Source organism: Candidatus Woesearchaeota archaeon, from assembly GCA_016192995.1.
Taxonomy (GTDB): Archaea; Nanobdellota; Nanobdellia; order Woesearchaeales; family DSVV01; genus JACPTB01.
In genome coordinates, this window is the sequence record JACPTB010000006.1 from 1 (window position 1) to 57671 (window position 57671).

Sequence of the window (57671 nt, forward strand, 5' to 3'; positions counted from 1 at the left end):
TCTAATCTGCTATCTTCCTGAGCTCTTTTTCTATAATACGTCGAGCTTCCAAATTGCTTTTCTGGTTGTATATTATTGATATTATGAATAAATCTTTTTATCATTTTAAAATCTGTGGTAATAACTTTTTCTCTAATCTCCTCTAACAACTCTGTCCCATCTAAATAAGTATACTCCTTCAAATATATCTCTCCTGCATCAACTTTTTCAACAGCTTTAATTAAACAGGAAGGAATTTTATTCTCTCCTTTGAGCACAAGCCAATGAACAGGATTCCAGCCTTTTCCTAAAGGAAGATCGCTGCTATGGCTCAAAATAGTATATTTGTTTAATGTTAGTTTTTCCTTTGGTAAAATCTTTCCATAACTTAATAATATTAAAAGATCTCCAGTAGTAACATCTTTATGGTCAGATATAATAGTAATATCATTACCTGGAAGTTCATTAACAAGTATGGGAAGATACTTATTCGACCAATTGTCTTTTTCACATAATATAGTAATTTTCATTTTTCAATCCACAAGTTTTTTGTATTTTTTGTAATATCCTTCTTTTATTTGCATAGGATTGCCATAAATAAGAGAATATGGTGGAATAGCAACGCCATTTACCATGGTTCCGGCAGCAACAACTGAGTGATGCCCAATATGCGCCCCTGCTTTGACAAAAGAATGAGAACCAATGAACACATTATTCTCTATAACAATGGGCTTTCTTTCAATTTCTTCTGACAAACCAAGAACTCTTTTATGAGAATCAGCTACATTAATTGATACAAACGAAGCAATATCGCAATTGTTGCCTATTTTCACTGAACTATGCCGTGCATTGATTTCAGAAAATGCCCCCACATAAATATTATTTCCTAACTCTGGTTGTCCATGAATTAAAACAAGAGGATGAAACCTATCATCTTCATTATCAATTAGTTTTTTAAAGGTATCTTTTAAATCTTTTATATTTGTAAAAGACATTGTTCTCACCTCATAAGTTCTTTAGCACTTTTTTAAGTGCAGTCTGAATCAAAATAATTTCATCATCACCTAACGCAGGATATAACGGAAGCGACAATAATCTGTCGTAAATTTGTTCAGCATTTGGATACTCTTTTTGATCTTTTTTCAAATAACGATGAAGGAAGCAATACCTGTCTGAAAAATTCTTCACTTCCACGCCATGCTTGGCAAAAACTGGAATAATCTCCTCTACAGAGTCTTTTAATCGAATAATATATCTGTAATAATTGCTTTCAGAATCAGGAGTTTGAGGAGAGGGCATATCTTTCACGATAAGATTATTTTTGCAGGAACTTATAATTTGTTGATAACCTAATGCAATCTTTTTTCTTCGATCAATAAACGTTGAGATCTTTTTTAGCTGGGAAACCCCTAATGCTGCAGCAATATCAGTCATCTGATAATTATACCTTACTTTATAATCATCTCTGCAGTCATATGTTATTAAATCTCGTATATAATCAATATATTTCTTATGTTTTGACGCAACCATGCCTCCTTGTCCGGTAGTTATAGTTTTTGTTGCATAAAATGAGAATATGCTTATATCACCAAAACTCCCCAGTTTTTTTCCATGAGCTGTTGCCCCTAACACTTGTGCGCAATCTTCAATAATGGGAATTCCTAATTTCTTAAATGGTTCAATATTAAAAACAATCCCCACCATATAAGGGATTATGATCGCTTTTGTTCTTTTAGTTATGTTCTTCTTTGTTGCTTCAAAAGATAAACTATAAGTCTCAAGAGAAATATCTACAATAACAGGAATTGCGCCGGTATAGTAAATTGCATTGAGTAATGCAGTGCAGACATAGGTTGGTACAATAACTTCATCATCTTTCTTTACTCCGAGGGCAAGCAATGCAAGATGCAGTGCAGAAGCGCCTGAATTAACAGCTACTGTATACGGTACTTGTATATATTCCGCAAATGCTTGTTCAAAAGCTTTCACACAAGGGCCTTGTGCAATATACTTTGAGCGTAATACTTCAGCTATCGCTTTTTCATCCTCTTCATCCAAATATGGTTTATTATGGCGGGTAATCTGACTCTTTACCATGCAGTCCAACCTCCATCTACCATAATATTCGCCCCGGTAATATAGCTTGAGGCATCTGACGATAAAAAGATAGTGATCCCTTTGAGTTCATCGCTTCTCCCAATCCTTCCTAAAGGAATTTTCTTATTAAGATGGGTAATAAAATTTTTATTTTTCTGGACATCTTCATCAGGAAACGCCCCTGGGCTGATAGCATTAACTCTTATTTTTTTTGTTCCTAAATGACAGGCTGCATATTTCGTGAATTGGATTATCGCAGCTTTGCCAGCTCCATAATTCGGTGGATTATTAAAACCTGAATCACCATAAATATTTGGATCAGGAGAAACAACGCCATAGATTGAAGCAATGTTAATAATCGATCCACCTTTATTTCTGTTCATATGGGGAATAACTGCTTGTATGCATTTAAAGACACCATTGATAGTTCCATTAATTCCATCAGTCCAGTTTTCTTCTGAAATGTCTTCAATGGTTCCGCCTTTCCCAAAACAAGCGTTATTGATGAGAACATCAATCTTGCCATGTTTTTGTGTAATGTTTTTAAAACAAGCGTTGATAGAGTTCGAAGAATTAATATCTAGTTCTAACGCTTGAGTAGTTTTCAAATTAAATTTTAGGTTTATTTCTTCTGCAACCATTTGGCACTTTTCAAGATTATTTCCTGCTATAAATACTATTGCATTTGCCTCTGCCAAACCTTCAGAGATGCTTTTTCCAAGATGTCCAGCGCCTCCGGTAACTACAATGATTTTGTTGGATAGATCGAATAAATTATGTGCAGCCATGTTAAGTCTTGCTCTCCCATAAACTTGGGTTAATTAATTTTTCAGGGACATTGTTAAAGGTATTAAGAATTTCTTTATTAATTTTTTCAGGGAGAGGTTCTGTTTGAAGAAGAGAAACAGTTTCTTCAATCTGTTGAGCATTCTCAGCTCCAATGACTAAGCTGGTTATTTCAGGAATATCCCTGACAAAAGTGAAGGCAAGCTGAGGAACAGAAAGTCCAATCTTGTGGGCTATCTGATGTATACGCTTAAGGTGATCACGGGCAAACTCAAGGTGGGGTGGAAGTTTCTTATAATCTAAAAAAAATAACCCTTGAAGAAAAATGCTTCTCGCAAAAACAAGAATTCGTTTTTGGTGCAGCTTATGCAGTAAACCATTCTTAATTAAACGAGTATCCAATAAATTAATAGGCAATTGTATAACTTCAAAAATGTCAGTGTTTAAAAAAGTCGTTACTTCGTCAGGATGATAGATTGAAACACCTATTTTACCAACCAATCCTTCTTCTTTTAATCTTAATAAACTAGAGATGACTTTAGGATTGTTCATGTTTGAAGCATCATGCAATAAACATATGGAGATTTTACTGAGCTGCAATTTACGCGCAGATGAGAGGACTTGTGATTTCATAAATTCATAGGCTTGTTCCTGTTCAAGAGTATGTATTTGTTCTAAATCAGATATTTTGGTAACGATTGTTGGCAGCTCTTTTTGATGAAGCTTAGAAAAAAAAGATCCTAATCTCTTTTCAGCTTCACCATATATTGGTGCAGTATCAATAACTGTTATTCCTAATGCTGTGGCAGTTTGTAAAATACTATAAGCCTCTTTTAAACAAAGGTTCCCCCTAGTATTTGCAACGCCGTATCCTGGACTAAATTGTGCAGTGCCAAGGGTAATTTTTGAAATGTTTAAACTATTTTTTTGTTTATAAATCTTGATTATTTCATCAGCAACGCGTTCAGTGCCTTTTCCATCAATTAAACCATAACATTTTTTCTTCATGTCAACTAGCTGTTGTGGAAACAAAAGTAGGGAGGTAACAGCTGTTATAATCTTTTCTTCTGTTACTTTATCATGATAGCCCAAAGAACGGACAGCTCCAGTTTCAACAAGTTTCTCAATGATACGTTGTTGTTCAGGTTCTTGTTCAATAACAAAAAAAGGAGTTCCTAATGCAAGTAATTCATATCCGGTATAGCCAGCGGTGCAAAATGCAATGTCTGCTTGGTACATATAATCTTCAATATTAGAAGCATTAAACACAATCTCAAAATTAGATGATAATTTAGTTCTCAGTTGCTCTAATTCTTTCATAAACGGAAAGGCATTTCCTATAATCACGGTAATCTTAATAGGCAGCGATGCTTTGTTTAGGGCAGTAATAACTTTTAACGTTGAGCCTAATCTATCTCCTCCGCCAAACGTAACCAGAATATTTTTCAGATTAGATTGCTGTTTTTTTTTGAGGTTTTCTGATATTTCATTAAGATATTTTTGGAAAGATCTGCGTAAAAGCAAATAGTTTAATCCAAGAAGCTTTTTTAAAGCTGGAAACTGGTCATAGTTAGTCTCGTCTGCAGAAATCTGTGTATTGACAACTATATCTGCTGAAGAATATAAATCAGTGAAATTATACAGATCATCAATAATAACTAACGCCTTGCATTTGTTTTTTATTCTTCTTATTAACTGCTCCCCTAATATTAGTGAACGCAGTACATCAATAACAATAATATCGGTATTTGGTATGTTAGGTGAAGTAGAATAAACAAAGTTAGCTTTTGAAATCAGGTTGAGAGCTGGTTCAAATAGATTTACATAAAAACAAACATTTGCATTATATTTATCTTTTAATTTCTGCGCTAAAGTAAGTGATCTCATAACATGGCCTAATCCAATATCTGAGCTTGCTTCACAATAAAAAACAACATTCGGAGCTTGGAGATATTCACTAACAGCGTAATATGTTTTTTGATTCACGTTAGAATTAATAGCTGCAATATCAGGATGAGATTTAAGAAAATCAATGCATTCTTTAATAGTAACAATTCTTTCCCTCGCACTACGCGCCAAAGGATGATATAGTTTATCATAGATAATGTTCATTAAATCATAATCTGCCTGTTCATCAACAGTCAATCTGAAAGTATGGTGCTGCAGCCAAGGTGATGCAGGAAAAAACTCAGTTGAAAATTGCTGGGGAAATTCCTCAATGACTAAAAATGGTTCGCGTTGATATGGTTTCACTGCTAAGGCATCTGCTTTTAATAAAGCTTCTTTAGTAATTATCTCTGCTCCTAATCCTAACGGAACACCGGTGTTATTCAACGTAAGACCAGTATTGCTAATATTATGAATATAATCTAATTTAAGAAATTTATCAGAGTTATGTGTTTGATGCTCCATAAAATATGCGAGCATCCTGCTGATTTCTTCAACATCAACTAAAGGACAGTCTGCAGTAACTCTTATGATAATATCTGCAGCATATTTTTGAGCAGCTTCTTTATAACGCTGCATAATGTCATCTTCACTCCCTTGATACCATTGAACTCCGCATTCTTGAGCAATTTTAACATTAGTTGATGTCGCAACAACAATTGCATCTATATCACCATTATCAAGCAAGGTTTGGCAGCGTTCGATAATATGAGTTAACATAGGTTTTCCAGCTAGGTTGAGTAGGATTTTAGAAGGTAATCTTGTAGAACCTACTCTCGCTTGGATTATAACCGCAATTCTTTTACTAGGATAGTTGTGTGGCATATTATACTTAAAAATAGGGAAATACTTATAAAGTTTAGTAAAAATAATGTAAAAAGCGAGAATTTTATAAGGAAGTAATTATCCACAAATTTATGTTCGAAGATACGTCAAAACTAAACTCATTGTCTAAATATTCATATCTTTTAATTTTATTAATACTGATAATGATAAGTGTCTTTCTTAGAATATTACCAACGTTCTTTTTAGGTGAAGAAGAGAAAGCTGAACAATATATTCATCTTCAGTTAAAAGAGAAGATAACTCAACAAGTTAAGCTCCAATATCCACAACTCTCTCGTGAAAAGCAAAGTGCCTTCGTTGAACGAGAGGTACGTAATTATCTCAGGGATAATGCTGAAAAAATAAAGCAGTTGGTTAAAACTCAAGCTTTAGTAAACAAAGCAAAATTTCAAGATCCTTCTGGTCAAACATATCTGTTTGCAATAGATCCATGGCATTGGTATAGATTGGTTAAGAACTATCTTGATCATGGTTATGAAGGCGATGTAGAGAAAAAGGGGAGATATTATGATACCTATATCTATGCAAATCTTCCTGATTTTTTCCGACCATCAGGCACAAGTAAAGTTAATAGTTTTCATGTATTCATAACAAGTATATTGTATAAAATAATTCACCTTTTGAATAAGGATATAAGTTTACTAGCGGTTTTATTTTATCTGTCGGTGTTCTTTAGTGCGCTTGCAGTAGTGCCTGCATTTTTCATAGGAAGAAAGTTTGGAGGCGCAATAGGTGGTTTCTTCGCCGGTTTAATAGTAGCATTTCATAAAATAATATTACATAGAACCATGGTTGGTCTTTACGACACTGATGCTTATACAATATTATTTCCTTTGATAATAATCTGGTTTTTTATTGAAGCATACCAGGGCTCTTTGACGAAGAGATTATTATTGATCCTAGCATCTGGTTTCTTAATGGGCGTTTATAGTTTTGCATGGATTGGTTGGTGGTATACATTCTATCTAGTATTTTTTGGATTTATGTTAATTATGGTCTATAAATATATGAACAGTATAAAGCTAAAATTAACACAATTCAGGGAATTTTTAAACGTCAGTGATATCTTTGGTGATATCTTTACTGGTTTTAAAAAAATTAAATTTGAAATGCTGTTGTCGCTAGTTTTTATAAGCTCTTCAGCATTATTTGTTTTTCTTTTCAAAGGTTTTGAAGGATTAAAAGCAGGATTTCTTGGACCATTTGGTTTTTTGACTATCAAAGAGATATCTGCAGAAAACCTCTGGCCAAATATATTTTCAACAGTAGATGAATTTCAAACCGTAAATCTCATCGAGTTAATTAATGGCATTGATGGCCAGCTCTTTTTTTTCTTAGCTCTGGTTGGTTTTTTATTATTAAGTTATAATATTAAAAACATTAAAAGTATAACTTTGCTCGGAGGTTTAGGGTGGATAATGTTTTGGATGTTTGCGATTAAATATATTCTTAAAAAAGGTTTAGCTAATCTTTTTTTTATAATCCCCCTAGTGATTCTTTTATACGTTATGTATAAAAAAGAATATTTAAAAGAAGAGCATGATCCTCATTATAACCCCTATTTGAATGATTTTATACTGTTATGGCTCATGTTATATTTAGGGGTCGTCATCTTTTTAACCTATCTTTTTACAAATATTATTTTCTTTTTAGCATTATTAGGACTTCCGTTTATATATATCTATCTCGTGAAAATAATTAAGGAAAGCGGTAGTGACTATGAAACTACCTTTGAGCCCTGTTTTGCCATGTTTTTTTTGTTATGGTTATTTATTACTATGTATTCAAGTACGCTTGGAAATCGGTTTGTTTTATTAGTTATTCCTCCTTTTGCATATGGATTCAGTTTTTGTATCAGCTATCTTATAGAAATGATTACACCAGCACTTAGTTCAGCGCTCTATCTCACAAAAACAGTAGTCAAAATCATAATGGTCATATTTTTTATTGCTCTTTTGACGCCACCTCTGATAAGTGCTTACACCCTGGTAAAATCTGCCACACCTGCGGTTACAGATACATGGTATGATAGTCTTACCTATATCAAAGAGAACTCGGCAAAAAATGCAGTTATTATTTCATGGTGGGATTTTGGGCATTGGTTTAAAGCAATCGCTGATAGGCCAGTGGCTATAGATGGTGGTACACAAAGTGCTCAGCAAATTGTGTACATTGGAAAACTTTTGTTGACTTCAGATGAAAAAGAAAGCGCAGCCATTTTACGAGTATTAAGTTGCGCTTCATATGGAGCTTTTGAAACAATGAAAATCTTTTTCAAGTACGATGAAATCAAAACTCGTGATGTTCTGGAACAAATAATGATGCTGCCTAAGGATCAGGCGACAGAAGTTCTTAAAACAGAAGGATTCGCCCAAGACAAAGTAGAACAGATCTTGGACTATACTCATTGTAAGCCGCCGCAAACTTTTCTTATCCTTAGTTATGACATGATATTTAAGACGTTTGTTTGGGCTCAAGTAGGTTCATGGGATATAAAACGTGCGCAAATATTACAATATGCTAACAAAAACAAACAAACTGAAGCAATAGCTTTTATGGAAACAAGCATGAATATGACTGAAGAGCAGGCGCAAACATCCTATGCAGAACTAAAAAAAATAAAAAATGCTGAAGAAAAAAATAAATGGGTCTCGCCGCAACTAAGATATCATGGCGTTGATACTTACTGTGAGAAAAAGAATGAAGCTGTTGTTTGTAAAAATAAAATTATACTTAACCTAACAACAGGAGAAGTCTATATTCAAGACGGTGATAAAAAATTCTATGCTTCCTATGCATCATATCTCAATCAAAATAATTCTGAATTTACCATATTTAAATCCCAAGTAAATGATACAGATCTCAAACTTAACAAACTTAATGCAAGTGAATCTGGCATATCAATTTTCAAAGGAGCTGATAACAAGTATTCTCTCGCAGTTATGGACAATCAATTAGTAGGGAGCATGTTCAATAGGTTGTATTTCTACAATGGTACAGGATTAAAATGCTTTAAATTATTTCATGAAGCTCAAATACCTGCGAGTAACGAGAAACTCTCAATATGGGAAGTTAACTGGAGCTGTTTGGAATAAAACAAAAAAAGAACTTTGCAAAATTATGGTTACTGCCAATTTTGTGAGCATTTTCGAAATACTTATCGAGCAATTTTCGGAGTTCCAGAGAGAAAATTGCTTTGTTAAACAGAGATCTAAATGCGAACTGGCAGTAACCCGAGCTATGCGAGTATTTTGCAAAGTTCTCTGAAGAATTATTGCATTCCAAGATGTTCCAAAGCAATCAATGCATCCTTCTTGACTGCGGTTGTAAGCTTTTTTCCAAGTAATTCTTGTATCTTTCTTGGATCAGTAATGCCTTTAAAATCTGCTCTTTTCATATCAATATCTTGTTCTGTCAAAATATGCCCGGCAGATAAATCATTAGTATAAATCAAGCTTTTTTGCGCCACTTTTTTCACATCTAACTCACTTTGATGAAATGTTTTTCGATAGTTGCCAGGAGCAACTTCTGCTTGTCTTTTCTCTTCTGGAGTGATGAGGAGTTGGGCAAGTTTTTCAGGTGTTTGGTGCAAGATTTTTGCGCCTTGTAAAATTCTTCGTAATTCGTCTGGTTCAGCAGAAAATCTATGGTCGGGTCCTTTGTCAAATTTATTTAAGGTAAAATGTTTCTCTATAACTGAAGCTCCCAAAGTCACAGCTTTTAAAGGTACAGCTACACCAGGAGTATGATCTGAAAAACCAGTTGGTATATGATAGGTATCATGAAGATATTTCATCGCATTAAGATTTACCATTTCTGCGGTTGTAGGATAAGCACTGACACAGTGAAGGAGAATTAATTGTTTATTTCCCGCAGCATAAATTGATTCAACAGCTCCATGGATTTCTAGATCATTCGAATACCCAGTTGATAAGATAATTGGTTTTCCTTTCCTTGCGACATAGGACAAAAAAGGATAGTTGGTTAGATCATCAGATCCAATCTTATAAGCATCAACGCCAATTCTTTCAAGGATTTCAACGCTTTCCTTATCTCCTCCTGGCGTAGAAATAAAGATAAGCCCTTTTGCTTCAGCATATGCTTTGAGTTCAACAAAATCTTTTTCAGTTAATTCATACCTCTTAAACATATCATATTGTTTTTCAGTAATTTTTGTTCCATCGGCTAGTTCATAGCTATATTCAAGATTTTTATCAGAAATAAATGCTTCTGTTTTAAATGTTTGAAATTTAATGCACTCGGCTCCTAAAGCAGCTGCAGTATCAATCATTTTTTTTGCTTGCTGAACGCTTCCATTATGGTTTAAGGTTGTTTCAGGTATAATAAAACATGGTTCGCCTGGTCCAATTCTTCTTTTACCGATATAAATATGCTGTGGCATAATATCACCTTCTTTAGTCCTTGACATTTTTTCTAGTTCACTGATAACTTCTTTGATGCATGCTACTACTTGTCTAACATCTTTAACGTCCATAGTTGGAAATAAAGGCAGTGTTATAATTCGAGCAAAGATGTCTTCAGTATGAGGATAATTAAGGGGATTAACAAGTTCAGTGCTGTAAAATTTTTCTTTATAATACGTGAAGTGATAGATGGGCGTATAATGGACATTGACCCCTATATTTCTCTCGCGCATTTTTTTGAAAAAAAGATCTCGATCTAAAAAAGGATATTTTCTAGTATTAAGAAATATGGTAAATAGATGCCATGCATGTTTGATAGTATCGGAATAGTTGGGTGTATTTATTTGAGGCACATCTTTGAAAAGTTGTTGATATTCATGTGCTAACTCAGTCCTCTTTTTAATAAATAATTCTAATTTATTAAGTTGTGAAATTCCCAATGCTGCCTGAAAATCAGTAATGCGATAATTTCTTCCTAAAGCAACATGGTCGTACTGCCAGGAAGAATCTTTACTGCATCGTTCGCGTGTCTCTTTAGTAATACCATGATTTCTCAGAATTTTTAATTGTTTATGCCATTGTTCATTGTTAGTGGTTATAGCGCCGCCTTCACCAGTAGTAATATGTTTAACAGGGTGAAAGCTGAATATCGTCAAATCAGCAGCGGTTCCTACGTTTCTCTTTCCTAAGTTGTCGTAAGATGCGCCCAAAGCATGTGCAGCATCTTCAACTAAATAAAGATTATATTTTCGCGCAATTTCTTTGAGCTGATCAAAAGCAGCAGGATAACCTGCAAAATCAACATAGAGTATGGCTTTTGTGTTTGGAGTTATTTTCGCTTCAATTTTATTGACGTCAATAGTTAATGTTTCTGGAGAGATGTCTACAAATACAGGTTTGCATTTGTTATAAATAATGCTATTTGCTGTTGCAACAAAAGTAAAGGGCGTTGTTATAATCTCAGAATCTTCAGGCAAATCAAGAGCTTGGAGGGCTAATTCAAGCGCAGCTGTTCCAGAATTAACAGCTACTGCATAAGTACATCCAATAGTAGAACACAACGCTTTTTCGAATTCCTCAATTTTTGGTCCAGTTGTTATCCATGATGATCGTAAAACTTCAGTAACTGCTGTTATGTCATCTTCTTCAATACAATGACGACCATAGGGTAAGAGTGAGGTAAATCGAGTGTAAGAAGAGGAAGGGCTCTTTTGATTTCTATCGTTTATATTTAATTCCATACAACTTTGATCTTTAATCCATGCTTCAGTTTTTTTAATACCATCTGTTAATGATGTTTTTGGTTCCCAATTAAGAAGAGTATGTGCTTTGGTATAGTTGCAAACAAGTTTCATGATTTCAGCTTGGGGGTGATGATGAGGAATATGTTTTATTTTTGATGGAACTGGTTCAATGGAAGCTGCAAGTTCATTAATCCTTATATCCTTGCCAGTACCTGCGTTTAATATTTGTCCAACAGCTTTTTGTGAAAAAGCAGCTTTTACAATAAACTCAGCACAGTCTTCAACATAGAGTAAATCCCTTGTTTGTTCGCCGCTGCCAAAAATATTAAGGTCATGTCCTCGGACATGACTGCTAATAAAAATGCTTACAACTCCTCCTTCAAGATTTGTTTTTTGAAATGGACCATAGGTATTGAATGGTCGTAAAATAACAACGGGCAATCCTAATCCATAATAATAAGATAATGCTAGTTGTTCTCCTGCTAATTTAGTTCCTGCATATGGCGAGGCAGGTTTTACAGGATGTTCCTCAGTAATGCCTTTACCTATCTCTTCAGGAGCAACAGTGTCATACACCATGCAGGTGCTGATAAAAACAAACGTAGTTTTTTGTTTCATGCAACCTTCTAATAAATTATACGTTCCAAGGATATTGCTATTAAAACTCTTTTTGGTGTTATCCAAACTATTTTGCACTTCTATTTGCGCAGCTAAATGAATGCAAACATCAAAATTATTTTCGAATAATTTTGATGTTTGTTTATAATCAACAATATCTCCTTGAATTAAACCTTTGAAAAGGGAGTGATTATTAAATTCAGCGAGGTTTTCAGCAGAGCTATTGCTCAGATTATCAATAACCCAAACAGTATGATTTTCTTGAAGCAGCTTTTTAACTACAGCTCTTCCAATAAATCCAGCTCCGCCAGTTACAAGCACATTCATATACTGAAGGAACAAGAAACTATTCTTAAATCTTTCTTAATCATGTACGTAATAAGTCTGGGGTTTTAGCGCCTACTTTTGTGAAGCTCCTCGATATCTTTATTAGGGATTTTTCGGGGTTCCTTGCCGATAGGCAAGTCTTATAATCCCAGACGCAAGCCAACTTATGAATCCTTGATTTATATTATTGAGGGAGTCGGGATTATATTTATAGAGAGAAAAATCCAATTGATGTACGCTTCCAAAGCTGAACCGGCGCTAAAACCATAGAGGACTTATTACGTACTCAAGTAAGGTACTGTTCAAAATGAGATTCTGAAAGAAGCGTATCAATTTCAAGTTTAGTTAAAGGTATTTCATCAGCAGAATCGTATCCTTTAACATGGGCTTTTTTTAGGTTTAAAGAAGATGAAACTAGTTGTTGTTGAAACAAAACAATCTCAGGAGGTATAATAAACAGATCATCAAACTCATAAGCGCGCTCTGCTTCCTGCTCAGTCATGAGTTCTTCGCTCATAGTTTCTCCAGGTTTAAGCCCAATGATATTAATTTGAATCTTTTTCGGATCATAATGGTAATAATTTGCAAATTTTTCTACAAAAACCTCACCAAAATCTTTTATCTTAACAACAGGCATTTTAAACACAAAAATTTCACCGCCTTGCATAATACTTAAACATTTAAACAAAAGGGTAACTGCTTTTTCTGGCGACATAAAAAATCGCGTCATAGCTGGATCAGTAATAGTAAGAGGTCCGCCTTTTGCAAGCTGTTTTTTAAATAAAGGTCCTACTGATCCTCTGCTCCAGAGGATATTCCCAAACCTTACTGAGGAAAAAATAGTTTTTTTGCTGCCTTTGTAATGATTTGCAGCAATAATCAGGCGTTCAGCAAGAAGCTTTGTTGCACCCATAGTATTATTAGGATTAACTGCTTTATCACTGCTGGTGTAAATAACCCTGCTAACACCTGTTTCAAGTGCAGTATTAATAACATTTTGTGTGCCAATAATATTTGTTTTAACAGCTTCAAAAGGATTGTATTCACAGGCTAAAACATGTTTTAATGCAGCGAGATGGAAGACCACATCAATATTTTCCATAGCAGTTTTTAATCGCTCTCTATCGCGGATATCACCTAATAAATACCTCAATTTATCACTGTTAAAATCCTGCTGCATCTCAAACTGTTCAGTTTCATCAATATCCAGAATTCGAATTACTTTTGGATTAAATTGAAGGAGTTCTGTAATAAGAGGTCTTGCCAGTGATCCTGTGCCTCCGGTAATGAGTATGTTTTTATCTTGGACTAAATTATCAATAACAACCACCTTTTGTAATTAACTTTTCACAACTAAACAATGGGAACTATCTGTTTATTTATAAAGGTTCTCAACAAGTGGCGATATTGAAAAGCTTATGTTGCCATCAATATCGCGAAGCTTATCACCTAAAAATATTGAGTACTTTTCGGAGTGCCAGAGAGAAAAGTACTATCTATAAACTACGCCAAAGCTGAGCCGATGGCAACCTTTGCTTTGCAAAGAGAGCTTTTCAATATCGCCCAACAAGTTGAAGAACTCTATCAGCAACTTTTCCATCAATCTTATATACTTGTTTTTTAAGGAATTCTTGGGTATTTTTCTTAAGTTCTTGCTGGATATCTTTGCCATATAAAATGGCAAAGATATTCCGAGTAAGATTCTGTTTTTTTTCAGTAACCACTACAGCATTGCTGGCAATGTATCCTTGATCACGAATGTTTGAAGAAAAACAAATTAATACTACGGGTACACCAAACATAATTGCTTCTAAAACAATAGTAGAGCTTTCTGCAATAAGGGCGTCAGTGATCGCAAAGAGTTCGTAGATAGGGGTATCTTTAATAAAAATAACATCATCTAAATTTTGTTGATGAGCAAGCTTTCGATACCATGCTTCATGAGGATCTCGCGGATGTAATTTTACTACCAACCTAAGTTGCTTTTTATCTTGATTTTGTGTTTGCGCTACAGCAGCAACACTTTTAAAGAGTTCCGTTGCAAGATCATAAGTTTTCCATGGTTCTTTATCAATGCTTGTTGCATAAACAACAACTTTTTCTTCAGGATTGATGCCTAAACGCTGTTTAAGTTCCTGACTTTTATTTTTCTTTTGCATGCTGTTTTTTATAATAACAAGGTTATCACTTGCTAATTGTCCAACGATATGAATCTTCTCTTGAGGAAAAGAGCCTTGTTTTACAAGAAACTGTTTGGTATGTTCACCATAAACTGCAATAAGATCAGCAAGTGGATAATGATCAGCAATATCTTTTTGGGTATGAACATAATCCAGATCGTATCCTATCAGTCCTTCTTGAATTTCAAGGACAGGAATACCTAACCTTTTTGCAGCAACAATCACAGACTTTCCTGGTGTTGTATTCCCTGACATGGTGACAACAATTTTTGGTTTTGTTGCTTTGAGCATTTCTTTGCTTAACAGAATATACGTGATTGCTTCAGGTAAAATTTTAGAAAACATAAGTTGAAATTTCTTATATAACGAGGTGTACAAATCAAGCTCTTTTCCCTTAAATCTTGTTTGGAGCGCTTTCTTAAACTCAGGGCTTGTTAAGATTTTTTTTCCAAGAGCGGCATATTTCTTTTTCTCTTGAGAAACTTTTCTCATTATTTCTATTGAATAAAATTTTTCAATAGGATTAGTATCAGAATACATTGAAGTTTGCAGTTTTGTTTTTCCTCCCCATGAAGCTAAATCGTCGTAATAAAAAACAAAGAGTTTTTTATGCTGCTGACGAATTTTTTCAATAAGCGGTCCGATTCTTATGTTATTGGCTGCTACACAGTATGAGGGATGTGTTGTAACAACAATAGTATCCTCTTGATTATTAAGGTCAAGAGAATGTTGAGGAATAATATATTTTCTTACAACAAACCGGGCTTGTTCAAGATGGTTAAGCAGAAAAGTATAGAGTAGTGAGAAAATATTCTTTTCTGGCAAAGGTTCTCCTTTGAAAATACCTTTCAATGAAGGATAATGGTAAAAAGAAGCATCTGCTAACCATCGTTCAGCAAACCACCATAGTGATGTTTGTTCATATGTTAATAATTGTTTTATATTTTTACCGTCAAGGATAGTTTTATCTGCAAACTCTTTTAAAAAAATCATTTCAGGATAATCTTGATTAATAGTGGTGTTATTTTTTTCCATAGTGAAAACCTAATGAGTTGAACAGCGATGTAATTTCATGAAGAGTGATAATTTTACTGGCAAACAATAAGAGCAGGTATAACAATAGTGAAATAAATGAAGAGACAAGAATGCTCATATAAATATTAGCGCTGAAAATGTTTCTCAAGAGCGCTAATGAGGCATAAAATATTCCTGAAATAAAAATAAGTTTAATCCAGTTCCAAAAAGGATTCTGGAACTGAAGTGTTTTTCTCAAAAAATAATACGCTAAAATAAACATGCAAAGATAGCTTATTGATGTAGCGAGCGCGGCTCCTCCTGTTGAAAATTGAGGAATAAGAAGAGCATTAAGGATAAGATTAATGAAACCAGAACTGATAATAACAACAGCATCGTATTTTGGTTTTCCTATAGCAACCAGCGTTGTGGTGTACATAAGCGCTAAGGAGAGAGCAATATTTCCAAAGAGCAGAATTCTCAAAGGCATGGTTGCTGGAAGATATTCTTGTTTAAACAGAACAGTTATAATGACAGGAGCAAATTCAAAAATAAGAAGTGAAAGCGGCAAAAGAAGAAGCGGTACATATTTATTAAATAAATATATTCCACTAAGGAGTTTTTCTTTTTCGTTTTTTGTCCATAATTCAGAAATAGTTGGGAAGAAAACATATCGTAGTGACATGCCAATATAACCAATCAGTGCTGCGGTCGGAAACGCAACATTATAAACAGCAGCTTCTTTAACTCCTTGCAAATAGGTCAAAAATATAGTATCAATATAATTAGCAAAAATTCCTCCAAAAATAGTCATCGTAGCGGGAAGTGAAAAGTAGATCAGTTCTTTGACAAAAGGTTTTGTAAGGCTATACTTAACTTGGAATAAATCAGGGAATACTAATTTCCAAAAAATGTAGGCATAGATAATTAAGACTACCAAAAAAGAAAAAATGTACCCGAGTACCGGCGAAAAAATATTATTGAAAAATATAAAGAAAATAAAGGTAGTCACCCATAACAAAATTATTTTTGTTAATTCAATGCTTGAAAAGAACCCAATCTTTTGAAAGCCAAGAAATGTTTGCCTGAGCAATAACACTCCTGATGAAAAAACAAAAGAAATGCTTAATCCAATAATCACCAGTTTTGCAGTTTCATCTTTAAAATAAGAAGTGCTAAGAAAAGGTGCAAGTAAGAAGAAAACAATAACGCTGATCAGCGCAACAATGAGAATAATGCTTCCTACAAATATAATGCTTGCCTTGACCAGGTCTTTTCGTTTTTCAACAAGATATTGAGGGATATATTTTACCATGGTCCGCGAAAAACCTAGATCAACAAATCCCATAAAAAACCCTAAAAACGCAAAAACACTGTAAAACAGCCCAAATTCAGTTATAGATAGATTTCTGCTGAGGTAAATCCGATAGCCATAGGTAAGAAACGCAACAACAATAGAGGTAATAAAAGTAATAGAAAATCCCTTGATAATATGCTTTAAATAACCCATGACCTATAAAAGTGGCTTCTTATTTATAAAATTATAACTGAAGAGTACGTAATAAGTCTGGGGTTTTAGTGCCTATTTCGTGAAGCTCTTCTTAGTCAACATCGGGGATTTTTCGGAGTGCCAGAAAGAAAAATCCAATGTTAAATAACCTTTTGAAGCTGAACTGGCACTAAAACCATAGAAGACTTATTACGTACACTGAAAAAGACTTATTACCTATCATAAGCTGTTTTAGATGTTCTGGATTTAGGATGAGTATCTATTGTTTTTTCTTCACCGCAGCTATACAGCGTTTCACTGTATTGTTTCATAAAACTATGAAAACCATAAAAATATTGATAAAAAAAGCTAATCAACACAAGTATAGGAAACGTTAACGCATAAAATAAAAGCAATGGTTTAAAGCTTCCAAACAAAGCAGATATTAAAATAAAAAAATTAATAGTATTAAAATAAAACAGTGTTGAGATAGTCTTAAAAATAATACTTCCGCATTTTTTTATAAATGGTTGATGATCACTATATACATTTGTTTTTGTTTTCTTAGTAGAGGAAGGAGTTTTATACAAAAATCCAAAACTTAATCCTGCTTTATACAATTGTTCAAAGCTTGGTTTTTTAGGTAAGTGATATTTTTCATATAATGCTGGGATTGTTTTCACCTTGATAAGTTCTTGAACAAGGCAGCTGTATTTTAACATTAAAAATGAATTATACACCAGGATAGATGAAAAAATAATAATTCCCGCTAAAAAAAGCAGAGGTGAATTAGGTGAATCATATCTGACAAAAGCATTATATCCTAATCCGAGAAAAACAGTCACTCTAATGATGTTTGTTCCCATGCCATCAAGATACCCTCCCCGCTGGGAAGATAAATTTCTAAAACGTGCAATTTCTCCATCAACACAGTCAATAGTAAACCATAACTGCAGGAGAATTGCTCCAATAATATTCAGCGTGTAATCAGGAAATGCAAGAAATACGCTTGCAAGAATGCCAGTAAAAATCTCAGCAAAAGTGACTTGGTTAGGTGTTACTGATGTGTGGACTAACACCCACGTAATATAGCGAGAAATCCTTCGGTAATAATAATACATAAAAAACGACTGTTTTTCTTTAGGGAGCTGAGTTCGTTCAACAACTTCTCGCAAGCTTATCATTTTAATGGAAATTAAAGGTGAGTTTAAATATTTTCTTAAACTAAACATATATAAATCAATCAAATATTCGATAAGCGTATAACATGGTACATATAGTAGGAACAATTGGTCCAGCTTCATGGAATGAAAACGTATTAAACATCCTTAATGAAAAACTAGGCTTGGTGCGATTTAATGGTTCATGGTTGGATTATGATACGTTTAAAGTAGTGAGGCAGAAAATTAAGAAACCTATTCTTTTAGACATCCCAGGTGACAGAAAAAAACCACGCCAAAAAACATTAACTGATGATATGTTAATTAACCTTGCTATTCAAGAAAAACTTAATTACATTGGCTTGTCATATGTGCGAAGTGCAGAAGAAGTTCATGCTATGAGAAAAAGGCTTGAAGGGAGTAATGTAAAAATAGTTGCAAAAATTGAAACGCAGGAAGCATTGCAATATTTGCCGGAAATTGTAGCTGCAGCTGATATGTTATTAGTTGATCGCGGTGATTTAGGCACTGCAATAGGTTTTGAAAAAGTGCCTATTGCTCAAGTAAATATCTTAAAAGAATGCAATAAGCAAAACAAGCCAGTGATTACAGCAACTGAAATGATGATGTCAACATTAGCTTCCCATAAGCCGAATTGCGCTGATGTCTCAGATGTATTTTTTGCGGTGTATCATGGTACAAATTATGTTATGTTGTCTGAAGAAACTGCAATCGGTCAGAATCCTATTCAAACCGTTGAAGTAATGCAGAAAATTATTGATGAAGCAGTAAAACATAAAAAATAAATTTTTTATTCAATAAAACTCTCTGGATCATCCATAATTATTTTGGCAATTTCAGGCCGCATAAATTCTTTAGGGGGAAATTGTTTCTTCAATAACATTTTTCGCGCTTCTGTTCCTGAAATGACAAGGTGATGCTCTTGATCATGAGGGCAAGTATGTTCAGTAGCAATATTTTCGCATTTCTTGCAATAATATGGACCATGAAGTTTCATAATAGTTATCCCTAAATCTGAAAACAAGTCGGCGTACGCGTGGCCAGCATATTTAGCATAATAATTGCCAACACCTGCATGATCTCTGCCAATAATAAAATGTGTGCAGCCAAAGTTTTTCCTAATAATCGCATGAAATACTGCTTCTCGAGGACCTGCATAACGCATAGCTGTCGTTAATATCCCAAAGACAACTCTGTTTTTATTGTAAAAATGAGCAACAGCATGCTGATAGGCTTTGATAATAACTCGTGGTGAAAAATCTCCAGGTTTTTTCCATCCTACTAATGGTTGAATAAACAATCCATCAACATGTTCAAGCGCTGTTTTTTGCAAATGTTCATGAGCGCGATGAGGCGCGTTTCTTGTTTGAAAACCAACAATGGTTTTCCATCCTTTCTCAGCAAACATTTTTCGCGTTTGCATGGGATCATAATTAAACCCTTGAAAATCACCAATCGGATAGCGATTAATAAGTTCTATCTTTCCTGAAATAAGGATATTGCTTCTATTGAAAAGCCTTTTTACTCCGGGATGATTAACATCTGTTGTGCCATACACTTGCTGAGCTTCTTTTTGTTTATCATAAGTAAAAATATCATCCACTTCTAACAAGGCAATTGGTGTTGTATCTTCTGCTCGAAGAATCACCTGATCTTTCTTATGAAATTGTTGCGCTTGTTCTTGAGGAACTGGAAGTACTATGGGGATAGTAAAGGGAACATTATTGGTTAATCTTCCTTTTTCAACAACAGATTCGTAATCTGCTTTATTCATAAATCCTTGTAAGGGACTAAACACCCCTGTCGCAATATTTTCAGCGTCAAGAATAGAGTCTCTGCCAATGATAAGCTGTTTAAAATTAGTAAGCTGAGAAAGAATATTTTTCTTCTTTTTATCATCCATAAACCCTTGGACGAGATTCCCTCCATGTGCCTGAAGAGAAATATTATTATTATTTGAAGCAGTAATATTATTGACAAGGATTCCTTGTTGTTTAAGATATTCCAATATATGATGGGCAGATTCTTCAACAGGAAGTTTATCAGTCTCTAGAACAAGCTCCGGATGATCAGATTCTTGATATGGTTGATCAACGCCAACAAAATTAGTCATAGTTCCTTGTTGCACTTTTTTATAATGTCCTTGAGGATCTCGCTCAGCGCAAATTTGAAAAGGGCATTTAACATAAACCTCTATAAATTTTCCTGCAGTCTCAATATTCTTTCTAATAGTTTTTCTAACTTCTCTATCTCCTGAAACAAAAGCTGCTAACACAAGCTGATTGTTTTGAGCAAGAGTTGTTGCAAGATACGTTACCCGTTGAAGATGTTTTTTTCTATCTTCAGGAGAATATCCTAAGTCAGGAGACAGCACTTTACGTACCTCATCTCCATCCAATACAACATGGGCAATAGCATGTCTTTTAAGCTTCTCACTTATGAAGCGTGAGATGGTTGTTTTCCCAGCTCCGCTTAACCCAGTAAACCAAATAACAGTGCCTTTCGGTGTATGATTATGCATATCTAAGAGAATTATTAGTTGTTTTAAAAAGATTGCCTTTGTTAGAAAAAACATATATATCTAACTAAGTTTTGCACTAGTAACGAGCTGTTATTTATGAGTGAAGATATAAAACAAGATGCATCTGCTATAACATGGAATAAAAAGTATTCTTTCTTGCTTCTTTTGTTGATACCAATTATCTTGAGCATGTATCTTAGGGTCATGCCTGCTTATTTACCATTTATTGATGAAAAAGCTGAAGACGATGTTCTGTTAGGGTTGAAAAACCAAATCTCGAAAGCAGTGGATAAACAATACTCTTCTCTGCCTCAAGAAAATAAAGACGTATTGATCAAAAAACAATATGATGAATATCTTAAACAACACCAGAGTGAAATTGATCAAGTTATTTATCAACAATCAAAGAAATACAAAGATAATTTTCAGGATGATACTGGGCATACCTATCTATTAGAGGTAGATCCTTGGCATTGGTATAGGCTTGCAAGAAATTATATTGATCATGGTTATGATCGTAATGTAGCATATGAAGGAAAATATTATGATACCTATATATCCGCAGGTTTGCCATTAGTGCTCTTGTTTGGAATAACAGTGAGTACTATCTATAAATTATTTGTTCCAGGACTGATTTCTTTTTCAAAAGAGAAGTTCTTTCTTTCTGAAATAGTTACCAAGGTTTTAGTCGTTATTATTTTTTTGGTATTATTGTTGATATTATTAATCCACCCATTTAAACAAACGTCTGTAACTATCCACTCTGAGACAAAAGCTATTTTGGTAAACGATCAATGGTACAACATTCTTGTCAACATCAAAGATAAGTCTGCTCCTGATGCAATTATTACTTCGTGGTGGGATTTTGGGCATTTTTTTAAAGCAATTGGTGATCGAGCTACAACGTTAGATGGGGGAAATCAGAATTCTCCACAAGCGCATTGGATAGGAAAACTATTATTAACTGATAATGAAAAAGAAAGTGTTGGTATTTTACGAATGCTTGCGTGTGGTGCGACAGTAGCATTTGATGAGTTAGAGCAACTATTTAACCATGATCAAGTCAAAACTAAAAAAGTTGTTGATCATATTATTTTATTATCAAAGAATGAGGCGAAGAAGTACCTCCTTCAACAAGATTTATCTGAACAACAAGCTGAACATATTCTGCAATACACCCATTGCCAGCCGCCAGAAAATTATCTTATCGTCAGTTCCGATATGATTCCTAAATCATCATCTTGGGCGCATTTTGGCAGCTGGAACTTCTCACGCGCTCAAGTAATCTATTTAACGAATAAGAACATGAAAGAAGAAGCTGTCACCTTTATGCGAGAGGATATGGCACTTACGAAAGAACAAGCTGAAGAAACTTATACACAAATAAAATCGTATAGCTCTGGTGATAAAGCTACTGCATGGATCGCTCCATGGTACAGTTATAGGCCGCTCCTTAATCTTTGTAAAAAAATAGATAATAATTTTGTTTGTCTGGATGCTTTGATGGTAAATCTCACTGAACATCAAGTGTATAAACCAAAAATAAATGGCGATAAAGTATATTCTATAATTAGTTCATTTATAGATGAAGATGGTAACTACACTGTGGAGAATTTAGAATACTCAAATAAAACATTTTTTACAACAAAAGAAGATGAGATGCTTGGTGTTTCAATATACCTGGATCGAAATAGGAACTACTACAATTTTTATATGGATCCAATACTGGTAAATAGCATGTTTAATAAGATGATGCTTTTTAGTGATCATATTCATTTTAAGTGTTTTGATTTATTTGATAATACGGGATCTATCTCAGAGCAAAATAAAATACAAGTATGGAAAGTAGACTGGAATTGCACATCTTAACTATTTTTTATTAAGAACTTTAACCAGAAACAATCTGTTATTTTTACTACCAAATTCTTTCTCAAGAGCAAACATATCAACTGAATTATTAAGATTTTCAAAAAACAAACTCTGAGGTTTGTAAAATTGCTCAGAAAATTCATCTGGTTCAGTAAATGAAGCAGGAGTATAAACCAGATTATTACTATCTGCAACAGCAACATAGGTAACGTTATTATCATCTAAAAATTTGATAAACGCTGTTTCAGATTTTAAAGCAGCGTATGGTATTTGTTGAAGTCGTATAATTGGAGTATCAATTCCATAATGGACACGATAAAAGTCGATATGCTGGATGAGAAATAGCACTTTTTGATCAGGCGAAACATCTTCTCCGATATACTGATACAATTCATCATACGGCCAATAATGATCTTCAATATGTTGATAGGTCATGGCCATACTATAAAGTATGACCATGAAGAGGAAAATACTGTACACTATTCTTCGAAGCAAAAGAGAAGAACATAATCTAAAAATAAAAATGCTTAATAACACGACAACAGGTGGAATAAGTACCACTATAAACCGAAGTACAGGCTCTCGCCAGTTATACATAACATAGATGCTAAGCAGTATCAAAATCCATAACAGCGAAAATCTAACAGCAAAAAAATCTTTATCTAAAAATATATTTTTAAAATGCATGGTTAAAAAGTATACAACACTTAACAGAAACAATAGTAACAGCGGCCAGGTGAGTAGTTCTGGAAAAAGGGCAAGGTACTTTATCCAAGTATTGAATGAAAATAGTTTCAGGAAGACAAGGTACTGCTGCTGTGAGTTAGTTAAAGTAAAAAATGTTGACCTAATAATAATCCATACTCCTGCAAATACCAACACTAATAAGGTCAGCAGCCAAAATGCTTTGAACTCTTTAAAAACTTGTCTGCTCTTTTCCCAATTCCATTGATATAGAATGCTGTATTCAAAAACTAAACTTACTGCAAAAACAGGTACTATAAACAAAACAGGTTCTTTATAGAAAACTCCAAGTAACAGCAAGAGAAATAATAATCCTAATTCGTGGAGTGCATGCTTTTGTTGAGTAAGATACGTATGAATATATTTAACAAAATAATAGCTTGCTGCAAGAAGGAAAAAAACTTCTCCACCGGTCATAAAGGCAAGATTGCTGAAGTAAAAAATGCCAGGAACAAATAAAAATAATATACTGCTTATCGCGGCAGTTTCTTTATCAATAAATAAGCTGAGAAGTTTATAGAGATAAAGTGCAGCAAAAAATAAGAATACTAGTTGGATAACTCTTGCAAAAAAAACTTCTTCAAAACCGAGTAAACTAACAAAGCCATTAGTGATAGTTCCAAGGGGTGGAAATCGAATAAGCCATCCTAATAATGATGCCGGGTCAGAAGATCCAAAAACTGTTAAACCAACTTTTTCAAACAAAAGACGCAAAGTGATAACATAGACATTAACCGTGAGTATTCCACAAAAAACAAAGAATATTTTTGAAGAGATTTTCAATTTTTTCCAACGATCTTGAAGGTAGTCCTTATTTTTTATCAGGAGATAGCCAATACCCAACAGAAACAATAAACTAACAATCACTTGAAACAAATAATTTTGAATCAAATACATAACTACTAACCTAATACTTTCAGCAAAATAAACTCCTTTGCTTACATGAAAATGCTCGTCATCACTCGGTTGAATGGGAAATGAAAGGCTATAAGCGTGAATTCCTAACAACAGCAAAAACAATACTACGAGGAGTAAAATTCTGCAGTGGGTATTTTTTTCTTTCTTTTTTGAAGGAAGAACAGTAACTCGTCTAGTATCTTGAAACATTTCTCTGAGAATATAATATCCTCCTATAATCAATACTAATATTATATTAACTATAACCATTCCTTTAGGGAATGAGTCTATTAACAACCACCACGGATAAACAATAAAACAGAGAAACAAAACCAGTGCATACCAAAGAGATATTTTTTTGAACATAGTGCAAATTATTTACTTCTTTGTAATACATTCATTGTATCAGGGTAATTTGGCGCATCCCAGGGAAATGGCTTGCCCTGAAGATGTAATTTCCATCTGCGTAAATCTTCAGTAACCATAATTGAAACAAGTTCTTTAAAGGTAGTTTTTGGCTTCCATCCAGTTTTCTCCATAAACTTTCGAGCATTACCTTGGAGGACATTAACTTCTTTTGGTCGTATCAGCAATTTCGATGTTTTTACATAATCAGTTGGATTTAGACCAACAACCTTAAATGCTTCATCAACAAATTCTTTTACCGTGTGTGTTTCACCAGTTGCAATAACAAAATCATCTGGTTTGTCAAGCTGGAGCATCTTCCACATTGCTTCGCAATATTCAGGTGCGTATCCCCAATCGCGCTTCGCATCTAAATTACCAAGGACAAGTTCTTTTTGCAATCCTAATTTAATCCGCGCAACTCCGTTGCTGATCTTTCTGGTCACAAATTCTAAACTTCGAAGCTCACTTTCGTGGTTGAACAATATGCCGTTGCAGGCAAACAATCCATATCCTTCCCGATAAATTCGCGTATTATGAAATGACATTAATTTTGCAGCAGCATAGGGAGAATTCGGCATAAAAGGAGTATGTTCATGCTGAGGTGTGATCTCTGTTGCGCCATATAATTCACTAGTTGATGCCTGATAAAACCGAATGTTTTTATTCAAATGCCTGATAATCTCCAGTAATCGTAATGAACCAGAACCATCAATTTCTGTTGTTAATAATGGTTGGTCAAAACTTGCGCCAACAAAGCTTTGCGCAGCTAAGTTATAAACTTCATCAGGTTGTGAAACAGATACTGCTTCAAGCAGCGATGCCATATCTGCTAAATCTGCAGGAATCAAGGTAACCTTTTCAAAAACATCCAATGCTTGTAAGCGCCAGAAATTTGGTGTAGATGTTCTTCTATACGTTCCAAACACTTTATATCCTTTTTTCAAGAGCAGTTGAGCTAAATAAGCTCCATCCTGGCCTGTTATTCCCGTAATAAGTGCTTTTTTACCCATATTCCAGCAAAAGTACCAAGACCCTTTTAAATTTTTCCTCTAAGTTGGCTCTGTAGAAAATGTAGTTTTTGGCATCTTTTGGTGAGGCTCTTCACGTTTATATGTGGGGATTTTTCGGAGTGCCAGAGAGAAAAATCCAATAAAATATACTCTTTAACAGCCGAACTGATGCCAAAACCGAGGCTATGCCGAGATTTTCTACAGAGCCCTACCAAAAAGTATTTTAATAAGTAAAACAAGATGCTATGATAATGAGGTAGTAACATGGTAGATGAATCACTTAATAACCTTCAATCAAAACAACAGCTTCAAGATAATAAATCAGGCAATAATAAAAGATGGCTATTCCAAGCATTGCCGCTATTCATAGGTATAATTATAATAGTTTCCTTACTCACCATTGACTTTACAGGTTCAGTTTCTCAAGGTGATATTACGGGAATGTCAGTTGCAACAGGTATGACACCCAAACCAATGCCTAAACAATGCAGATCAGATGTTGATTGCAATCCTGATGAAATTTGTTATGATTCAGGAGCTATTAAAGTCTGTATGAAACTAACTTTTATAAAATAGTTCATTCTTTAATAATCAATGCAAGGTAAAAAACTCACCAACGTACTATTCTTCACCAATGGATTAGTTGGCTTAGGAGGTCAGGAGCGTGTTTTATTAGAAGCAGCTTCCTATTTTCAAAAAGAAAAAAAAATAACAACAAATGTTGCAACCTTTGTTTTGGACAAAGATATTCTTGAAAACTATCAGCATCTTGCAGTTACTGAGATCAGCAACTGCTCATATATTCAAAGAATAAAGTTATTGAGAAATTATTTGAAGCAAACAAAACCAGCTTTAATTATTGCATCATCATCACTCGATTGTATGTATGTATTCTTAGCATCATATGGTTTAAACATTCCTTACATCAGCTACATTCATGGTTCTTTATTCTGGCTTGAAAACGAAGAACTCAAATATACTCTTCTTCATAAAAATTGTTTTCATCGTATTAGAAATTCAGTCCAAGGTCATAAAGAATTTGTTCCAGAAAAAATCAAGAATACTTTCACGAAAAAAATCTTCAATAACCTAGTTGCAGTTCTCGATTATATTGCTGTTAAAAGAGCGCGGGCAATAGTCGTATTAACAAAACAGATTGCATGGGAAATTGAAGAATTATATAACAAATATTCGATAGTGGTGAGAGGTTGTCTTGACAAAAAATTATTTAACTATCAGCCAAAGGTTGATATCAGGAAAAAATACCATATTAATAAAAAAACAAAAATTATTATGAATATTGGCAGATTAGATCCAAGAAAAAGAATTGATGTTTTAATCAAGGCATTTGACCATGTTGCAGAAAAATACAACGATAAAAACAATGATGTTGTTCTCTTAATAGGCGGCAAAGGTCCAGATAAAGAACGGTTAGATAACATCCATAAAACATTGAAGCATAAAGAAAAAATCAAATTTCTTGGTTTTATTCCAGACAACGAATATTATGATCATCTTGCAGGCTGTGATATTTTTGCATTTCCAAGCTGGACAACGTCCGGAATTCCGCCGTATGAGGCATTAGCGTTAGGAAAGAAAGTTGTTTGGACAACTGAAGCAGAAGAGCCAGTCTTGACAGATCCCTTAGTGTTTCTTGCAGATCCAAATGTTGAAGCATTCACTCAGGCAATGAACAAAGCATTAACAATGAAGGTGAAGGAAAAACCTCCAACATATCTTAAAGATCATATATGGGGGAAGTATTTTGAAACGTTATATGAAATTGCCATAAAAAATGTTTAAGCTTTTTTAGTACGTAATAAGTCTGGGGTTTTAGCGCCTACTTTTGTGAAGCTCTTCTTAAATTCACTTTGGGGATTTTTCGGAGTTCCAGAGAGAAAAATCCAATTGATATATGCTTGAAAAGCTGAACCGGCGCTAAAACCATAGAAGACTTATTACGTACCTTTTTTAAGAACTTTATTATACACACCAATATATTTTTCTATGATCTTTTTCCAGTCATATTCTTTCTCAACATTTTGCTGAATAGCTTTTCCTAAATTAAGGCGTAATGATCTAATTCTTAAACGAAGAATTCTATTCGCAATTTGTTCAGGTTCATCTTTAACAACAAAACCATTTTTGCCATTTTCAACAATATCATTGACTATGCCGACGGGCGTGCAAACTAATGCTAATCCAGATGCACCAGCCTCAAGAATAGTTTGTCCAAAATTTTCAGATAATGAAGTATAAACAAATATATCAGCTTTTTTGTATTCATCAATTAATTCTTTGCCATATTTAAGTCCAGCAAACGTAATGTTCTCACCTACATCAAGCTCCTTAACGAGTTCTTTCATTTCATCAAGATAGCCAGGTTTATCAGTTGCGCTGTTAACAATTTCTTCTCCAACAATCCGAAGAACAATAGCTTCTTTCTTCAATAAAGACATAGCTCTAATCAATGGTGCAATATTTCTATTTCTTGATATTCTCCCAACAAACAGCAGGGTCAATATTTTATTTTTTCTTTTAGTTCTATCAACATAATATTGTTGTGCATCAATTCCCATAGGAATAACCTGTATTTTATCTTCAGCAACGCCATACTTTAGTGCTTCTTTTTTTTCGAAATGCGATGAAACAATAACAGCATCTGCTTTTTTTGCTACCATTTTCATAGTCAGGACATCATATAATCTATACGGCAGTTTAACCCAACTATTTTTCAAATATTTGTCATACCCTAACAACCCACCATGGGTATTCAGCACAAAGGGTTTTCTCAATAATTTTGCCATAACAAAGCTGAGATCTGTTTGAAAACTTCTATAATTATGAGCATGAATAATATCAGTGTTCTTAAACACAGATATCATGCTCGGTGTTATAATATATTGTAAAAATCTAAACCATGGTTTGCATCGTTCAACAGAAACCCCTTTATAATGTTCACATTCAGGAGCATCTTTCGCTTTAAAGGTGGTTGTTGTAATAGGAGAATGTATTCCTTGTTGTTCAAGTCTAAGAGAAATTTGATAAGCTTGATTAACAGGACCTGTTACATTTGGATAAAATGTTTCAATAACCCTTATAACCTTCATGGTTATAAGGGTTAATCGAAATCTTTATAAATATGTTTTTTCAAAGTATGGTTTATATATAAACCATAATTAGAGGTGTATTTCAATGGTAAAAAAGTCAATGAATTCTTCAGAAGCAAATTCAAAGGAATCTCTTTACACTCCGATTGGAGCGATTGTTGCGTTATTATTGATTACTCTTATTGCTGTTTATTCTACAGGGTCAAATACGAGTAATTCTTCTAGTCCTACTGGTCTAGCGATAGGTATGTCGTGCCAAGCAGATGCAGATTGCGGAAATGTAAAAGAAGTGTGTTATAGTAATGTATGTGTCAGTAAAGCATGGGTATATAAATTAAATAAAATGTCAGCTAGCGGAAAACAAAAAGCATTACAGACCTTTCAAGCAAATTATAAAAAGTCTCAGGAGAAAAAATCTCAGGAGCAGCAACCTACTCCACCAGTTCCACAACCAAGTGAACAGCCTAAAGAACAACCCTCTTCAGCAGTGCCTTCAGGTGGAAGTCCTTCAGGTGGCAGTGGTGGCAGTGGTAGTAAAAAACTTGAGTGTAATCCTAATTTTGATTATAATGGTGATGGTTGGGTTGGTAAAAAAGACAGTGATTTTCTTATTCAAATAGTTATGAAAAAACAATCATGTCCTTCAGGAAAGACCTGTGATGTTGATGGTGATGGAAACGTAAACACCAATGACCTGCAGGCATTTGTCAATGCAAACCAGAAATGTTTAGACACAGCTTTAGCTGATCCAAGTTTGGAGAAATCAGTTTGCGGCAATAACTTCCTTGAAACTGGAGAAGTATGTGATGGAACTCAATTACAACCTACTAGTTGCCCGACAGGAACAACAGGAACAGTAACTTCTTGTAAAACTGACTGTTCTGGTCCTGATACCAGTAAGTGTTTAGCTCCGCCTAAATGCACTAAAGGTCAATGGGGTGGTTCATATTATGGCACTAAAATGTGTGCGAATAATGATGATTTGTCATGGTATGCAAATATGAATACACCAGTATGCAATGATGATCCAGCAAAAGGCACCTTGGGATGTTGTCAACTGACGAGTAAATCAGTAACCTGCGATGGTAATTCATGGGTTAATGTATCGGTAAGTTCATGTACAGGTCAAGAAGTTGTCCAGAAATATGATTGCAGCAGTAAATCTCCTCAAACCTGTGGAACATTATCTAATGGCAAGATTGATTGTGTACCAGTTAAACTTAATAAATGTACTAAACTATCAAGTGGGTGGTACATATATGGTTCAAATAACTGTGGTTTCTCTCCCGAAAGTTGTAATGATGATCCATCAAAAGGCAAAGTTGGGTGCTGTACTGAAAAATTAAATTCATGGGTATGTGATGCTGCTATAAATCAAACTTTAGTATGTACTACAGCTGGTTCATATGGAAATCAGTATTGCGGCAGTACACCAGGTTCTTGTAATGATAATCCAGCAAAAGGTAAAGTTGGATGTTGCACTTTAGACTTAGTTCCTGATTCACTACATTGTGAAGGGAATATCTTAGTCAATCAAACCATAAATAGTTGTACTAATGAAAAAACAACGAATAAGCTTGACTGTACAATCCCTGAATGGAGCGGTTCTCCATCAAGAGTATGTGACACAATTGGTAGCAAACCTGGTTGTTATCAAACATGCACTGAAAAAGGTTTACCTCTTGGCTCTAGCACTAAAATTATGCTTAATACGACGCAGAGCAATGTGGCTCTACCTTTCAACCAGTATAGTTCCTACTGCTCTTTAGACGGATTAAAAATAGGAAAATGGTTATTTGTTGATGCATCAGGAAAGCTCTGTGATAAAGATGAGAAACTAAAAGGTTGTTACTTTGACACTCAGAAAGATTGGTCCGGTAAATCCTATACAAATGCCTATTATTATACTTTTAGTTGCAGTGACTCTGGTAAGGCTTACATAACAGAAACTAATAAATGGTGCGGTGATAGTGTGAATTCCTGTAATCCATCTACAGGTTGTGTAAAGAAATAATTTTTTTCTTTTTTTCTTAAATTTTATAAATAAGTAATCTCTAGGATAAGCTATGGCATCAAAGCAACCATTAGTTTCAATAGTAATTCCTTCTTACAACGCTCATAAAAAAATAGCAAGTGTTTTAGATGCTATTATCGCAAATAACTATCCACATTTAGAAGTGATAGTCATAGATGATAATTCTGCTGACCATACCTTAGAAATCGTTGAAACCTACCAGCATAAACTCTCTATTAAAATTATCAAAAAACCAAAATCAATGAAAAAAGGAGCTGCAATAAGCACAAATCTAGGGATCAAAAAAGCAAAAGGTGAGATTGTTTGTTCTATTGATAGTGATGCTGTTATTTCTAATAATTGGATTAAAGAAGTAGTTAAGCAATTCAGAACAAACAGGAAATTAGGCGCAGTTGCAGGTTATATTTATACCGGCAACAAAGAAAATCTCTGGGCTAATTTCATGGGCGCTGAATTAGAAGATCGTTATGATAACATAACCAGCGATTATGTAGAACATATTAGTACGTGTAACACTGCTTATCGGAAAAAAGCATTAGAAGAAGTTGGTTTATTTGATGAAAAATTCTATTATGGTTATGATGTTGATCTTAGCTACAAACTAAGAAAAAAAGGCTATCAGTTAAAACTGCTTAAAACAATCTCTTGTGAACATTATTGGAAAGAAACATTAGGGGGATATTTAAAACAACAATATGATGTAGCATATGCGCGTTTACAGCTTCTTAATAAATATCCGCAAAAAAAAACAGGCGACGATGTAGCAAATTGGTTTATGTTCATGCAAGTGCCTTTAACAGGATTATTTTATGCATTTTTAGGCTTAGGGCTGCTTTTCTATCTAACATTTGGAGCAACTACTTCAAGCATACTTATGAAAATCAGCCTTATTCCTCTTGCATTTCTCATGTTATTAGAAATACCTCAAACATTAAGAATCCTTATTAAGCGTGAAGACGTATCATTTATACTATTTCCTCTATTTATTCTTCTTAGAAACACTGCGTGGTGTTACGCAGCAGCAAGGTATGTGATGAAGCTAGTATTTTAGGTACGTAATAAGTCTGGGGTTTTAGCGCCTACTTTTGTGAAGCTTTTCTATCTTTACGTTGAGGATTTTTCGGAGTTCCAGAGAGAAAAATCCAATATTTAAATCACTTTGGAGCTGAACCGGCGCTAAAACCATAGAAGACTTATTACGTACTAATTTGTGGACAATACTTTATTCATGATACCTCCCTTATATCATCGAAGAATATGACCTTATCCATGTAATTATTTAATATTATTAATGGCTATAAAGTTGATTTTATCAATTTTAAACGCTTATAACCTAAATCTAAATATTTAAATAACTATGCTGTTTTATGCCTTAAAACAAAGGTGATCAATATGGTTAAAAAGGTTATATTTGCCGTTGCTCCTAATATTGAGGGGAGGCGTCCTGAACGCTCATTTGGCTGTTCATTTACTAACTATCCTATGCCAAATCTGGGGTTATTAACGGTAGCTGCTCTTCTGGATAAAGAAGGACATAATGTTGAAATTATTGACGATCCTAATTATACCTGGAGTGAATTCTATGAAAAGCTCTTTGAGCAAAAAGCAGATTATTATATTTTTCACACGCCTATTTTAGCAACAAATATTGATTTAGGAATTGCCAAAAAATTATTAGAGCAGATTCCTTCAGCAGGTATCATTTTTTTTGGTCCGCACCCAACTTATACGCCAGAAAAATTCCTTTTTGATGAGCGTGTTGTTATTGCGCGAGGCGAAGCAGATTATATTATTCGCGATCTTGTTGCAGGTAGACCAATCGAAGAAGTCAAAGGAATAAGTTATCTTAAGGAAGGCAAACTGCTTGAAAACGAAACAGCAGGTATCATCAAAGACATAGATCAGCTGCCAATTCCTGCTCGGTGGTTGGATAAGCATGGATATGCAAACCCTAAAATGAGTGGTAAAAAATATACTAATATTTTAACAACGCGTGGTTGCGCATATCAATGCTATTATTGTGTTCCTAATTCAGTAAGCTGGGCAAGGGAATTAGAATGGAAGCGGTTTAACAAAGGCAAGCCTCCAGTAACAAAACGCTCTCCTGAAGCAGTGCTTGAAGAAGTAAAGCAATTAGTTGCTCAAGGATATCAAGAATTTTCATTTATTGATGATCAGTTTGTCTGGGAAAAAGAAAGAACATTGAAAATGCTCAATGGCTTAAAACAACTTAACATCAAATATGGTGTTCTTGCAAGAGCTGATCGCTTATGTGATGAAGATATTGTAAAAGCAATGGCTGAAAGTGGTTGTCAATATATTGACATAGGTGTTGAAAGTTTTGATCAAGAAGTGCTTAATTATATTAAAAAAGGGATGCGCGTAGAATCTATCTACAAAGCAATAGAGTTATTGAATAAATATAACATTACGCCCAAAGTCAATATTATGTTTGGAACTTCCCCTAATGAAACTAAGGAATCAATCATAGCAACGATAAAAAAGACCAAAGCATTGCCGATTGATTACTGTATGTTTTCGATTGCAACGCCTTTTCCAGGAACGGAATTTGAAAAGCATTGTGAAGAAAAAGGTTGGCTTACAGAAAATGCAAAAGACGAGCGCATTTACGAAAATCTTAATCCAGCAAAGCGTTCATTGATCAAGCATCAATATTTAACACCGGAAGATTTAGAAAGGTTAACAAAACAAGCAAACCGCGAATTTTATTTAAGGCCAAGTGTTATTGTCAAGCAGATCAGAAAAACTAAAACAATTAAAGGCTTCAAAGAAGGAGCAAAAACCTTACTTAAACTAATCAAATAAACATAGAGATTGTATATAATCAGTAGTATTACTCGTAGCTTATGGGATAACTTGAAGGAGAGAAAAAATAATATTGGCGCAAACGGCATGTATCATGCCGAGCTTTTACCGCAGTAAAAGCGGTTTGCCTGCCAATAATATTATTTTTTTCTCCAACATATATTGCGCATGATATATCCAATATAACAATATAAAACGGTGGAATGATGTCAGTTACTTTAGGCAAGAAAAACATTGCTGTTGAAACAGTAAGAAGGCTGCTGTATCTAGTTCCAGAACTTCCTTCCTATGTTCAAATTGAAATTACGAATGACTGTAATCTGTCATGCAAAATGTGCCCGAGGGAAGTGCTGAATGTTAAATTTGTCAGCATGCCGCTCGAAAAATATAAATTATATATTGATAAAATTGCAGCAGTTGGTGTTGAACAGATTTCTTTAACAGGCTGGGGCGAACCATTAGTGCATCCACATTTGATTGAATGTTTAAGTTATGCAAAATCAAAAGGATTAATCACTAAATTTACGACGAATGGAGTTCTTATCAGGAAGGATGTTGTCGAGCCGATTATTGCTACGGGTGTTGATGAAATTACTTTTTCTATAGATTCTATTAATATGGATCCAAAAAATGACTGGGCGCATTTGAATAAAGTGGCTTTAAAAAGAATTGAGGATTTCATCAGGTTGCGAAAAGAGAAAAATCAGCAGAATCCTAAAATTATTCTGCAAACCATGCTCCAGAAAAATCATAGTGAAGATATATTTGACGTAATCAAATGGGCAGGAAAAACTGGCTGTGATGCAGTTAATCTTGGCAGATTAAACCTTAGTTTTGATCCAAACCTTGATCGGCCTAATCTGGAAGAAGAAAAGTTTATATTGGATAAAGCAGAATCACTAGGAACAGAATATAACATTCAGGTTGATTGTGTGCAAGGAGGGATGTTTTCAGGTATTGCGCGATTTGCTTACAAAAAATTAAAAAAATATTTGCATCGCGGTGGAAAAACATGCCTTAAAACTTATGATTATTGTTATATTAATGTTCATGGAAAAGTGACTCCTTGTTGCTTGCTCCCGAACACTGAAATGGGAGATTTAAATACAGGAGAGTTACATGATATATGGAATAATGATGCATTTAAATCATTCAGAGAACATGAAACAGCTTTTTGTGGAAGCTGTGATGTGATGAGAGTTGATATGCTTGAACAAAAGAAAGAGCAGCAAAATGCCCAAAAAGCAGTTGAAGAAGGAAAATTGTACGGTATCCGTCGTAGTTCCCACGTATAATGAACGTAAAAATATAGTTCTTTTAGTTGACGAGTTATCTCAAATTTACAATAAGCATTTGTATGCTTATTGTAAATTTGAGATAATTATTGTTGATGATAATTCCCCTGATGGTACTGGTAAAGTCATTGATGATTTAGCAAAAAAATATCAGGGTAAAAAATACCGTGTTATTGCTCTTCATCGTCAAGGAAAGCTAGGATTAGGAACTGCAGTTGTTGCAGGTTTTAAACAAGCAAAAGGCTCAATAGTTGGTGTTATGGACGCAGATCTAAGCCATCCTCCTGAAATTATTCCCAATATGATTGAACCCATTCTAAAAGGCAAAGCAGAACTTACGGTGGGAAGTAGGTACGTTCAAGGCGGCGGTGTAGAAGTCTGGCCTTGGCATAGAAAATTAATGAGCAGAATTGCAACATTGTTGGCAAGTCCTTTAACTAAAATCCATGATCCGATGTCTGGATTGTTTTTCATTAAAAAAGATCTTCTTAAAGGAATAGACTTAGGAACTGAAGGTTATAAGATAGGTTTAGAAATATTTGTAAAAACAAATTATAAAACTTTTGAAGAAGTGCCCTATCTCTTCAGGAATCGAGAATTTGGTCAAAGTAAGTTAAATACTAAAGAAAATATGCGTTATCTTCAGGAATTAGGCAGATTATATTGGTATAAACGGCTCCGGTGAAAATGTAGTTTTTGGCATCTCTTTGTGAGGTTCTTTAATTTCATAAGTGAGGATTTTTCAGAGTGCCAGAGAGAAAAATCCAATAAAATAAATCCATCAAAAGCCGAACTGATGCCAAAACCGAGGCTATGCCGAGATTTTCACCAGAGCCTATAAACTAAAAAGTATATAAATAAGTGATAATGAGACATATCTATGGATGTTAAGAAGAACATGAAAGAATGGTTTGCTATAGACAAGCATACATTGCTATTTATCTTAATCCTGCTTCTTTTTATTGGCTCAAATGCTTATTTTCTTAACAATCAATTTGCTTACAATGAGAGAAAACATGCGCAAGTGGCATTAGATGTTTTTTCAGAAGATAAAACTCATATAAATTATTTTTATGAATCAAGCGCTTCTCCTCATACTAGTTTCATTCCTATTGCTTTCATCAAAGGAATATTCAAAAATGATTTGGTAGTTGCCTCAAGAACCTATATATTTACTATAAGCATTTTATTTCTTATGATAGTGGTTCTTTTTGTGAGTAAAATACTTAACCCAAAAACTGCCCTTCTTGCAATGCTCTTACTAGCTGTTCATCCGATGTTTATGGTTTATGGGAAGTATGTTGTTGCTGATGTTCCTTTTGTATTTTTTGCAACACTTGCGTTAGTACTTTTCTATCTCGGTCGTGAACAGCAAAAAGACAAGCTTGTTTGGAAATACGATATCTTCGGAGTGCTTTGTTTAGGAATTGCATTTCTTATCAAGTACAATGCTATTATCCTTTATCCAATTATAGGCATATATCTTTTCATCCTTCTTAAATGTACCTGGTCAGATATAAGAACATGGAATAGAGAGAAACTATATCCTCTGATAAAAATATCATTGTTTTATGGGTTAATCTCTGTTGCCATGGTGCTTCCCATGATAATCTGGATAAAAACAAAATATGGCAGTCTTATTCCAGCAAAATGGCATGATTCATTATTTTATGAAGCATGGAAATATAGTATTCCCCAGTTTTCATCGTATTTGTTATGGTTGGGATTATTTGCTGGTGTAGTCTCATTATTTCTCTTGGTTGATCTTTATCACCGCATAGTCAAATTATCTTTTTTTAAGAGTGAGAAAAATAAGAAAAATCTTATCATTGCATTTATTGGTCTGCTGGTATTGCATTCAGTATTATTTTACGTTGTCCACACACAATTAAATCCTCTTGGTATCCGGGGGGAAATGAATCTTGGTTGGCTTGAGAAATATATCCCTGTAACTTATTTGACCATAGGATTTTATTTCATTCTTTTATTAGGGGAATTGTTATTTATTAATTTCCTTATGATAATAGTCCATGAGAAAAATAACTTTAATAGATTTCTCTCGTTATGGATCGTGGTGTCCATGGTTGTTATGTCATTTACAAGACCAGCAAATCGTTATATGATGATTATCTTTTTTCCCTTAGTAACCTATACAGCTCAGGTTGTTAATCGTTATTACCAAAAAAAATACAATGCCATCATCAATAAAAAGGTAGTTATAACCCTCGTTGTCCTGCACGTCATCATATTTCTTGCTCTTGGGGTGTTATCAAATATCTACCTGAGAAAATTAGGGATAGAAATGCTGCCTAAAGTAACAGTTTCTTTGGATGCTTTAAGTTAAATTATTTATTTAATAATTTATTTTCTAGAATTAATCATCTTAATAATAAATGCCATGCCTCTCCAATAGTGGATAAAGCGTTTAATAGTAAAATATTTTTTAAATAACTGAACCCATTTCTGAGGTGTCATAACATGAACATGTGTTTCATGCCATTGTCCTCCAAAGGTTCTCTCCCAAAACCACCAGAATGTTTTCTGAAACCAGGAATCAGTTGGCGATGACATAATAAAAATACCGTTTTTTTTCAAACACCGTTTTACTTCAGAGATTGCTTTTTCAGGTTCATCAATATGCTCGAAAATTTCCATGGCAACAATGACGTCAAAGTGATTATCTTTGAAAGGCATCTGATAAATGCTTCCTTGGTTAAAGGGAAAATCAATAGTCATGTCAGTTCGGATATCTAATCCTTGCGCATGAAATCCTTTTTTTGTAATAAACTTAACAAAACTGCCGTCTTCCATGCTGTCGCAGGGTCTTCCGCAGCCAATATCCAATAAAACAGGGTGATTATGTTCTTTGCTTTCTTTAATAAGATTATAAACAATTCCATAACGAGTATAATGGACATGTTCTCTCACTTTGTCAACAAAAGAAATAAAACGCAGTTTAAGAATGGTTAAAGGATAATTTACAATCACAGCCCAGGTTCCTTTAGATTCACCATAAACTCTATTTCTAAAAACAATAGGAATTTCCTTTATGCGTAATTTTCGTTGTCGTGCTCTAAATAATAACTCTGCGCCAATCGAATATTCTTTTGAAATAAGATAATTAAGATTTATTTTTTGAAGAGCAGATCTACGATAACACTTAAATCCTCCTGTATTATCCTTAACAGGAAGTCCTAAAAGAATTCGATTATAGATATTTGCGACAGAGCTGATAAAGCGATGAAACATAGTGCATCGCAGTTGTTTGCCGCCAGGAACATTTCTGCTTCCAACAACAATATCGCAGTTTTTTATAGCTTCAAGCATACGAGGAATATCTTTTGGATCATGGGAGAAATCAGCATCCATCTCAATAATACAATCAACATCCTGTTTAAGGCAAAATTTAAAGCCGTCAATCCCTGCAGAACCTCTTCCTCGTTTTTTCCGGTGAATAACAAAAATTCTTCCGGTATGTTTTTTTGCTAAGTCATCTGCAAGTTGCCCGGTGCCATCAGGACTGGAATCATCTACTATCACAATACCAAGGTGTTCATTCTGAGCAAGAATTTGAGGAACAATGTTCTCTATATTTTCGCGTTCATTATAGGTTGGCAGCATGACTAAGGTTCTTGCAGAAAAAACTGTTTGTTGTTTTCTTTTGGTAGAAATTATATCTTTAGTTTTTTTTACCGTTGTTGCCATCTATTTTTGGCAAAGGGGTATCATTTATAAATCTTGTTTCGGTATGGGCTTCACAGCCCATACTAGAACAAGATTTATAAAATAACTACTTATTCTAAGTAACGGGTGAGGTAGCGATAATCATGAGCAATATATTTACTAAAATCATACGTTCACGAGCGCCAGTCCGGCTGAGTTTTGGCGGTGGCGGAACAGATTTATCTCCATACACTGAAGAAAAAGGCGGAGCTGTCATTAGTACAACGATCAATAAATATGTCTATGGCACGTTGATTCCTAAACAAGATAAATCAATTAAAATAATCTCAACAGACTATAAAAAAACATATACTTTTGCAGATATTAACAACATTGAATATAATGGTGATTTGGATTTAATTAAGGCAGTGATCAAATTAATGAAGCCTGATTTTGGTTTTGAGCTTTTTTTAAGATCTGACGTTCCGCCAAATACAGGGCTTGGTTCATCAGGAAGCGTTGCAGTAGCAATGATTGGGTTGTTTAATCATCTCAGAACAAAGGATAAATTAAATAGTTATGAAATTGCTGAATTAGCATTTAAAGTTGAAAACGAAGAAATAAAAAACAAAGGCGGCAGGCAGGATCAATATGCTGCAGCATTTGGCGGGTTTAACTTTATAGAATTTAAAGGCAATAATTTTGTCAGAGTTTCACCAGTTAAAATTCCTCATCATTCATTGCTTGAATTGGAAAAACATATCGTGCTTGCTTTCGTAGGAAAAAGGCTGGCATCAGGTGGTATGCAGGAATTACTGATGAAAGAACAGCAATCGCATTTAAAAGAAGAAAAACAGCGTCATCTTGATGCGATTAAACAGGCAGCGTATGATATGTATCATGCATTAATGTCAGGAAAATTAGATGAGTTTGGAAGATTGCTAGCTAAAGGTTGGGAAGAAAAAAAACTGCTCACTCCTCAAGCCACAAATTCGCATATTGATGAATTATATGACGTAGGAATCAAACATGGCGCTTTAGGCGCAAAAATCACTGGTGCAGGTTCAGGCGGTTGCATGATGTTTTACTGCAAATCAAACACTGAACAGATTGTAGCAAATAAATTAGAAGAAGCAGGTGCAAAAGTCGTTGATTTCAGCTTTGAAACTTCAGGTTTGCAAACATGGGAATTAAATCGTGAAGATAGGGAAATTACTGAATATGGTTAGGTTATAGGCTCTGCTCCGAATGTATTGCGTAGCAATACATTCGGAGCAGAGCCTAATTATAATAAACTTTAATAATAACACAGAAAACATACTCACTATGGACTCATCAAAAATGCAATCAATTATTGGAGAGCGAATTAAGCAGAGTATTGCTGTCAAACAAGCAGTTTTAGATAAACTTGTTCCTCAGATTGAGCAGCTTACAACGAAAGTTATAGAGAGTTATAAAAAAGGTGGCAAATTAATTTTATTTGGCAATGGCGGCAGTGCATCAGATGCTCAGCACATTGTTGCAGAACTTGTCAATAAGCAATATTTTGACCGGCCAATGCTGGATGCGATAGCATTAAATGTTAATACTTCAGTTATCACTGCCATTGGCAATGACAGCAGTTATGATTATGTTTTTTCCCGGCAGATCGAATCATTAGTGAAACCAAATGATGTACTGATCGCAATTACTACTTCAGGTAATTCCATTAATATTATTAACGCTGTCAAAAAAGCATGCGAGAAAGGGATTTACACCGTGTTGTGGACAGGATTAACTGGTGGAAAGCTTGTTGCAGAGCATAAAGATAAACTAAATCTGATTATTAATGTTCCCTCTCAAGACACTGCTCGTATACAGGAAAGCCATATTATGGTTGGTCATATCATGTGCGAATTAATTGAAAAAGAATTGTTTAAAGAATATATCGGTAGTGACTATAAGGTCACTTGAGGGTACTATTATGTCTAATACAGTTTACTTAACAGCGAGTACTAATGCGATTGATGCTTTTCTTTACCGAAAAAGCGATGGTATTGAAGCTAAAATCAGCAGAGGTGGAATTGACCGTAGGAATGTTGTTGTTATTGGTGATGGTGATAATGACTTAGATATGTTTGTCATACCTCAAGTTTTTTCACGTGGGTGTCCTAGAAATGCTTTGGATTCAGTAAAAGAGGTTGTTCGTCAGCTTGGAGGACATGTGTCTCAATATCCTGTAATGGATGGTTTTTTTGATATTGTTGCTGATGTAAAAATGCACGCACAGCAACAAGGATATAATTCACGCGATCTTGTTGTGTTTACTGATAGAGATGGGGTTCTAACAGCAAAAAGAAATTATAGTGAAGGTGATAGATTTGCAGATTTTATTAAGGGTAGTGGCATAGATCAACCAAGAACGTATATACTAACGGGATCTTCAGTAGCGCAAAATAAAGACTCTGGTTTTATGGCAGCATATGGTTTAACACCTGAGAATTTGCGTGATAACTATTTTATTCAACAAGATCCTTATCTAATTGGTTGTGAGAATGGCACGCTTTGGATAAATGTTCTTGACGACAACGATGTAAGAAGTGTTGTTGATAAATTACATCCTGATACTTTAAGAAAGTTAATGCAAGATTTTAAAGAAGAAGTATTAGATAAATTACAAAAACAAGTATTGCCGGTGATGGATTTAACTTTTATTGAAAAATATGGATCACGGAGAAATCCTCGAGGTGTTTATTGTTCACCAAAGCAGTCAATGGTGACATTAAATATTCCACATGCTATAAGGGGAACAGATCAAGAAAAAGAGTATGTATCGAGAGTATTAGACGTTATGCAGGAAGTTGCGAAACAAGTAGGTTTACAAGTAGATTTATTAGCATCCACGGTTAAACAATATTCATAAACTTAATTACAGCAGAGGTAAAGATTATGCAACTCTTAATCAACACTGGCGGCAAAGGAACACGATTATATCCATTGACTATTGATCTGCCAAAACCAATGCTGCCGATTGAAGGCAAACCAGTCCTCGAGCATTTAGTAGCATGGGCAAAAAAATATGGGGTAACAGAGATTGTTATGCTGAATGGTTTTAAACATGAAATGATTGAAGAGTATTTTGGCGATGGACAAAAATTTGGGATAAAAATCAAGCATTCCAATGAACCAAAACCTCTTGGCAGCGGTGGGCCATTAAAATATGCGTATGATCAGGGATTAATCAGCAAAAAAGAACCAGTTATTTTTATTTCAGGCGATGTTATTTGCCATGTTAATTTAACGAAGATGATGGAGTTTCATAAAAAGCATCATGCAGTTCTCACTATTCTTATCCATAAATCTGATCATCCTGAAGACAGCGATTTAATTCAAATAGATCAAAATGCACGAGTTACCAGTATGATTAAAAAAGGAACTTTGCAGCCAAATCAGAAATTCCAAAATCTAACCAATGCAGGTTTAACGATACTTGAACCAAAAGTATTTGAATATTTGACTGATGAAGTATTCACGTATGAACATTATGTCTATCCTAAATTAATCAAGGCAGGAGAATCAGTATATGGTTATGATACTGATGAATATATCAAAGACATGGGAACTCCGCAACGTTTGGAAAAGGTAACCAAATACTTGCAGGAATTACAGGATAAAGAAATGGAGAGAGAAGAGAAATAAGTAATATATTGTTCACACGATCATTAATAGTAAAGAAAAAATGAGAATAAATATAAACGAGAAACATACTCTCTTCCTGTATACATTTAGTTGTATAGATTTACAAAATTATATCACATAAAAATACAATAGGTGGTAGTAATGTCTGAAGAAAATAAAACAGTTTTACAAATACAAAACACACAATCCGCATTAGATGTTGTATTTCAAGGAGTTACCATTGACAGGCAAGTCCCAGATCATATAATTACAACAGGAGTTACGCTTGATCAAGTGCTACTCATAGATAAAACAGCAGGTGCATTAACTGAAAGAATTCTTCGTGAAGGAGGATATGTTGCATTTCCAAGCCACGCAGCAACAACTGTATCAAATGAGCTTCTTCAACAGTATGGAGATAGAATCATGCTAAGCGAACATCCCTATGCTAAGGGAACTCGTCAAATTTTAGAAACTCATCCTGAAATTAAAAGTGGAAGAATACAAAGAGTTCTGCTTCACACCGGAGCAGCATACGAAAGAGGAAATATGGCAGACCAAGATATAGATATTCGAGGAATAGCTATCTTTGTTTCTAATGAAGATCTTCCTGATCAACCATATGTTAGAATGGTAACGGGTAGGTCAGCTGATCAGATGCTGGTTAGACCTTATGCAGCTGCAGAAGAGGATCCAGCAGATAGACTTGATCAAGGAATGCTTAGTTCTTTTGGAATGCTTCTGTATACAAATAAGGAAGGACAACAACTGCCAAATTATCTTGAAGACGGCGCTGTCCTTCTTAGGAAAGCAAAAGAAGGAAGAGATAATTCTGAAGTAGAAACTGAATTAAATCTACTTCAAGGTGTTGATGGACAAGTAATGACCGGGTTAATTCAAAGATTAAATTCGATGCTTACTGGATTGAATGAACAATATGCAGCATTTACTGACAATGGCAAAGATCCATTTTATATTCCAGTAGGAAAACAAACACGATTTACGTTGAATTTACCTAAAGCACTTCGTAATGATCCTAAAAGAGCTGAAGTTGAAGCAGAAATTATTAAGCATATTACAAAATATGCAACTAATCAAGGAGCTGCAGTAACTGACAAGAGAACATATCAAGTAAGATAAATAAATCAATTAATAAAGTAATTCAACTACATTATCATGAACAAATTAACCAAGTCAATTTTCATAGATAGGGATGGAGTTATTAATGAAGATGTTGGCTTTGCCCATAAAAATCATGAGCTTGTATTTATTCCCCGTTCCTTGCAGGCATTAAAACTTCTTGCAGCGTCAGATTACAAAATATTTATTGTTACCAATCAGCCGGTTATAGGAAGAGGTATGTGCAGTGAAGAAGAATACTTAGAATTTGAAAAATACCTTCTAAAACAGATCAAAGACGCAGGCGGCAGAATCGATAAATGCTATTATTGCCCTCATCATCCAACAGCAGGCAAAGGGAAATACCTTCTTGATTGCAGTTGTCGCAAGCCAAAACCGGGTTTGCTACTCCAAGCAAAGAAGGAATTTAATATTGATATGCAGCATAGTTTTATGATCGGTGACAAACGCAGCGACATAGCAGCAGGAAAAGCAGCTGGTTGTAAAACCATCCTTGTTAAAACAGGTCATGCTGGAGAAGGCGGCAATACTGAACAAAAAATTACACCAGATTATATTGTTGATGATTTATACGCAGCCATACACAAAATAACTTTATAAATAATAACAACATAACAATATTATGAGCGGTAATAAAGGTTTGTTAGGAGAGTTATGGGATTTTCTTAAAATAAGGAAAATGTGGTGGCTTGCGCCTATTATAATTATGTTGATATTAGTAGGTATCTTAATAATTTTTAGCCAAAGCAGTGCAATTTCTCCCTTTCTTTATGCATTATTTTAAAATAACAGGTTAAACTTTATAAACCTGTTATTTGTTTCAGGCAGTATGGAGTTTGAATCAACAGATGCCTATGAAAAAACAGGAATGTATCTTGGTTTTCTGGTAAGTTATCTTATCTTTACTACCATTCTTTATGGACTATTATATTTTCTTAAAAAACTCCCCTTATCATGGTCTTTTGTTCATATCGGAAGCATAACCTTGGTAATTGCAAGTGTAGGGTTAATCATACGGTGGTTGTTAAAATGAGCAATTTTAAATTATTTTTTAGAGGTTTTAAAAAAGGTACAACATTGTTTGGCTATACTATCGCAGGAATAGTAAATACTCTATTGTTGATGATAGCCTATGTTCTTGGAGTAGGTATAACTTCTATTATTGCAAAGATCTGTAAAAAGCATTTTTTAGAATTAAAACTTAACAAACAGGCAAAAACATATTGGCAGGATTTGAATCTTAAAACAAGCTCTCGTGAGGAATATGTAAGGCAATTTTAAAGAGGCGAATAATAAATGTATATTTTAGGAATAAGTTGTTATTATCATGATGCGTCAGCAGCATTATTAAAAGACGGCAAAGTAGTTGCAGCTGCAGAAGAAGAACGTTTCACCAGAAAAAAACATGATAAATCATTTCCCATCAATGCACTCAAGTTTTGCTTAAAAAGCCAAAATATCTCTAGTAAAGACATTGCATTTATTGGTTTTTATGAAAAGCCGTTGTTAAAATTCGAACGGTTGTTAAGTCAGCATCTTGAATGTTTTCCATTAAGCTTGAAAACCTTCTTAAAATCAATGCCGCAATGGATTACTTCTCGGTTAAGAATCACAAAAACAATAAAAAAGAACTTGCAATATACGGGCGATGTTTTTTTTGTCGAGCATCATCTTGCCCATGCAGCAAGCGCTTTTCTTGTTTCGCCGTATGAAAAAGCAGCGATTGTAACTATTGATGGCGTAGGCGAATGGTCAACAGCAACATTTGGGGTAGGAAATAAAAATGAGATTAATTTAATCAAAGAGATAAGATTCCCCTCATCGCTTGGTTTATTATATTCAACGATCACAGCGTATTTAGGATTCAGTGTTAACAATTCAGAATACAAAGTAATGGGTTTAAGCCCTTATGGAGAAATGAATAAAGAAAAAAATGTGTATTATCCCAAATTAAAGCAAGTTATTGACATTAAAGAGGATGGAAGCTTTCGTTTGGATATGGATTATTTCAAATTTCATTTCAGTGATAGAATGCCCTCCAAAAAACTCTGCATGCTTCTCGGCAGTAATCCGAGAAAAGGATATGAAGAAGTTACGCAGCGTCATAAAGATATTGCTGCAGCATTGCAGTTGATTACTGAAGAAGTCATGACTAAAATACTGCATCATGTTCATCAAGTTACTAAGGAAGATGCGATAGTTCTTGCAGGAGGGGTAGCCTTAAACAGCGTTTACAATGGGAAAATTCTAAAGACTACGCCTTTTAAAAAAATTTGGATTCAGCCAAATGCTTCAGATGGTGGAACAAGTATTGGTGTTGCAGCATATGTCTATCACACAATTCTAAAACACAAACGCACTTTTGTTGAAAGTTCAGCGTATCTCGGGCCATCGTATACTGATGAAGAAATAAAACAATTTCTCGATAATAATCATATTAAGTACACAGCCTTTTCTAATCAAGAACAGTTAATAAAAACAACGGCAAAGTTGATTTTCGAAAACAAGGTTGTTGGTTGGTTTCAAGGAAGTATGGAATGGGGTCCAAGAGCTTTAGGGAGCAGGAGTATTTTGGCAAATCCCTGTAATCCCAAAGCAAAAGAATTATTAAATGAAAAAGTAAAACATCGTGAGAAATTCAGACCTTTTGCGCCAGTAGTTTGCGAAGATGAAGCATTAACCTATTTTGACTGTGATGAACCGATTCCAGAGCCAACAGATTATATGTTGATGGTGTATCCTGTTAAGAAGCAATGGCAAAAGAAAATTCCTTCAGTAACTCATGTTGATGGGTCGGGAAGACTGCAAACTATTCGCCGCCATCAGAATCAGCTGTATTATGATCTTATTAAAGAATTTGGAAAACTCTCAGGTATTCCCATTTTAATTAACACGTCTTTTAATATTCGCGGAGAACCAATTGTCTGTACACCTTATGATGGTTATAAATGTATGATGGGAACAGGAATAGATTGTCTTGTCATTGGGAAATTTCTCGTCAAACGGGAAGATAATTCTCAAGACAAATGGGATAGTGAAAAATATGCAACTGATTGAAAATATGATCTATACAAAATATTTATTTAACGCGTTGAAAGTAAGCATCGTGTTGCTAGGAATATTTCTTATTATAAAATCATTAATTACTCCTCTTGAAGTTGGAACAAAATCACTATACTTGCTGTTGGTTGTCTTTAAAGGAATTGTTTTTTTAATGGGTTTTTTCCTTACAGGGATAGGAATAGCATCATTATTGTTTGCCCAACATTGGTCAGGCTTTGTAGAGAGGAAAAAAGAAGTAATAAAAAATCTTTTCACGTTGTTGATTGCCTGCGTTGTTATCTTTTTTATGATGGAAGGTTTTTTAAGAATAATAGATTTTCTAGAACCTCGCAGTGTAGAAACCTACCGAACAACTGATGATGTTATGCATCATGCGTTTCTCCCTAATAGTTCAGGGGTATTTACTACCCCTGAATGGAATGTATCATACAAAATCAATAGTTTGGGATTGCGTGATTATGAATATGAACTTTATGAATTTGATAACCAAGAAAAACAGAGGACAAGAATTCTTATGTTGGGTGATTCGTTTATTGAAGGTTATGGCGTTGAACTTGAGCAAAGTGTTTCAAAAGTGCTGGAAAAGAAATTAAACAAAAATCAATTAAGTAAAGACAAAAAATACGAAGTAATTAATGCTGGAGTCTCAAGTTATTCGCCTATCTTAGAGTATCTTTACCTTAAAGAAAAGGGTCTTAAGCTGAAGCCGGATATTATTATTCTTAATCTTGATCTTCTTGATGTGAGCAATGATGTTGAATACAAAAGCAAGGCTCTCTTTAATGAGCAAAAAAAGATAATTGCAGTTCCTGGGAGCAAACATGAACAAGCAGCTGTAGAGAAAGGCGTGATAGGAACACTGTTCTCACTAAAAATAATACAAAAAACAAAAAATCTTTATGACCATCTGCTTTTTTACAAATTTCCTTTTCTGTTTAATAAACGGTTTAATAATGCAATTAAAACTAAAAACATTCTTATTGATCCCTATGTAATTTCACGGACTGATAATATAATTGAGTTTAAGGAAGAGATTGATATCACTAAACAATACATTCAAGAAGTAGCAGCTCTTTCAAAAAGCAACAATATTACTTTTATCCTGCATATTTTTCCGCGTCCTCATCAAGTCAGCGCTACTGAATGGAAAAGCAGAACTTTGAATGGATTTGATCTTGGGGAAATTTATTCAACAAAAGTTCTTGAAGAGTTTGAAGTATTTGCAAGAGAGAATAACATTCTCGCAATTAACTCAATGGATTATTTCAAAAATACCACTGAGCATGGTGTTTTCTTTACCTATGATTATCATTGGACAGAAAAAGGTCATGAAATTGCAGCTCAGGCATTATATGAATACCTTTATAAAATCACGTCTGTTTCTTTAAAACATGTACCAAAATAAAAAAGTTTGTTTAGTAATTCCTGCTTATAACGAAAAAAGATTAATAAAACCAACCCTAACTCATGTTCCAGATACTATTGATAGAATCTATGTTATTGATGATGCTTCTACTGATGGGATGGGAGATGTTGTTAAAGAAGTGATGAAGAAAGATAAAAGAATTTCTCTGATTCAGCATAAGAAAAATAAAGGTGTTGGTGCAGGTATTATTACAGGATATAATTATGCTCTTAAAGAAGGTTATGATATTGCAGTAGTTATTGGCGGAGATTATCAAATGGATTTAGGGGATTTGCCGAATTTTTTAGATCCTCTGATTAATGATGAAGCAGATTATACAAAGGGAAATAGGTTTTTGTACGCAAAAGGGATTCCTGACGTTATGCCAAGTCATAGATTATTTGGAAATTCAATGTTATCATTAATGACTAAAATTGCTTCGGGGTATTACAAAGTGTTTGACACCATGGATGGGTACACAGCAATTAATAAAAAAGCCTTAGAAGTTGTTGATTGGAAAAATGCTTGGAAAGGATATGGGTATCCGGCAGAATTTCTTATTAGATTAAATGCTTATGGATTAAAGGTAAAAGATGTTCCTCGACGGGCTATTTATTTAAAAGGTGAACGACAGTCGCAAATTAAGGTAGTGAAATATATGCTGAAAGTAATGCCTATGCTGATGAGAGGTTTTTTTTGGCGTTTAGGAAACAAATATGTTTTGCGAGATTTCCATCCCCTGGTATTCTTTTATATTATGGGTTTAATGCTTTTTCCGTTAGGATTATTATTAGGGTTTTGGATAATGTATCGTTTAACCTTCAATTTGGGTATTTCTATTAATTGGGCAATTTTATGTGCATTATTAGTGATAACAGGTTTTCAATCAATTCTTTTCGCAATGTTTTTTGATATGGAACAAAGCAAATAGGCGAGTAATAAATTATGGTTTATTACCGCTTATTTGCTTTGTTCCAATATATAACAGTTGATACCGCAAATTTCGCGGAATTGGCAGGGGAAGATAAGGAATGCCTTCTCGTCTGATAATTTTCAATCCGCAATAATGAAACATCCGGTCAAGCATCCGGGGAGTAAAATGGTGGAGATGAACTTCTCCGCTGTACAATCCATATTCACGTTGAAAGTAAAATCGTTTGATCATGAACAGATCACAGAAAAAAATAGGAAGATAGCAGGAATTAGGTGTGGTAATAATAACACGCCCTCCTTTTTTCACAACGCGTTTGCATTCTCGTAAAAAGGCAAAAGGATTTTCAAGATGTTCAAGGATTTCTCCTGCAACAACAGTGTCAAAAGTATTATCTTTGAAAGGAAATTTTTCATGAACATTGTGTGATACTAATTTAATATAATTGCTCGGTAGTTTAACCTTATCATTTAAATCCATGCCAATGACGTTTTTAAGATAAGGATTAGGGTTTGCAGCGCAACCAATATCAAGCACGTTGCCGGAAGCATAACTCCCTATTCTTTTTAACCTAATTCTTTCATCCATTCTCTAGCAAAATAAGGTATGTTTTATATATTTTTATGAGTGGAAGGAATAATTTTACTACTTTTTATAGACAAATATCCTACCATAAACAAAAATGCAATAATAGTTGCAACTATAGCTCCATAGAGTTCAAATAAGGGAATAAGGAGCCAATTAAGAGCAATATTAATAACAGCTGCGATAACAATGGCAATCGTAGCATAACGAGAGCCAGGTAAGCTGGTAGCATTAAAAAAAGAGGCATATAAATAATAAACAAGGCTAATGGTTGCCGATAGGGTAAAGAGAAGAATATACCATATATTGTAAGGATATTCTTTTCCAAACAATAAAACCAATAAACTGCTTACTATTCCGATAAGAAGATACAGTCCAGGAAGGATTCTGAACAACTTATTAATTCTCTCCCAGATATTCTTTTTATCCCTTGTAGTTGTTTCAGGAAAAAGGATCGTAGTAAAAACACTGACAAATAGCTCGACAAAGATCATGGTTCCAAGATAATAAACTTGATATAATCCTAATGCTTTGCTTCCAAGGAAATAATGGACAAAGACATTATCAATATAAGTTAAAATCACAATAGAAATAACACTTAGTCCATTATAACTTCCGTAAGTAAACAATTTTTGCATAAGAGGATAATTCCATGACCATTTCCATAAACGAAAAAAATCAGGAATAAGGAGGGCAAAGGAAAAAATGTATCCAGAAAATAACGCAATTATTGACGGAAGTAGCGAATAATTCTCAAAATAAAAAAAGACTACCATAATAACTGCAAAAGCAATAAGAGATCTTAAAAGTACAATGTTAGTGAGGAGATAATATCTTTTTAATCCCTGCGCTACATGCCGTGCAAAGGTAAATAAGGTGTTTCCAAGAGCAAGGAGGATTGCAAATATAAACAATGATTTATCAATGTTAAGGACAGTTGAAATCTCTTGAGAAAGAATATAGAACAGCGCTGAAAATAAAACAGTAAACAATCCAACAATAATAGTAGAATTACTAACAATTCTAGAAAGTTCTTTATGATTAGTTGTTTCTGAAGCATATTTTGTCAGACTGACATTAACTCCCCATAAGAATGGCACAAACAAGAATGAAGCAATAGTTTGCACAAGCGTTAAATCGCCAAATAAGCTTGCTCCTAAAAACCGCGCAGTTACCAACTGGAAAAGAAATGCAAAGAGTCGAGAAAGACCAAATCCTATAAATACAAAGCTCATGCTTTTACCTAAGATCAGGGCTGTTGATGATGGTTCTTCCCCAAAAATAAGAAAATACGCTTTTCTCAACAGAGAATCCAACGGTTTCATCCACTTGTTTTCCATAGAGGTTATAAATTGAATGTGCTTTTAATGTTTTATCGTTTTCAAGGCTTCGTCGAAAAATAAGGTTAGCGCCCTCAGGTCGAAACTCTTCACAGTAACGGTTTAAAGAGGTCAGAGGGACGGCTCCTTCGGAGCGTGACCGTTTATGCGATTGAAATATGCAAAGTTTCGAAGGCGCTAACCTGGCGACAGCCATTTTTTGGATGAAGCCCATTTTCAATCAGTAAACTATATATAGGGTAGTTTAGCACTAACAACTAAGAATCGAATTAAAATAAATTAAAATAAATTAAAATCTTTTAAAAGGGAATGAGATGTTCAAAGTTGTTACTGTTGTAGGAACAAGGCCAAATTTCAATAAAGAAATGCTGATACACAAGTATCTTATAGATGCAGGAATAACGGAAATTATCATTCACACGGGTCAGCATTACGATATTGAAATGAGTAAAGTATTTTTTCAAGATTGTGATTTACCTGAACCAGATTATAATTTAGAAGTTGGGTCTTTAAGTCATGCAAAACAAACAGGACTTATGATGGAGAAAATAGAAGAAATTCTCCTCAAAGAAAAGCCAGACCTAGTCGTAGTGTATGGTGATGTTAACTCAACTATGGCTACAGCATTAGCAGCAGCAAAATTGCGAATCCCTATTGCTCATATTGAGGCTGGGCCGCGAAATAAAATGCAATACATGCCTGAAGAAATTAATAGGGTGGTTACTGATAGAATTTCAACCTTATTATTTGCTCCAACAAAAGAGGCATACAATAACCTGCTGAAGGAAAACTATGCTCGTGAAAATATTTTTTTTACTGGTGATATTCTCAAAGATAATCTCTTGTATATTATGAAAAAACACCATATTGAATGTATACCTTCTGCTAAAAGTACGTATCTTCTTGCTACAGTCCATAGATGTGAAAATACTGATGTTCGAGAAAATATTCAGGAAATCATAGAGGGGTTTATAGATTCCAAAGAAAAGATTATCTTCCCTCTTCACCCAAGAACAAAGAAACAATTAGAGCGCTTTGGTCTCTTTGAAAAATTGAAACAAACGCCAAACATAGAACTAAAACCTCCGTTAGGCTATGTTGAATTTGTAAAATATTTAGCTGGCTCAAGAAAAGTACTGACAGATTCCGGCGGTGTTAGGAGAGAAGCATATATGTTAGGCAAGCCCGTGATCACAGTTATTAGTGAAGACGGTGAGTGGTGGCCTGAAATTGTTACTGCAGGCTGGAATAAAATTACTGGTCCAAATAAAAAGAACATCATTGATGCTATCAAACATTTTGACCCAACATCATTGCCACAGCCAGAAATTTTCGGTGATGGAACTGCGGCAAGAAAGATTGTTAACATTATTATTGATTTTCTCAAAAACCATGGTAAAAAATAATCAACTTGAATCTGAAAATAATCAGTATGATACTAAAGCAGAATTTATAAAAAAATCTAGGCATAATCACGACTGGGATTATCTTTGGAAAAAGACAAGAAAACAGATGCAGTATTCTATAAAAAAAGCAAATTATATGAGTCAAAGAATGGTAAAAGAAATTAAAAAACATACTCTACTAAATAATAAAGACTGTTTTGAAATCGGTTCAGGTTCTGGAAGATTATCATGGATGTTATTAAAAGCAGATGTGCGATCAGTAACCTTGCTTGACACCTCAAAAGAGGCATTAGAAATTGCTAAGACTTTATTTACCGAAAAAGAAAAAGAAACTAAAGTTTCTTTTTTGCAAAAAAGTATTTTTGAATTTCCCACACATAAAAAATACGATATCGTGGTAAGCGGCGCTACCATTCAGCATTTTAAAGAGGAAGATGTGCAGTTGATCTTAAAAAAGCATCTTGATCTGACCAGAAAAGGGGGTGTTTGTTGTATAATCTTTCCTTCAAGCAATTATTTTAATGTTCAGCGCGAGAAAACAGAAAGCAATCGAAAACTCTATGGCTGGTTTGATACGCAATTAGAAAAAAAAATACATACTCTTATGCCGATACAACAATATGTTCATTACCGCTTTGATTTCTTTTATGGAAAGCCAAAATTCATATTATATCTCCATCGAATTATCTTTTATCTTTTTGGTATAGATTTAAATGTAGCATGCTTAGAAAAACGTTTTGGTGGGCTTGTTTTCTTGGCATTTAAAAAATCATAAAGCTCTCCTAAAGTGCAAAACCACGTATTTCTTTTCTTACCTTCAAGAAGTAGTTTCTCATATAACTCAAAATATCCCGGATAATCCTTTTTACTAAACGCAGTATTATGCCAAATAATGACCAAAGGTAAACTTTCCTGTTCAGCGAGGTCATAAAGTGCAATAATTTTCTTCCAAAGTTCTTCGGTGGCAATAAGGTGTTGAGGAAGAGCAGAATCCATTAATGCAATCGGGAAAACCATAAATCTATCGCCTTCTTTGGAAAATGGTTTAAACGGAGTTTTATGCTGAAGCTCTTTAAAACCAATTCCTCTTGTTAAACCAAAACTGCTGTCATACTGAAAACCTGCTTTTTTCTGCAATTCCCATGTTTTTTCAAAATCAAAGTTCAAATAATGTTGTCGAATCCCTTTAATCTTATGTCCAACAATGCGTTCTAAGAGTTGTTTTTGAGCGGTAAGCAACTTAATTTGATCATAAGAATGGTAAGATCCATGAACGCCAATTTCCCATCCCTCAGCATCAAGTTTTTGAATAAGCTCGGTTATTTTTTTTTGTTGAATATTATATCTTCCTACAAACAACATTATATCTCTTAACGACAAAGGGAATTTTCGTTGTTCTTGAAGGAAGAAAAACGTTGATTTAATATTATGGAACTTTTCAAGTTCCATAATGGTATCAAAAGTCCAATAAGGATTATGGAAATAAGAACTTAGATGATACCATGCATTCTTGAAATTAAAGTTATATAACTCTTTTAAAAAATAATAGGGGCATTGGTAAGTTTTTTTAGTTCGATCAATATCATGGGTTAGACAAACAGCAAATCTGCTTTTTCCTGGGTACTGTAGTTGTTGTTTCATAAGTTTAAGCATCGAGCTTTTTATAGAGCAATTCAACATTTTTCATTTGTGAATCCCAATTATATGTTTTCTCTACTAATAATCGTGATTTTTCTCCAATAGCTGTAAGTTTTTTTCTATCAGTTGCTAAAACAGTGATAGCGTCAGCTATTTCTTGAGCTGAGCCAGGAGTAACAGTACATCCTAATTGATTATGTTCAACAACACTGCGCATTCCAGGAAGGTTACTGATGATTAAAGCGCATGCTCCAGCCATATACTCAAACAGCTTATTTGGGCTGCAAAATTCATTGTTTCGAGTAAGATATTGAACATGAAGACCTATGTCTGCTAAAGCTGAATAAGTAGGAACTTCATCATAAGGAATCTTGCCAATAATATGAACATTTTTCGCATTTTGGTCTTGAGCAAAAGCAACTAATCGTTGATAATAGGGGCCATCACCTACAATGAAAAAAACAACGTTGTCTCGAAGCGCAGCAGGGAGAAGCTTCGAGGCAATAACAATCTCTTTCACACCGCGTATTTCTTTAATGATCCCACAATACATCGCAACAATGGTGTCTTGTTTAATACCATACTTTTTCTTCAGAAAAGATATTTTCTTATGATTCTTATAAGTATCGAACCAGGTGAGATCAATATAATTAGCTGCTACAACAACTGGCTTGCCAAATCGTTCCAATTTCTGAGCAAATTCTTTGTTGATGGTAATAATACCATTAACAAAGTAGCTGCATATTTTCTCAAGAAACAAGCCAGGTAGCCATAATAAAATAGACATGTCTCTCAAAAGATTAGGGTAATCTTCATGCGAATCATAAATTAACGTTTTTCGTTTGAACCATTTCAATATAACTCCTAAGGGGAGTGCTGTTAAATCATGAGCATGAATGATATCACATGGCTTTTTTAATGCATAAAAAAAAGCATGAGCCATAAATCCAATAATGCTATACAACACCGAGATTATTTTTAGAAAAATATTTCTTTTTTCAAAGTTTTGTATCAAGGCAGGACCAAGATGAACTACCTTAAAATGTTTATACTCCTCTTGGGGATAATCTCCTCTATACTTCCACGCTATAATTTCAATATCATAGCCTTTTCTTGCAAGGTAATTAGCTTCTTTAAGAACTCTTGGATCAGGAGCAAAGTCTTTCAAGAGAAGCATCAAAATCTTTTTCTTTTTTTCTTTTTGTTGCGGTATCATGATGGATTATAGCTGAGCTTCTAAAACTTCCTTAACATTCGAAATAATATACTCTTGTTGAGCAGATGATAATTCTGGATAAATTGGCAGTGAGAGAATTTCATCAGCGATTTTTTCGCTTATAGGATAACTTCCTTTTTTTAATCCTAAACAAGAAAATGCAGGCTGGAGGTGGAGAGGAATGGGAAAATATATCTGTGTAGGAATTCCTCTTTTTTCAAGCTCAGACATAACTGCTGATCTCTGTTTTACACGAACAGTATAGACGTAATATACAGGTTTCGCATGAGCTTCTTCATAAGGTAATATTATCTTTCCCTGGCTAGAAATATCTTTAAACGCTGCAGTATAACGTTGGGCAAGAGTTCTTCTTTTCTCGTTGACAAACTCCAATGCTTTTAATTTAACTCGAAGCACAGCTGCTTGCAAACTATCCATTCGTTCGTTATACCCTAAATAATTATGTTCGTATTTTTGTCCTGGCAATCTCCCATGGTTGCGAAGAGCAATAAGCATATTTTTAATGTTGCTATTATTAAATACAATAGCTCCTCCATCGCCAAAACAACCAAGATTTTTTGCAGGATAAAAAGAAAAGCAGCCTATATCTCCTTGAGGTACCTTCTTATCATGATACATGCATCCATGAGCCTGAGCGCAGTCTTCAATAACAAATAAATTATGTTTTCGAGCAATCTCAATGATCTTATCCACAGCACAAGGATAACCATACAAATGTACGGCAATAATTGCTTTTGTTTTTTTTGTTATAGCTGCTTCAAGTTTTGATGAATCTATGTTGTAGGTTTTTTGGTCAATATCAACGAGCTTAATGCTTGCTCCGCTATGGATAATCACTTCCCCTGTTGCGATAAACGTATGCGGTGTTGTAATAACCTCATCGCCTTCTTTAATGTCAAGAACTTTTAATGCTAAAAAAAGAGCGCTTGTTCCAGAGTTAGTACTTACACAATATTTGCTTTCACAATAATCAGCAAATTCTTGTTCAAACAAAGAAACATCTTTGCCATTGACAAAATCAGTTTGTTCTATTACCTGGGCAAGCGCAGCATCTATTGCTTCTTTCTGGCTGATATATGATGCTTTCAAATCAACAAAAGGGATTTTCATGTCCTCGCCTCTTTTTCTCCTTATTCAACATCTAAATCTCTTTTAAAATGTGCTGATTGTAATGCTAATTGGCAAATTTTTGTGGTATAATATTCTTCTTCGCCAATATTAACAATCTGTTGATACTCTCCATTATTATTTTTATGTTTTTTAATCACTTCAACAAAATATTTTAATTCTTCTTTCAAAGGTTCATTTTTATGCATCTCTAAATTTTCTTCAGCACTTTTAACAACACAGCCCTGTTCTATGCTGATAGGGAATATTTTCAATGTTTGTTCAAGAAAATCAGCATAGAGTTTCTTTTTGCTTCCAATAACCCATAGGTCTCTTTTTTTCAAAGGATGGCAGCAGCTTACTTCAATTTCAGCAAAAAAAGAGCCATAGTCGAAAATAATCACTGCTGAATCTTCGTGTTTTTGGTCTATAATGTTTACTCTTTTGCAATACACTTTTTTCGGGAATTGTCCAAGAACAAAATTAAGAATATCAATCATGTGAATGCCTAAATTAAAAATAACTCCAGAGTCTGAGCGTGGTGGTTTGCTTGAATGAATATATCTGCTGTGGATATAGTGGAGTTTTCCTAGCTCTCCTTTCGCAATCAATTCTTTTAATGCTATTACTGAAGGATTAAATCTGAATAAATACCCAACTGATAAGATCAAATTTTTTTCTTTTGCTAGGCTAACAAGTTCACGTGCTTGGTCTGCATCGAGGGTAATAGGTTTTTCTACAAGAACATGCTTTCCAGCTGCAAGGCATTCTTTAACAATAGGGTAATGAAGTGTCGTTGGTACAACAACAGAAACAGCATCAACTAACGGTAATAATTCTTTATAATTCTGCATAAACAAAATTCCATAACTTTCTGCGAGAGTTTTTTTTGAAGCATCAATATCTGCTAATCCAACAAGCTGGCAGTCCAGCTCTTTAAGTTCAGCATATACTCTGAGATGATTTTCTCCCCATTTTCCAGAACCTATAACCCCTATTCTAACCATAATAAGCTAGATTTATGGTTGATTTATATAGTTTATTACGATCTTGGGTATCGCCAAAGATCGTAATAAACTATATAAATCATTGAAAATCTCATAATTCTATGATGAGTATTGATGCAATATTAGTCTTTTTTATCATGATCTATTGTTTTGGATATTCAGTTACTTTCTTTTTGAAGCGTTCTTCGTTATCACTTGAAGATATTTTGATGAATTTAGGCATTGGTCTGGGTGTATTTCCCATCATTGCAACAATATTTACTATGCTGAGAATTCCCTTGAGCTGGTGGATTTTTCTTGGTGTAGGGCTTATAGTGCCGGTGTATAGTTTCTTTCAACATTTGAAGCAAAACACGAATATATCGCCTCAATTCAATCTCAAAGAAAGATATAAAAAATTGACAAAATATCATCTCTATGTTTTTCTGGTTATTCTCATTGCAGGATTTTCGTTCTACACAAATCATAAAGGTGCATTTTCTTATCCATGGCTCGAAGATGATGATCCATGGATTCATGCAATGGGGGTAAGTTATATCTCTGAGTACAGAACTGCCCTTGAACCAGTTACCGGAGAAAATGCTTTTCAATATTTAGATGCGTATCCAGTTGCGTATGATGTGCTGATGTCACTGCTTCATCAAA

47 protein-coding genes (1 of these 47 running past the window's edge) are annotated in these 57671 nt (G+C 34.3%); 26 read left to right on the forward strand and 21 right to left on the reverse strand.

What is annotated here, in order from left to right; genetic code table 11:
* From HYY69_05080 to HYY69_05100, 5 genes are all read right to left on the reverse strand, one after another.
* The coding region (locus tag HYY69_05080; protein MBI3032824.1) for a hypothetical protein at nt 1-509 on the reverse strand (509 nt) is incomplete at its 3' end.
* A gap of 3 nt (nt 510-512) precedes the next feature.
* Entirely contained in the window at nt 513-974 is a 462-nt protein-coding gene (locus HYY69_05085; GenBank protein ID MBI3032825.1) for an acyltransferase, read from the reverse strand.
* 10 nt (nt 975-984) lie between these two features.
* Nucleotides 985-2076: a DegT/DnrJ/EryC1/StrS aminotransferase family protein gene (locus tag HYY69_05090; protein ID MBI3032826.1), complete on the reverse strand. Its 1092-nt coding sequence runs from the start codon at nt 2074-2076 to the stop codon at nt 985-987.
* Nucleotides 2070-2864 (reverse strand): SDR family oxidoreductase, encoded by a 795-nt coding sequence (locus HYY69_05095; protein MBI3032827.1) that lies wholly within the window; start codon nt 2862-2864, stop codon nt 2070-2072. Before HYY69_05095 ends, HYY69_05090 begins: the two co-directional genes overlap by 7 nt.
* Nucleotide 2865: 1 nt before the next feature.
* Nucleotides 2866-5634, reverse strand: coding sequence for an aldo/keto reductase (locus tag HYY69_05100; GenBank protein MBI3032828.1), 2769 nt, complete (start codon nt 5632-5634; stop codon nt 2866-2868).
* A 164-nt stretch (nt 5635-5798) separates the two neighbouring features.
* On the opposite strand from HYY69_05100, the gene HYY69_05105 reads away from it, so the two are divergent.
* On the forward strand, nt 5799-8750 hold the full coding sequence (locus tag HYY69_05105; GenBank protein MBI3032829.1) for a hypothetical protein: 2952 nt from the start codon (nt 5799-5801) through the stop codon (nt 8748-8750).
* A 176-nt stretch (nt 8751-8926) separates the two neighbouring features.
* Here the strand turns inward: HYY69_05105 and pseC are convergent, their stop codons facing one another.
* From pseC to HYY69_05130, 5 genes are all read right to left on the reverse strand, one after another.
* Nucleotides 8927-12268 carry a UDP-4-amino-4,6-dideoxy-N-acetyl-beta-L-altrosamine transaminase gene (gene pseC, locus HYY69_05110; protein ID MBI3032830.1) on the reverse strand — a complete coding sequence of 1114 codons (3342 nt, stop codon included), beginning with the start codon at nt 12266-12268 and terminating at the stop codon, nt 8927-8929.
* 286 nt (nt 12269-12554) lie between these two features.
* Complete coding sequence (locus HYY69_05115; protein ID MBI3032831.1) at nt 12555-13589, reverse strand: polysaccharide biosynthesis protein; 1035 nt, start codon at nt 13587-13589, stop codon at nt 12555-12557.
* Between the two features lie 232 nt (nt 13590-13821).
* Nucleotides 13822-15483: a UDP-N-acetylglucosamine 2-epimerase gene (locus HYY69_05120; GenBank protein MBI3032832.1), complete on the reverse strand. Its 1662-nt coding sequence runs from the start codon at nt 15481-15483 to the stop codon at nt 13822-13824.
* On the reverse strand, nt 15470-16972 hold the full coding sequence (locus HYY69_05125) for a flippase (protein ID MBI3032833.1): 1503 nt from the start codon (nt 16970-16972) through the stop codon (nt 15470-15472). Before HYY69_05125 ends, HYY69_05120 begins: the two co-directional genes overlap by 14 nt.
* A 212-nt stretch (nt 16973-17184) precedes the next feature.
* Nucleotides 17185-18135, reverse strand: a complete 951-nt coding sequence (locus HYY69_05130; protein ID MBI3032834.1) for a CDP-alcohol phosphatidyltransferase family protein — start codon at nt 18133-18135, stop codon at nt 17185-17187.
* A gap of 83 nt (nt 18136-18218) precedes the next feature.
* Here HYY69_05130 and HYY69_05135 point away from each other — a divergent pair, with 83 nt between their 5' ends.
* Nucleotides 18219-18917, forward strand: a complete 699-nt coding sequence (locus HYY69_05135; protein MBI3032835.1) for a hypothetical protein — start codon at nt 18219-18221, stop codon at nt 18915-18917.
* A gap of 5 nt (nt 18918-18922) precedes the next feature.
* Here HYY69_05135 and sat read toward each other — a convergent pair whose 3' ends face one another.
* Complete coding sequence (gene sat / locus HYY69_05140) at nt 18923-20653, reverse strand: sulfate adenylyltransferase (protein ID MBI3032836.1); 1731 nt, start codon at nt 20651-20653, stop codon at nt 18923-18925.
* A gap of 96 nt (nt 20654-20749) precedes the next feature.
* Here sat and HYY69_05145 point away from each other — a divergent pair, with 96 nt between their 5' ends.
* Nucleotides 20750-22522: a hypothetical protein gene (locus tag HYY69_05145; GenBank protein ID MBI3032837.1), complete on the forward strand. Its 1773-nt coding sequence runs from the start codon at nt 20750-20752 to the stop codon at nt 22520-22522.
* Here HYY69_05145 and HYY69_05150 read toward each other — a convergent pair whose 3' ends face one another.
* Together HYY69_05150 and HYY69_05155 are read right to left on the reverse strand one after the other, a co-directional pair.
* A complete protein-coding gene (locus HYY69_05150) occupies nt 22523-24529 on the reverse strand; it encodes a glycosyltransferase family 39 protein (protein ID MBI3032838.1) in 2007 nt (668 codons plus the stop codon).
* Between the two features lie 8 nt (nt 24530-24537).
* A complete protein-coding gene (locus HYY69_05155) occupies nt 24538-25581 on the reverse strand; it encodes a GDP-mannose 4,6-dehydratase (protein ID MBI3032839.1) in 1044 nt (347 codons plus the stop codon).
* 264 nt (nt 25582-25845) lie between these two features.
* Between HYY69_05155 and HYY69_05160 the strand changes: the two genes are divergently transcribed.
* Both HYY69_05160 and HYY69_05165 read left to right on the forward strand, forming a co-directional pair.
* On the forward strand, nt 25846-26157 hold the full coding sequence (locus tag HYY69_05160) for a hypothetical protein (protein MBI3032840.1): 312 nt from the start codon (nt 25846-25848) through the stop codon (nt 26155-26157).
* A gap of 18 nt (nt 26158-26175) precedes the next feature.
* Nucleotides 26176-27384 (forward strand): glycosyltransferase family 4 protein, encoded by a 1209-nt coding sequence (locus tag HYY69_05165; GenBank protein ID MBI3032841.1) that lies wholly within the window; start codon nt 26176-26178, stop codon nt 27382-27384.
* Between the two features lie 155 nt (nt 27385-27539).
* Here the strand turns inward: HYY69_05165 and HYY69_05170 are convergent, their stop codons facing one another.
* Nucleotides 27540-28691, reverse strand: coding sequence for a glycosyltransferase family 4 protein (locus HYY69_05170; protein ID MBI3032842.1), 1152 nt, complete (start codon nt 28689-28691; stop codon nt 27540-27542).
* An 85-nt stretch (nt 28692-28776) separates the two neighbouring features.
* Here HYY69_05170 and HYY69_05175 point away from each other — a divergent pair, with 85 nt between their 5' ends.
* The 6 genes from HYY69_05175 to HYY69_05200 all read left to right on the forward strand — a co-directional run bounded on the left by HYY69_05175 (nt 28777) and on the right by HYY69_05200 (nt 37191).
* Nucleotides 28777-30705: a hypothetical protein gene (locus HYY69_05175; protein ID MBI3032843.1), complete on the forward strand. Its 1929-nt coding sequence runs from the start codon at nt 28777-28779 to the stop codon at nt 30703-30705.
* Between the two features lie 52 nt (nt 30706-30757).
* A complete protein-coding gene (locus HYY69_05180) occupies nt 30758-31777 on the forward strand; it encodes a glycosyltransferase (GenBank protein MBI3032844.1) in 1020 nt (339 codons plus the stop codon).
* Between the two features lie 341 nt (nt 31778-32118).
* Nucleotides 32119-33552, forward strand: a complete 1434-nt coding sequence (locus HYY69_05185; GenBank protein MBI3032845.1) for a radical SAM protein — start codon at nt 32119-32121, stop codon at nt 33550-33552.
* Between the two features lie 203 nt (nt 33553-33755).
* The gene (locus HYY69_05190; protein ID MBI3032846.1) at nt 33756-34847 is read left to right on the forward strand and encodes a radical SAM protein; all 1092 of its coding nucleotides are present in this window, start codon (nt 33756-33758) and stop codon (nt 34845-34847) included.
* Nucleotides 34786-35532: a polyprenol monophosphomannose synthase gene (locus tag HYY69_05195; GenBank protein ID MBI3032847.1), complete on the forward strand. Its 747-nt coding sequence runs from the start codon at nt 34786-34788 to the stop codon at nt 35530-35532. The genes HYY69_05190 and HYY69_05195 overlap by 62 nt, the downstream gene beginning before the upstream one ends.
* A 195-nt stretch (nt 35533-35727) precedes the next feature.
* A complete protein-coding gene (locus tag HYY69_05200; GenBank protein ID MBI3032848.1) occupies nt 35728-37191 on the forward strand; it encodes a glycosyltransferase family 39 protein in 1464 nt (487 codons plus the stop codon).
* A gap of 17 nt (nt 37192-37208) precedes the next feature.
* On the opposite strand, the gene HYY69_05205 is transcribed toward HYY69_05200, so the two are convergent.
* Nucleotides 37209-38552, reverse strand: coding sequence for a glycosyltransferase (locus tag HYY69_05205; protein ID MBI3032849.1), 1344 nt, complete (start codon nt 38550-38552; stop codon nt 37209-37211).
* A 122-nt stretch (nt 38553-38674) separates the two neighbouring features.
* Here HYY69_05205 and HYY69_05210 point away from each other — a divergent pair, with 122 nt between their 5' ends.
* From HYY69_05210 to HYY69_05265, 12 genes are all read left to right on the forward strand, one after another.
* Complete coding sequence (locus HYY69_05210) at nt 38675-39739, forward strand: GHMP kinase (GenBank protein MBI3032850.1); 1065 nt, start codon at nt 38675-38677, stop codon at nt 39737-39739.
* Nucleotides 39740-39851: 112 nt separating this feature from the next.
* Nucleotides 39852-40463 (forward strand): SIS domain-containing protein, encoded by a 612-nt coding sequence (locus tag HYY69_05215; GenBank protein ID MBI3032851.1) that lies wholly within the window; start codon nt 39852-39854, stop codon nt 40461-40463.
* 10 nt (nt 40464-40473) lie between these two features.
* Entirely contained in the window at nt 40474-41412 is a 939-nt protein-coding gene (locus HYY69_05220) for an HAD hydrolase family protein (GenBank protein ID MBI3032852.1), read from the forward strand.
* Nucleotides 41413-41438: 26 nt separating this feature from the next.
* Nucleotides 41439-42188 (forward strand): nucleotidyltransferase family protein, encoded by a 750-nt coding sequence (locus tag HYY69_05225; GenBank protein MBI3032853.1) that lies wholly within the window; start codon nt 41439-41441, stop codon nt 42186-42188.
* A gap of 141 nt (nt 42189-42329) precedes the next feature.
* Nucleotides 42330-43307 (forward strand): hypothetical protein, encoded by a 978-nt coding sequence (locus tag HYY69_05230; protein ID MBI3032854.1) that lies wholly within the window; start codon nt 42330-42332, stop codon nt 43305-43307.
* Nucleotides 43308-43343: 36 nt separating this feature from the next.
* A complete protein-coding gene (gmhB, locus tag HYY69_05235; GenBank protein MBI3032855.1) occupies nt 43344-43907 on the forward strand; it encodes a D-glycero-beta-D-manno-heptose 1,7-bisphosphate 7-phosphatase in 564 nt (187 codons plus the stop codon).
* A gap of 22 nt (nt 43908-43929) precedes the next feature.
* On the forward strand, nt 43930-44091 hold the full coding sequence (locus HYY69_05240) for a hypothetical protein (protein ID MBI3032856.1): 162 nt from the start codon (nt 43930-43932) through the stop codon (nt 44089-44091).
* A gap of 45 nt (nt 44092-44136) precedes the next feature.
* Entirely contained in the window at nt 44137-44340 is a 204-nt protein-coding gene (locus HYY69_05245; protein ID MBI3032857.1) for a hypothetical protein, read from the forward strand.
* Nucleotides 44337-44588 (forward strand): hypothetical protein, encoded by a 252-nt coding sequence (locus HYY69_05250; protein MBI3032858.1) that lies wholly within the window; start codon nt 44337-44339, stop codon nt 44586-44588. The genes HYY69_05245 and HYY69_05250 overlap by 4 nt, the downstream gene beginning before the upstream one ends.
* Nucleotides 44589-44603: 15 nt before the next feature.
* Nucleotides 44604-46364, forward strand: a complete 1761-nt coding sequence (locus HYY69_05255) for a carbamoyltransferase (GenBank protein ID MBI3032859.1) — start codon at nt 44604-44606, stop codon at nt 46362-46364.
* The gene (locus tag HYY69_05260) at nt 46351-47775 is read left to right on the forward strand and encodes a hypothetical protein (protein ID MBI3032860.1); all 1425 of its coding nucleotides are present in this window, start codon (nt 46351-46353) and stop codon (nt 47773-47775) included. Before HYY69_05255 ends, HYY69_05260 begins: the two co-directional genes overlap by 14 nt.
* The gene (locus HYY69_05265; GenBank protein ID MBI3032861.1) at nt 47762-48706 is read left to right on the forward strand and encodes a glycosyltransferase family 2 protein; all 945 of its coding nucleotides are present in this window, start codon (nt 47762-47764) and stop codon (nt 48704-48706) included. The genes HYY69_05260 and HYY69_05265 overlap by 14 nt, the downstream gene beginning before the upstream one ends.
* 12 nt (nt 48707-48718) lie before the next feature.
* Here the strand turns inward: HYY69_05265 and HYY69_05270 are convergent, their stop codons facing one another.
* Together HYY69_05270 and HYY69_05275 are read right to left on the reverse strand one after the other, a co-directional pair.
* Nucleotides 48719-49294 carry a methyltransferase domain-containing protein gene (locus HYY69_05270; GenBank protein ID MBI3032862.1) on the reverse strand — a complete coding sequence of 192 codons (576 nt, stop codon included), beginning with the start codon at nt 49292-49294 and terminating at the stop codon, nt 48719-48721.
* 23 nt (nt 49295-49317) lie between these two features.
* Nucleotides 49318-50631, reverse strand: coding sequence for an oligosaccharide flippase family protein (locus tag HYY69_05275; GenBank protein MBI3032863.1), 1314 nt, complete (start codon nt 50629-50631; stop codon nt 49318-49320).
* Nucleotides 50632-50945: 314 nt separating this feature from the next.
* Here HYY69_05275 and wecB point away from each other — a divergent pair, with 314 nt between their 5' ends.
* Both wecB and HYY69_05285 read left to right on the forward strand, forming a co-directional pair.
* A complete protein-coding gene (wecB, locus tag HYY69_05280; GenBank protein ID MBI3032864.1) occupies nt 50946-52037 on the forward strand; it encodes a UDP-N-acetylglucosamine 2-epimerase (non-hydrolyzing) in 1092 nt (363 codons plus the stop codon).
* The gene (locus tag HYY69_05285) at nt 52024-52812 is read left to right on the forward strand and encodes a class I SAM-dependent methyltransferase (GenBank protein ID MBI3032865.1); all 789 of its coding nucleotides are present in this window, start codon (nt 52024-52026) and stop codon (nt 52810-52812) included. The genes wecB and HYY69_05285 overlap by 14 nt, the downstream gene beginning before the upstream one ends.
* Here HYY69_05285 and HYY69_05290 read toward each other — a convergent pair.
* The 4 genes from HYY69_05290 to HYY69_05305 are packed head-to-tail and all read right to left on the reverse strand — an operon-like array spanning nt 52728 to nt 57026.
* Nucleotides 52728-53678, reverse strand: coding sequence for a polysaccharide deacetylase family protein (locus HYY69_05290; GenBank protein MBI3032866.1), 951 nt, complete (start codon nt 53676-53678; stop codon nt 52728-52730). The two genes, HYY69_05285 and HYY69_05290, sit on opposite strands and share 85 nt — an antisense overlap.
* Before the next feature lie 4 nt (nt 53679-53682).
* Entirely contained in the window at nt 53683-54891 is a 1209-nt protein-coding gene (locus tag HYY69_05295; GenBank protein MBI3032867.1) for a glycosyltransferase family 4 protein, read from the reverse strand.
* Nucleotides 54892-54897: 6 nt separating this feature from the next.
* Nucleotides 54898-56022, reverse strand: a complete 1125-nt coding sequence (locus tag HYY69_05300; protein MBI3032868.1) for a DegT/DnrJ/EryC1/StrS family aminotransferase — start codon at nt 56020-56022, stop codon at nt 54898-54900.
* Between the two features lie 20 nt (nt 56023-56042).
* Complete coding sequence (locus HYY69_05305; GenBank protein MBI3032869.1) at nt 56043-57026, reverse strand: Gfo/Idh/MocA family oxidoreductase; 984 nt, start codon at nt 57024-57026, stop codon at nt 56043-56045.
* A 101-nt stretch (nt 57027-57127) separates the two neighbouring features.
* Here HYY69_05305 and HYY69_05310 point away from each other — a divergent pair, with 101 nt between their 5' ends.
* On the forward strand, nt 57128-57671 hold the beginning of the coding sequence (locus tag HYY69_05310; protein MBI3032870.1) for a hypothetical protein. It continues 1427 nt past the right edge of the window; 544 of the gene's 1971 nt are visible here — the first part of the coding sequence; the start codon lies at nt 57128-57130; its stop codon lies beyond the right edge, outside the window.

What these genes read in the sequence shown, in the direction of transcription:
- HYY69_05085 (MBI3032825.1), bottom strand. Translation starts at nt 974, where the DNA reads ATGTCTTTTACAAATATAAAAGATTTAAAAGATACCTTTAAAAAACTA.
- HYY69_05090 (MBI3032826.1), bottom strand. Translation starts at nt 2,076, where the DNA reads ATGGTAAAGAGTCAGATTACCCGCCATAATAAACCATATTTGGATGAA.
- HYY69_05095 (MBI3032827.1), bottom strand. Translation starts at nt 2,864, where the DNA reads ATGGCTGCACATAATTTATTCGATCTATCCAACAAAATCATTGTAGTT.
- HYY69_05100 (MBI3032828.1), bottom strand. Translation starts at nt 5,634, where the DNA reads ATGCCACACAACTATCCTAGTAAAAGAATTGCGGTTATAATCCAAGCG.
- HYY69_05105 (MBI3032829.1), top strand. Translation starts at nt 5,799, where the DNA reads ATGATAAGTGTCTTTCTTAGAATATTACCAACGTTCTTTTTAGGTGAA.
- pseC (MBI3032830.1), bottom strand. Translation starts at nt 12,268, where the DNA reads ATGAATGTGCTTGTAACTGGCGGAGCTGGATTTATTGGAAGAGCTGTA.
- HYY69_05120 (MBI3032832.1), bottom strand. Translation starts at nt 15,483, where the DNA reads ATGGAAAAAAATAACACCACTATTAATCAAGATTATCCTGAAATGATT.
- HYY69_05125 (MBI3032833.1), bottom strand. Translation starts at nt 16,972, where the DNA reads ATGGGTTATTTAAAGCATATTATCAAGGGATTTTCTATTACTTTTATT.
- HYY69_05130 (MBI3032834.1), bottom strand. Translation starts at nt 18,135, where the DNA reads ATGATAAGCTTGCGAGAAGTTGTTGAACGAACTCAGCTCCCTAAAGAA.
- HYY69_05135 (MBI3032835.1), top strand. Translation starts at nt 18,219, where the DNA reads ATGGTACATATAGTAGGAACAATTGGTCCAGCTTCATGGAATGAAAAC.
- sat (MBI3032836.1), bottom strand. Translation starts at nt 20,653, where the DNA reads ATGCATAATCATACACCGAAAGGCACTGTTATTTGGTTTACTGGGTTA.
- HYY69_05145 (MBI3032837.1), top strand. Translation starts at nt 20,750, where the DNA reads ATGAGTGAAGATATAAAACAAGATGCATCTGCTATAACATGGAATAAA.
- HYY69_05150 (MBI3032838.1), bottom strand. Translation starts at nt 24,529, where the DNA reads ATGTTCAAAAAAATATCTCTTTGGTATGCACTGGTTTTGTTTCTCTGT.
- HYY69_05155 (MBI3032839.1), bottom strand. Translation starts at nt 25,581, where the DNA reads ATGGGTAAAAAAGCACTTATTACGGGAATAACAGGCCAGGATGGAGCT.
- HYY69_05160 (MBI3032840.1), top strand. Translation starts at nt 25,846, where the DNA reads ATGGTAGATGAATCACTTAATAACCTTCAATCAAAACAACAGCTTCAA.
- HYY69_05165 (MBI3032841.1), top strand. Translation starts at nt 26,176, where the DNA reads ATGCAAGGTAAAAAACTCACCAACGTACTATTCTTCACCAATGGATTA.
- HYY69_05170 (MBI3032842.1), bottom strand. Translation starts at nt 28,691, where the DNA reads ATGAAGGTTATAAGGGTTATTGAAACATTTTATCCAAATGTAACAGGT.
- HYY69_05175 (MBI3032843.1), top strand. Translation starts at nt 28,777, where the DNA reads ATGGTAAAAAAGTCAATGAATTCTTCAGAAGCAAATTCAAAGGAATCT.
- HYY69_05180 (MBI3032844.1), top strand. Translation starts at nt 30,758, where the DNA reads ATGGCATCAAAGCAACCATTAGTTTCAATAGTAATTCCTTCTTACAAC.
- HYY69_05185 (MBI3032845.1), top strand. Translation starts at nt 32,119, where the DNA reads ATGGTTAAAAAGGTTATATTTGCCGTTGCTCCTAATATTGAGGGGAGG.
- HYY69_05190 (MBI3032846.1), top strand. Translation starts at nt 33,756, where the DNA reads ATGATGTCAGTTACTTTAGGCAAGAAAAACATTGCTGTTGAAACAGTA.
- HYY69_05195 (MBI3032847.1), top strand. Translation starts at nt 34,786, where the DNA reads ATGCCCAAAAAGCAGTTGAAGAAGGAAAATTGTACGGTATCCGTCGTA.
- HYY69_05200 (MBI3032848.1), top strand. Translation starts at nt 35,728, where the DNA reads ATGGATGTTAAGAAGAACATGAAAGAATGGTTTGCTATAGACAAGCAT.
- HYY69_05205 (MBI3032849.1), bottom strand. Translation starts at nt 38,552, where the DNA reads ATGGCAACAACGGTAAAAAAAACTAAAGATATAATTTCTACCAAAAGA.
- HYY69_05210 (MBI3032850.1), top strand. Translation starts at nt 38,675, where the DNA reads ATGAGCAATATATTTACTAAAATCATACGTTCACGAGCGCCAGTCCGG.
- HYY69_05215 (MBI3032851.1), top strand. Translation starts at nt 39,852, where the DNA reads ATGCAATCAATTATTGGAGAGCGAATTAAGCAGAGTATTGCTGTCAAA.
- HYY69_05220 (MBI3032852.1), top strand. Translation starts at nt 40,474, where the DNA reads ATGTCTAATACAGTTTACTTAACAGCGAGTACTAATGCGATTGATGCT.
- HYY69_05225 (MBI3032853.1), top strand. Translation starts at nt 41,439, where the DNA reads ATGCAACTCTTAATCAACACTGGCGGCAAAGGAACACGATTATATCCA.
- HYY69_05230 (MBI3032854.1), top strand. Translation starts at nt 42,330, where the DNA reads ATGTCTGAAGAAAATAAAACAGTTTTACAAATACAAAACACACAATCC.
- gmhB (MBI3032855.1), top strand. Translation starts at nt 43,344, where the DNA reads ATGAACAAATTAACCAAGTCAATTTTCATAGATAGGGATGGAGTTATT.
- HYY69_05240 (MBI3032856.1), top strand. Translation starts at nt 43,930, where the DNA reads ATGAGCGGTAATAAAGGTTTGTTAGGAGAGTTATGGGATTTTCTTAAA.
- HYY69_05245 (MBI3032857.1), top strand. Translation starts at nt 44,137, where the DNA reads ATGGAGTTTGAATCAACAGATGCCTATGAAAAAACAGGAATGTATCTT.
- HYY69_05250 (MBI3032858.1), top strand. Translation starts at nt 44,337, where the DNA reads ATGAGCAATTTTAAATTATTTTTTAGAGGTTTTAAAAAAGGTACAACA.
- HYY69_05255 (MBI3032859.1), top strand. Translation starts at nt 44,604, where the DNA reads ATGTATATTTTAGGAATAAGTTGTTATTATCATGATGCGTCAGCAGCA.
- HYY69_05260 (MBI3032860.1), top strand. Translation starts at nt 46,351, where the DNA reads ATGCAACTGATTGAAAATATGATCTATACAAAATATTTATTTAACGCG.
- HYY69_05265 (MBI3032861.1), top strand. Translation starts at nt 47,762, where the DNA reads ATGTACCAAAATAAAAAAGTTTGTTTAGTAATTCCTGCTTATAACGAA.
- HYY69_05270 (MBI3032862.1), bottom strand. Translation starts at nt 49,294, where the DNA reads ATGGATGAAAGAATTAGGTTAAAAAGAATAGGGAGTTATGCTTCCGGC.
- HYY69_05275 (MBI3032863.1), bottom strand. Translation starts at nt 50,631, where the DNA reads ATGGAAAACAAGTGGATGAAACCGTTGGATTCTCTGTTGAGAAAAGCG.
- wecB (MBI3032864.1), top strand. Translation starts at nt 50,946, where the DNA reads ATGTTCAAAGTTGTTACTGTTGTAGGAACAAGGCCAAATTTCAATAAA.
- HYY69_05285 (MBI3032865.1), top strand. Translation starts at nt 52,024, where the DNA reads ATGGTAAAAAATAATCAACTTGAATCTGAAAATAATCAGTATGATACT.
- HYY69_05290 (MBI3032866.1), bottom strand. Translation starts at nt 53,678, where the DNA reads ATGAAACAACAACTACAGTACCCAGGAAAAAGCAGATTTGCTGTTTGT.
- HYY69_05295 (MBI3032867.1), bottom strand. Translation starts at nt 54,891, where the DNA reads ATGATACCGCAACAAAAAGAAAAAAAGAAAAAGATTTTGATGCTTCTC.
- HYY69_05300 (MBI3032868.1), bottom strand. Translation starts at nt 56,022, where the DNA reads ATGAAAATCCCTTTTGTTGATTTGAAAGCATCATATATCAGCCAGAAA.
- HYY69_05305 (MBI3032869.1), bottom strand. Translation starts at nt 57,026, where the DNA reads ATGGTTAGAATAGGGGTTATAGGTTCTGGAAAATGGGGAGAAAATCAT.